Consider the following 56,706-nt stretch of genomic DNA (forward strand, 5'->3'; position numbering starts at 1 on the left):
GCCCCAGAGCCACCTGAAGCGCCTCCTTATCCAGCATGGCTTCGGCAAGCAGCTTCTTGAGCCTGGCGTTCTCTTCCTCAAGCGACTTCAGGCGCTTAACCTCGGGCACCTCCATACCGCCATACTTCTTACGCCAGGTGTAAAAGGTGGCGTCGGAAATGGCGTGCTTACGGCAGAGCTCACGGGCAGAAACCCCGGCTTCAGCCTCGCGGAGGATACTGATGATCTGTTCGTCGGAAAAACGCTTCTTCATGGGGATGTCCTCATGTGGCTTATGAAGACATTACTAACATCGGTGTGTATTAATCAACGGGGAGCAGGTCAAAGGTGCTGGACCACCTTAATGCGAAGGACGGAAGAGGGACATTGTACTTTGCTGGGCAGGAGGGCCAGCAGGCATGGAAGATGAAAAGGGATATGCTTTCGCCGCACTACACAACGAGGTATGGAGATTTACCGCAGGTTAAATAAAGTATACTTGCTCAGCCTTGAACGGATAGGTTTCGTAAGCAGAATATCTTCAAATCTACAGGCAATTTTGAATGAGCTACGGGAATACTTTTATAGTGACAGAAAATTACACAACATCAGACATAACCTTCCTTCAATTAAAATTGTACTAAACTTTGTTTGGTTTATTCAAAATTTAACCAGAGGATACATATGACATTTAAAGAAAGACGCACCATTAGCAGGGGTATAAATCATGTGGGTCTTACGGTTCCAAACCTGCAACAGGCAACCGAATTTTTGCAAAATGCATTGGATGCTAAGTTTGTATACGACGGTCTAACCGATAGCGATTCTCCACGAGAAGGGGGGGATACCGAAAGGCAGTTGGGCCTGACAGAAGGTTCAATGATTATTAAACAGCGGCTGCTAAGAATTGGTAATGGTCCAAATCTGGAGCTTTTTGAGATAGTAAGCAGAGAACAGGCGCAACCGGTTAGGTTACAGGACTTTGGGTGGAACCACATTTCTCTTTATGTGGACGATATAGATTACGCGGTGGAAAGGGTAAGGGCAGCGGGAGGTCAGTTCCTTTCAGAAATTCATGGAAATTCGCGTCATGAAGATACCGATGGAAATGCCAGCGTATACTTCAAGGCACCTTGGGGCAGCCTGATAGAACTGCAATCAATACCTAATGGTTATTATTATCCTGAAGATAGTGAAGCAGACACATGGATACCTGAGCGATAGATGTTATGTTGCGGTTTAATCTACGTACGCAGTTTGATGGAGTTCCCCGCAGTGGACATTTCAATATCAGGAACGTCTGCTTTTGGCACGGACCGGACTGTCAGATTAGGTTTAGCTCAGGGGTGAAGTGGCATCAGATTAAACCTGATCCGGTATAAATAATGTTGCTATCTGACAGCAGTAATTCCCCACATCTCCCCAATAATTTTTAATGGAAAACGATTGTAGACAGGTAGCGTGTCTATTGTGTCGACGGACGAAGAAGGAAACAAAAAACCGTCTCTGTGATACGGTGGTTTAGTTATGAAGTGATTATGGAGATGTCAAAATTGGATCTAAGCGAAGAACGAGCAAAGTTGATGATGCTTTCTATGGGCAGGGCGGTGATGGACTTATCAGCTGCTAGTGAAAGAGTGACAAGTAAAAGCATTGCCAAAAAACTTGCAGAGTATCGCAGGGATTGTAGGGTTCTATCAGAGAAGCTTATCTACCTTGATGCTGAGTACATATTGATAGGATAGGTAAAAAAAAGCCCACAGAGGTGGGCGGTAAGGAGCATAAAGGTGGCAATGCAACTAACAGAGAATGCCTTAACCTCAGAGTAATCCTAGCCGACAGTAGGGGTGTTGCAAGTTAATGACTTGATTTTTTCTAACAAAAATCTGCCTTTGAAGCCGGGTTGCTTATGTTTTTTAAAACACTTGCAGGATACTTTAGCTGTATCTGATATCGGATGTAAGCCTCTCCTCCAGACCGTCTTTTAGTTTTGTCCTCGTTAACTATCATGGACACTTTCGCGAATATGGATGCTACCCTGGACAACAATGCGTATTACAACAGAAAACCTTGGATTTCCACAGCGCTGAGCCTGCGATTTAATGGCGCCCTGACTTACCGTGAAATCGCCGAAAAAATGACATGAGCTCTTCTGCTGCATTTTTCTTATGCGATGAATCCCATCGGAAGCGGGGCCAGGTTAAACACTATAATCCAGGCAACGAACGGCCACGTGTTGTCAGTTGCTGACTTTTCTGACCTGTTGAGAAGTACGCGACGCGTCCGGGACAGTCGCAGTTTTCAGCAGACAAGAGGCCTGAGTTTTATCCGCAGGCCTTTTTATTTATGATGAATGGAAGTGAGCTACACATCAGAAAAGGGCGCCATGATGCCAGTCTGATTGTCAAGCCCTACGGTTTCATTCAGGATTTGATTTTACGGTATGCAGGGTGAGTATTGACTCCCCACAAACCACCCAGCGCACTGACAATGGCCCCCACCAGAAGAGCGAAAAATGACCATAGTGCAATTTTTGCAGCCACGCTGGCGGCTTCATCAGCTTTCTCTTTTGCCTGTTTTTTTAATTCAGCGTACTGAGCCTTCGCATCGTTCAGATTACTCTGGAGCTGGGCCATACGTTCGCTTGCCTCCTGAACGGTTTTGTCACGAGCATGAATGAAGTTATCAACGGCCTTGTCTGCTTCTTCTGGTGACAGGCTGGTATTGTCTGCCAGTGCTTTTTTCACTTCATTCCTGTCGATACCTTTGCTGACTGCTTCGGCCCGTGATTTCAGTTTATCGCTTAAGGTATTAATAATGGCGTCACTGTTGCCCGGGTTGACGGCCAAATCTTTGACAGAACCAGCAATGTCACTTCCAGCTGCCTGAAGCTGGGATTGCAGAAACTCCGGCTGAAGTTCTTTAATATTGGTCTTGCGTAGTGCATCAAGTACCTGTCGATCGGCATCTGGGGCTGTGAGCTGAGTGTTCAATCCGAGCCTGTCAGCGAGGTTCTGGGCAATATCTGCTGTTACGCCCGATACTTTTCCTGCAGCACTACCTAGTCCACTCACTGCAGTGCCTGTGGCAGAAGCTGCTGCGCCAATGGCGTTTCCGGTCATGTTCAGAATGCCGCCAGCGGCGGCGAAGCCCAGCACTGAGGCCACGAGCAGGGACGTCGCCCATGAAAGAAATCCATGGATGGTTCCATCCTTACCCGCCAGTCTGCCAGCCACAAAACCGCCACAGGCCAGACTCAGCACTATCGAGATAACCGACCAGATTAGAACAGTCTTGCCAGCACCATTGACTACATCATCAGACTTAGGTGAAAGCATTGAAAAACCCAGGCTGGACCCAAGCGTAGCCAGAAGCAGGGACACTGCGATTACTGTTACCACGCCAGCGATGATACTACCCCATGAGACACGCCTGTTCAGATCCGCTTCTTTTACAAATTCCATTGTAATCTCCATTTAACCGCTAATGAAAAGGCGTGGTTAATCCACGCCTAGATTAATCTTAGTAAATAAATGGAGCACTGAGATCGATTAGCAGAAACAGGCATCAGCCACTCTGCCAGAGTTAGGGGATTTGGGGCACGGACGGTTAGTACTAAGCGCAAGACAGTGCATGTGAGACGCTTACATATCGGATTACTGACTGATTGAACTGGAGTCTCTTCCCTTCGCTAACAAAAGCCGCATTTCTGCGGCCTCTATTTACTCTAACGCCTTGCATGCGGGCGCGTATCACTGCACCGGCATTGCATAACCACCGATGATAAACCATGCCAGTAGCAATACAGCAGAAACGATGATGGCAACTGGGAACAGATATCCTATTTTCATGGGCTGTGACTTCCTGTTAGTTGTTATGGCTACTGGCGCTATTCTGGTTTCTCGTCAGTCTATTATGCTTTGAAATTGTATAGATAAATGGGAGAGGGAATAACCTGGCGATTTAATCAGTGTGAGGCGCTACTGCCATATAGACGGCTGTCACGCCACGGATGAGGATGTTCATCGCCTGTTCACCCATGTGCGCTTTCTGCAGGCATTAGCATAGATGTATACAATTTGTCCCATAGCCGTTTAAGGATTGTCAAATTAAGTGGGAGGCGAGGTTTGGCAATATGTGTTTCATCAAACGTTTTAGCACCAACCCATGATCAGTCGGCAGAAAAATTCACAGTAAGGCAATCGGTATTAATAGCCATTTTGCCTGAATCCAACAGGCGATGTGAGCAGGCAATCAGAAGTAAAACATTGTTCCCGAACATTATGATTAACGGATTACTGATAACTCGGGCTCCAGCAAAAGACTCATATCAAAACCAGTTATCCTAAAACCAAACTCTTTATATAAATTTAAAGCCCTTTGGTTGTCCGGTGATACTCTTAGCTCCACCTCAAACGCACCCTGACTAGCCAACTCATTCAGGAACGCACGGATAAAATCCCTGCCCATTCCCTTCCCCTGAAATTCTGGAATAAGCATTATATCTGATAAAAAAGCTGAGTTATCTTCCAGGCTGAACCACAGATATCCCACAGCCTGACTGTCATGTTCATAAGTTCTAAAGTGGTTATTTGGAGTAAGCATACCCGCAGGCAAAGCTGTTTTAAACGATTTCGACGCCTCTACTTGAGCTTTTTTACGGCTGTACCGATGATTTGTCATCAGGTCTTCAACATAGTCATTTGAAGATAGGTCTGCCCAGAGGTCAAACTCGTCGCAACGCATGGGCCTATAAATTGATTTAAGGATTTTTAATGGTTTTGTTTTCAATCTACTGTCTCACTCTTACTAATAAAGCAAACTCTGTACTACTCTACCGACTTAACCATCTATCCACTATGAAAAAATGTAACATATAGCTTTGCCAACTTAAAGTAATCCTGCTGACGCCGAAGTCTGCTCCTGGATCATAGCGGACCTCAGCGGTATCAAAAGAGTTACCATTGAGGTTTTCCACTAGCAATAGGATGTTGAATACACTGAGGTAAAAAATAGGATTAATGGCTAAATGTTCTCCCCAAAACTAGAAATAACGATAGCGATTTCGGCAAGTTTGTGCATGATGATTTGGGCGTAAAACCAAAAGCTGGTTGTCAGTAATGGTTAATAAAAACATCATCTTATGATGATTTTTGTATGTAGTGCTGCGTCATTAGTATCGTCCTGGGCCACGAATATGAATTAGGTATATCAAGTCACACAAAGTCAGTGGTAAGGATCTGGTTTTCAGTGATTATTTGGTCTGCATGAGAGTCTGAACCTGCGACCCCCGACCCCCGACCCCCGATGACGGATGGCAGTAAAGTGTTGGTATATTAAGTGTTGATAAGTCGGTAACTTGTTGATTTATAGCATTGCTATCTTTTCTGTTTATACCATACCTACAAGTTAACTTATTGATTTACTGTAATTATAGTGCGGTCTTGAAAACCGGCGACCCGAAAGGGTTCCAGAGTTCGAATCTCTGCGCTTCCGCCAACATTCGAAGGGGTTGCCGAAAGGCAGCCCCTTTTGCTTTGGCGCTGTAGCAACGCGCTGCAAGTGCAGGCTTTGTACATCACCTTCGTACACCTTTAGCCTTCCTGTAAGTTCCTGGCGACATCTTAAAGCTGCGGGTAAACAGCCGGTTAAAGCTCTGCTGTGAGTCAAAGCCGTACTTCACCGAAATATCGACGATTCGTTCCTGGGTATTTTTGAGATCCTGTGCCGCCAGCTGTAATTTTCTGATTCTGATGTATCGGCCAATACTTTCGCCTTTATAATATAAAAAAATTCTCTGGAAGTGCCATTTAGAGTAGCCAGAATAGCGAGCAACATCCTCTATTCGTAATCGACGATGAATATTATTATCTATCCAGCCGGTGATGGTTTCTATGACTTTGGCGGAAATCTTCATGCTGATATCTCTCAGTGTTAGTAAATGCTTAGTTACGCGTTGAACGCTGCAGTAGCGATTTAATGAAATTTCTAAGATGGCAGGATAAAATATAACGATCGATGTTTTTTGTTTTATCTGAATGGCAACGCCTGACGTTGTTTTTATATAAGGGTGGTTTCGGAGGGTGTTTTGAATGTATGCTTTTAACGTCTGTATTATTACAGACGTTAAAATCACCCTTTTCGTACAGGCATGCTTTAAAATCATGAACTCCCGTGGAGGAGAGAAATGCCACGAAGGTGAAAATCACAATAAGCGCGATCTTCATAACGATGCTTCGGCCTGTTGTTGTAATGAATACACAATGGCAAAAGAAATCAGAACGTATAATTGATGGCAAGCATACCGGTCGTACCGTCTTTTCTCATGACGATGGGGCTGTTGGAGGCTTTCTTATCAAGCCAGGCATAGCTCAGGCTAAACAAGCCTCCCCAGTGTTCGCTGAACTGATGGGTCAGCGTCAGGCTGGTATCCGTGCCGTAAAACCCACCGGCGCTGCTGTAGCGCGAGAAACCTGATCGGTTGTGCTGCTGTTCGTTGACGCCGTACCAGGTATTCATATAACGGGCATCACCAAATAATGCGCTGGCCTGAAATGTAAGCGTATTAACTTCGTTCATAATCGGGATATAATTTATTGCTGTGGAATAAGATACGCCCTGGCCGTCATTTAACGGCAGCGTTGTTTTACCTTCAAAAACCAGCCAGGGGGCGACGGTCCAGCCAAGTGCAATACCCGAATTGACCGTAGACGAAATATCCCCCATGCCTTTAAGTTTATTCGAGCCTTTTCGCCAGCCTGAATTTTTATCCGTGCGGCCTGAATCGTAACCCAATGTTGGCTCGAAATATAAACCATTATCGCTTTGAAGATGAATGCCAAGCCCATTCATGGAATCAAAGAATATATTACTCATCTGAATGTGTATCAGTGGAATAACACTGGTGTTTTGTTCATTAGCTCCGCTGTATCGCGGAGAGGATATAGCTCCAAGGCCAAAGGTTGTCACGGTTTGATCAGAATTAAATTCACTTGCATACGATGATGAAATACTGGAAATTATCAGCGGTGCAATTATGTATTTTGTGCTTTTCTTCGTTAACATAATGATTCTCATCGTCAGGTGTTTATATTTTTTGTGCATACTTAGCTCAGTAAGTAAAAGGATTATGCTGAGGGCTTATCAATGAACGACCAGGGATTTGTGAAGAAACTGTCAAGGTAACATTAAATGAAAAATAAACGGGTCCTGGTGATTGAAGACGACGCTGATGCGGCAAATGTGTTGGAGGCCTATCTTAAACGCGAAGGCTATAGCGTTTCGGTGGCCGGGGATGGCCTGGCGGGCATGAACACGGTGGTTACCTGGAAGCCCGATCTTATTTTGCTGGACGTCATGCTCCCCGGGATGAACGGCACGGAAATTCTTGCGGCCGTCAGGCGAAAGGGCAATACGCCCGTCATCATGATCACCGCCATGGGCGAACCCTATGACAAGATCGGCGCTTTACGCTATGGCGCCGATGATTATGTGGTTAAGCCCTACAATCCCGGCGAAGTCATGGCCAGGGTGCAGGCCGTGCTCAGGCGCAGCCAGGCCAGCCAACTCCCCGCAGAAGATGTTTTACGCTGGGGTCCACTGGAGGTTGATGTCACCAATTTGGCGGCGCAGGTGTTGCATGAGGGACATCCTCCCCTGCGCCTGGATTTAACGCTCACCGAGTTTTCTATTTTGAAAACGCTAATGCGTGCCTCGACGAGGCCGCTCAGCCGCCAGTTTTTGCTCGAAGAGTGCCTCCCGGAAAGCGACGCTCTGGAGCGAGTGGTGGACACGCATGTCTATAACTTAAGGAAAAAGCTTGAGGCGGCGGAAGTTGATAATCTCATTCTGAACGTGCGTGGCATTGGCTACAGGTTCTGCAAACCATGAACAACAAAAAGAGCAAATCGCTCCTGCTGTGGATATCGATTCGTATCATCGTGGTGGCCGTCAGCGTACTGTTTTTCATCGTACTGGCGATGTGGAGCATCTACGCGGTTCAGTATTACTGGGTTGTGCATCACATGTCGCCTGCCGCTTACCAGGAGTTTCTGACGCTGCGGGCGAACCCTGACTTAGACATTGTTCGTTTTCATCAAATTGTGGATGCCCGCTGGGGAATTGAATACAGCACGCCTTCCATCAGCTCTCTCAACTGGGGCTGGCTGTTTATCTTTATTTCCATGGCGACCCCATTTGTGATCGTCAGCTGTTTACGCGCCACGCGTCCGCTTGCCGCGCAGTTTCGCAGCCTGACGGACGTCGCGGAGATAGTGGCTCAGGGGGATTTCAATCAACAGGCAAAACGGGTGGATGAATGCCCGGCGGAGGTGACTCGCTTTGCCAGCAACTTCAATAAAATGATTAGCCAGCTGGCGCTGTACGAACGCGAGCTTAAGGCCGCGCACGTCGCGGCCGCACATGAACTGCGCTCACCGCTTACCGCCGCTATGGGGCGGCTGCAGGGCATGATCGACCATGTGTTTCCGGCGGATGAAAAACAGCTGAATATGGTGATGACGCAGCTAAAAAACCTCAGCCACCTGACCGATGATTTGCACTTCCTTTCCCTGGCGAGCGCGGGGCAACTCTCGCTCCAGCACGGCGTATTCTCGCTTTCTGAAGTCCTGAATGAACGGGTAGCATGGCTAAAACCCCAGCTGGAAGCGGCCGGGATGTCCGTCTCGGTGGAGGCGGAAGATGAATTCTATTACTCAGGAGATGAAGCCCGACTGGGGCAGGTCTTCACCATTATCATTGAGAACATGCTTCGCTATTGCAGCAAGGGCGATCGCATGTCCATTCGCTTTCGCCATCTTAAGCAGGGCATTGAAATCCAGTTTCTTGATACCGGGCCTGGCGTCGCCGGGGATTATCTGCCGCATATTTTTGAGCGTTTCACCCGCGGGGAGCGTTCGCGGGCAAGAGATTCAGGCGGCAGCGGGCTGGGGCTTTCTATTGCCAGAGAAATCTGTCATGCGCACCACGGGGATATCCACGCCAGCCTGCCTGCTGAGGGCGGGTTGCTGATGACGATAACTCTGCCGGTGCCGCTCAGCGAAGATGAAACCTGACTTACTCGTACCACGCCGGTGCCAGCGTAAATTGCGGCCAGACGTCGGGATCGTGGCCGGGAATCAGCCTTGCCCCATGGCATTCGGTCAGGTGTCTCAATTTTGCCACCGAGCGTGCAGCGTCGCTGGCTGAGGTCATCAAGCCCGGAAGCGCGCGGTCATAAAAATGATCCAGCGTATAGGCCGCATCAATCGCCAGCGTGAATGCCTTACCGCTGGTGAGCGTCACCAGAAACGACTGATGCCCCGGCGAATGTCCCGGGGTCGAAATGCAGCGCAGCGTCCCGTCGCCGTACAAATCAAAACCGTCTTCATCCAGCAACTGCCAGTTCAGATTCTGGCGGGCAAAATCCTTGAGGCAATAGGCGCCTGCGGTGAACCAGTCCGGCTGAAAGGCATAGTTGTATTCCTGCCGTTGCACGATATGTAAGGCATTTGGGAAGCGCCCAATCGCGCCGGTGTGGTCAGAGTGCAGGTGAGAAAGTAATACATAGCGAATCTCTTCCGGCTCAATGCCCAGCGCACGCAGCTGCGCCACGCATCCCTGTTCTTCGGTCATTAACGGCTGATAATGTTTGACCGTATCTCCCCAGTATGCCCGAGGATCGGCTAACCCTTCTGCCGCTAGCCCGCCGTCAATAATGGCGTGGCCTTTCGGGTGAGTCAGAAGGAACCAAGGGACGGGGATTTCATAGTGGCTCCCTTCCCCCTGATTCATCCTGATATCGTGATACTTGCAGCGTTGAGTGCCGGACTGGAAAAGATAAAGTCTGATCTCTGCCATGATGATATTCCTGATTAGTAAGAGCATTTGATAACGCATAAGCCGTCAGTTTTATGTAAATTGCACTGGCGCAGTAGATATCTGTTACTGCTTTCATCTATCGGAAAAACCAATATACTCAGTTCATGGATCTTCTGGCGGCAATGCGAATTTATGTGCGGGTGGTGGAGCGGGGCAGTATGTCCGCCGCCGCGCGCGATATCGGCATCGGACAGCCGGCGGTGAGTGAGAGGATTGAGCGGCTGGAAGCTCACCTTGGCACCCGTCTGCTGCGGCGAAACACGCGCCGAATGTCCATGACCGACAGCGGAGCGCTATTCTATGAACGCAGTAAAGTCGTGATTTCGGCGGCAGATCTTGCGCTGGCGGTCGTGGATGAGCGGGTGGGGCTAAAAGGGCTGATTCGCATCGCAGCACCCTTCGGCGCGGGTGAAGAAATTCTGATGCCCGCCTTGCTGAAGCTGAGAGCAAACCATCCCGATCTGAATATTGAGCTGGTCCTGAACGATCGCGTAGTCGATCCGGTGACGGAGGGCGTCGATATTTCGTTCAGGCTTGGTGATCCGGGTGAAGGCGATTTTGTGGCGTATCCGCTGGGTAATGTGCGGCGGGTGCTGGTGGCTTCCCCGGAGTATTTGGTGCGAAACGGTACGCCAACTTCCCCCGACGACCTGATTCACCATGCTTTTGGGCGAGTATCTGGCCTGTTTAACGACAACCGGCTACCGCTTATTTCACAACATAACCAGATTATCAGCGCCCGGCTGAACGTGGTGTTCAGCGCCAATCACTGGCGGCCGCTCAACACAATGCTGAGGGCGGGTGCCGCGCTCGGCGTGTTGCAATATCCGGTATGTCACCAGGCGCTGGAAAACGGCCAGCTTGTCGCTCTACTGCCGGAATACGCTGTGCCGCCATTTAGCGCCTTTTTACTTTACCCACCAATAAATAAAGCCTCCCGCGAGGTCAGTGCGTGTGTCGCATTCCTGAAAGACACGCTCGCGGAGGCTCTCGCGTAACCTCTCAGGCCACAAACTCGGGGGGATCAAACGCGGTAATCGGCGGGAGTACTTCTTTCCAAAGCTCAATTTCTACCCGGCAGCTTTGGGCGCTGCAACCCTGACCCAGGCGCGAAGAGCCCCGATCCTCGGTCAATACATTCGGATTGCCGTGTTTATCTAAAGAGCCCGGCGTGGAAGGATCCATCGGGTCATACCAGGCTCCGGTCGAGATCTGAACCACTCCCGGCAGGATCTGGTTACTGATGTGAACGCCAGCCAGAATGGCACCCCGGCCATTAAAGACCTTTACCACTTCCCCTTCCTGGATCCCGCGTTTACGGGCATCAGCCGGGTGCATCCACAGCGGCTCGCGCCCCTGAATTTTAGTGGCCCGGCTGACGCTGCCGTGGTCATACTGGCTGTGCAGTCGGGTGCGTGGCTGGCTGGAAAGCAGGTGCAAAGGCCACTGCCTGGCCTGCTGTTGCTGATAAGCGGCCTCTTCTTCATCCCAGAAGGGAAAGCCGGGGCACTCCCGATAGCCGAAACCGGCCACGGTGTCTGAATAAAGCTCAATTTTTCCCGACGGGGTGGAAAGCGGGGACTGTTGCGGATCTGCGCGGAAATCGGCCAGAAAAACTTGTGGCTTAGCGGGCGGCATGAACTCCAGTTTTCCCTTCTCCCAGAAGGTGTCAAAAGAGGGAAGCTCTACGCCGTCTTCCTGCGCTCTCTCCCGTGACGATTCATACAGATGCGGCAACCAGTCGGCGGCGGTCCGCCCTTCGCTGAAGGCGTCGTAAAAGCCCAATTTTTTCGCGAGCGCACAGAAAATGGTGTAATCATCCTGCGCTTCCGCGAGGGCCGGGATCTGCTGGCGCATAGCAATCATAAAGCCGTCATGGCTGCCGCTGCCGATATCGTCACGTTCAAGAGAAGTCGTCACCGGCAACACAATGTCGGAAAACTTCGCCTGCGCCGTCCAGTACTGCTCGTGTGCAACGATGGTTTCCGGTCTACGCCAGGCTTCAACCAGGCGGTTGAGATCCTGATGATGATGGAAAGCGTTGCCGCCAGCCCAATAGACGAGGCGAATATCGGGGTAGTGGCAGAGCTTGCCATCAAATTCATATTCACCGCCGGGATGTAACAACATGTCCGACAGGCGGGCCACGGGAATAGCCGTTTTTATCTTGTTCTCTCCTGCGGGAAGGCGAGGCCCGGAAAAAGGCACGCGCGCAGCACCTGCAAGATTGGTACAGGCATAGCCGAAAGCCAAACCTCCACCAGGCGTGCCTATCTGGCCTAGAAGAGAAGTCAGCGCCACGGTTGCCCAGTACGCCTGTTCTCCCTGGCGAGCACGCTGAATGGACCAGGAAATATTGATCATCGTGCGCTTGCCCGCCATGGTACGCGCGAGCGTTAAGATTTGTTCGGCATCAATGCCGGTGATATCTGCCGCCCAGTCAGCGGTTTTAGGCACGCCGTCGTGCTCGCCGAAAAGATAGCGGCGCAGCTGTTCGAAGCCAACGGTATGGCTATGGATAAAGGCTGCATCGTGCAGAGACTCTGCAATCAATGTATGGCAAAGCGCCAGCAGCAGTGCGGTGTCGGTGCCTGGGCGAATTGCCAGCCAGCGGGCGCTTTCTACGGCGCTGAGATCGTTTTGTACCGGGCTGATGTTCACGAACTGCACGCCATTTTGCGCCAGACGCTCAAGCCAGTGCTTCAGCATGTGGTCGTTTGCGCCGCCGCCGTTAACCTGAGCATTTCTAAGCGGTAGCCCGCCGATGGCCACAAACATTTCGCAATGTTCTGCCAGCACGGAGAAATGGGTGTGTTGTTTATGCAGCGGGCTTAACGGGCCAAGAATATGCGGCAGGATCCGTTCTCCGGCCGCGCTGCTGTAGGTATTGGTACTGGCGGTGTAGCCGCCAAAGCCTTTAAGAAAACGGTGCAGCTGGCTTTGGGCATGGTGAAAGCGCCCGGCGCTGGCCCAGCCGTAAGAGCCGCCAAAAATCGCTTCGTTACCACATCGCTCCTGCACCGAGCGGAGATCGCGTGCCAGCAAATCCAACGCCTGCTCCCAGCTCACCTCGACAAAAGGCTCTTTCCCTCTGCCTTCGCGTGAGGCCGGGCCGTTTTGCAGGTAGCCGAGGCGAACTGCCGGGCGACGAATCCGGGTATTCCCGGTGACGGCATCCGCCAGAGACTGGCCGATGCGGGAGGGGTTTTTGTCCCACGAGACGGGAGAAATGGCGGCGATACGATCGCCCTCGGTGGTGACCTGGTAGGTTCCCCAGTGCATTACCGCCAGCTGATGTTCCGCTTTCATGCTTATACCATGCGTTTTCAATAGGGCTAATGCGGCATCATACGGGGAGGTGGGCGCAAAGAGGAAATTCATCCAGCGATGAAAAATAAGGCAAATTGGTCGAACTTTAGCGAATACTGTTTCATTTAAATAAGTCGACAGGATTTATAATTAACTGGAAAGAATATATCGTCGTTTAATTTTATTTTAAGGGGTTTTGTTTTCTCTCTAAAAATAATTAACCCATGTATTTAGTGTTGTTGAATTATTTTCTTGTTGTCTGTTTTACATGTGTTTTTTTCATGTTTGTTTACTTCATTCTAAAGTGACTTAATGACATGGCTGTGAAAGTATAAGATATATCTATTTTTTATTTTGGCTTGATAATGCTTGTTGTCATGCTGTCGCTTAATGGTCTTTTTTTGCCGGAGGCCAGGGCGCTCGCGACATTTATTGTCTCAAATAAGTGTAGCGGAATAAGCCCTTGCTGCCAGGCTGAAACCCGGATCATCAGGCGTAAGTGTGAATAATAACTACAGGATAACTATAGCAATGAAGGGTAAAAAAAGACTTCTGTCTGCCGCCGTAGGCCTGGTGTCGCTGGCATCAGGTGCTGCTTTCGCCGCAGACACGCTCTCATTACAGGGGAAAACAATCGGGGTTGCCGTCGTGGGAACCCAGCACTTTTGGGATCGCGAAGCCTATAAGGGCGCTACCGAAGAAGTGGAAAAGCTGGGCGGCAAGGTTATCGGCGTGGATGGTGGCAGGGATAACCAGGTTCATGCCAATAACCACGATATTCTGCTGTCCCGGAAGGTAGATGCCGTAATCAGTATTTTGGGCGACAGTGCCGTTGAGCCTAAATTTAAAGCATTGCGCGACGCGGGTATTCCGGTCTTTACCGTTGACCATGTTTCTCAGTATTCCGTGAATAACACGACGTCTGACAACTACACTTTGGGCTCAACCATTGGCCGTTATATGGCTGATGCGCTTGGCGGCAAAGGTAATGTTGCGGTATTTAACGCATTCTCTAATTCATTACGCATTTGCGGCATACGTTATGACCAATGGAAATATGTCCTGAAGGACTACCCGGATATTAAAATTATTCAACCGGAGCTGGCAGAACAATTTGCTAACTCGCCGGAGGATGCTCGTAAGAAAACCCTCGAGTTACTTAGCCAGTATCCGAAAGGCAAGCTGGATGCTATCCATGTAGCCTGCTGGGACCAGCCGGCTATCGGTATCGTGCAGGCGCTGGAAGAGACCGGACGTGATAAAGATGTGAAGGTCACCGCCATCGACGCCGGCCCGGAAACGCTGGAAATCATGGCGGAAAAAGACAGTCCGCTGGTGGCCAACGTTGCTCAGCAGCCTCACCTGATTGGCCAGACGTCTGCCGAAAACGTGGCTCGCTACTTCGCAGGCCAGAAGCTACCAATTCAGACCTTTATCCCGGTTATCCCGGTGAAAGGCCCGGATGAAGCTAAAGCCGTGTACAAAAAACTGGGTTACGGTGAGCTGAAGTAGTGGACGCGGCAAAAACGCAGCGCGGCCTGGTGATGGACCGCATCAGTAAACGATTTGCCAATGTGACCGCGTTAAACGCGGTCACGCTGACGATCGGCCCCGGTGAAATTCACGGGCTTATCGGTGAAAACGGCGCGGGCAAATCCACCTTAATTAAAATTCTTGCCGGGGTTTACCAGGCCGATGGCGGCGCGGCCACGCTCGACGGCATCCCGCTTCCGCTGGGTAAGCCCGCGGCGATTGAGGCCCAGGGAATACGCGTTATTCATCAGGAACTTAATCTAATCCCACATTTTACCGTTGCCGAGTCGGTGTTTCTGGGGCAGGAATATCGCCGTGCTGGTGGGCTGTTGGACAGCAGGCGTATGCGACAGGCGACGAGAGATTTTTTCCTCCGTACCTGGCAACTGGATATCAACCCCGACCGCCTGATCCGGCAACTGAGTCTGGCCGAACGCAAGCTCGTGCAAATCGCCAGGGCGCTGATTGACGGCGCGGCAAAGCTGGTGGTCTTCGACGAACCTACGGCGCCGCTCGAAGCTCACGAAGCGAGCCTGGTGTCTGACGCTATCCTGCGTCTCAAGGAGCAGGGCATCGCGATTCTGTACATCTCCCATTACCTCAACGAAATTGCCGCGCTGTGCGATGCGGGCACCGTGCTGCGCAACGGGGAAGTGGTGGGCTACCCGGATCGCGAAGTGCTGCAGAATACCGATGCCGTCATTCATATGATGGTCGGCAGAGAAATTGACCGACTTTATACCCCTCGTCAGCACGAGGCTGATCCCACGGCTGGAGAAATACCGCTGCTTGCCGTGCGTTCGCTGTCTGACGGGCAGCAGCTACAGGACATCAGCTTTGAAATCCGTAAAGGTGAAATTGTCGGCCTGGCAGGGCTGCTGGGCGCGGGAAGGGACGTGCTGGTGGATACACTTTACGGACTGAACACGGCGAAAAAGGGCGAGATTGTCATAGAAGGGCGCTCCCGCCGTATTCGCTCCCCGCGGCAGGCTATCCGGGCCGGTATGGCGCTTGTACCTCGCGATCGCCGTCATCAGGGGCTGATCCTGCCGTTTTCGGCCACCGATAACATCAACCTTGCGTCGCTGCCGGGCACGGCAACGTTTGGCTGGGAACACCGTTCCCGGGCGCTGCAAAAAGCCCTGGACTGGATTGCGCGGCTGAGTATTCGTCCTGCACTCCCGGCGCTGCCAGTACGCTTTATGAGTGGTGGAAATCAGCAAAAGGTGATTCTTGCCCGCTGGCTGGGGACTGACGCCCGCTTGTTTATTCTTGATGAGCCCACGCTCGGCGTCGATATCGGCGCACGCAGCGATATCTATCAGCGCACCCGACAGCTTGCCGAGCAGGGGCGTTCGGTGCTGGTTTCTTCCAGCGACGCGACCGAACTGCTGGGCCTGTGCGACCGCATTCTGGTGATGTGGCGCGGGGAAATGGTGGCGAACTTGCCCACTCAGGGACTGACCCTTGACGCGCTACTGGCAACGATTAACGGTGGGCAGGAGCATGCAGCATGATGATTGAAATTCGCCGTTTTGGGACAGGTCGCTCCGTTGCGTTGTTTGAAAAATTTCCGCTGCTGCTGTTTGTTGGCCTGTTTGTCTGGCTAAGCATTCAATCGCCGTGGTTCCTTAGCTGGCAGAACATCAGCCTGATGTTGGTGCAAAGCGTGCCGCTGGCGATCCTGAGCTTTGGCCTTGTCTGCGTGATTGCTGCCGGGGGAGATGACGTCGTTTCCGGCGGGATCGATCTTTCGCTCCCGGCCATCGCCGTGTTCGGCGTGGCGCTGTTAAGCCTGGGCATGAGCGAATGGCTGACGCCGTGGCCGCTGCTCTTACTGCTGGTGGCGGCGCTGAGTCTGCTGTGCGGGGGCATCAACGCGCTGTTGGTACTGGTTACCGGACTGCCACCGCTGTTGGCAACGCTCTCAACCTCGGTGGCCTTTACCGGCCTGACCGATCTGCTGACCGGGCAGCGCCGGATTAGCGTCAGCGACCCGCTGATGGTGGCGTTTCGCGACGGCAGCATGCTGGGCATTCCTTATGTGCTGATTTATCTGCTGCTGGTCTTCGTAGGCTTCCAGCTTTTGCTGCATCACACCCGCTTTGGCCAGCACTTGCAGGCGACGGGGGGCAGCAAAGACATGGCGCAGATGTCCGGGCTTAACGTGCGCCGTCTTATCCTCGCGTCCTGGCTTATTGCCGCCGTTGCGGCCGGGCTGGCGGTCTTCCCGCTGCTGGCGCAGGGGTCGGGTAGTTCCAGCGGAACCGCTACGCCTTTACTGATGGAGACGGTGCTGGCGACCTTCCTGGGCGCAGCCTTCTCCCGTCGCCGCGTGGTTACCGTTTGGGGGGCGCTTCTGGGGGCTATCCTGGTCAACGCCTTGTCTAACGGTCTTGGATTACTGGGGGTTAATATCTTCTGGGTCGGTGCCATTAAAGGCGGACTGATTCTTGTGGTGCTGGCGGCTTCTGCCCTGCAGCAGAAAGGGGGCAATAAATAATGAAAGTTTTTTCTGCTCTGGCGGCAACGCGTCCGGCCGGTGAGTCCGGGAGAAAACCGCTGGCCTGGCTGTCACGTGCGGGCTTTGTGCTGGTCACGCTGTTTTTCATTGTCCTGTTTAGCTGGTCAAACCCCGTTTTCCTGACGCTGGATAACTGGAGCAATTTGCTTCAGGGCAGCGCCATTCTGTTGATTGTGGCGCTGGCGATGACGCTGATTGTCAGCGCCGGGGCGATCGATCTTTCCGTCGGCGTGGCTATCGACTTTGGCGCCATGCTGGCTTTAATTGCGCTCAAAACCTGGCAACTTCCCTGGCAGGTGGCGGTACTGTGCGCCTTGCTGGGTGGCGTGGTGATAGGCCTGGTCAACGCTTTTCTTATCCTCGCCTGCCGCATTAAGCCGTTTTTGGCGACGCTAGGCACCTGGTTTATTGCCAGCAGCGCCGAGCGTATTTACACCGACGGCGGCGGGGCGATTTCCTGGCGGCGCATGGCCCCGGAATATCACGATTTAGCGGTGGGCAATGTTGGAGGGATCCCCACGCCGGTGCTTATCGTGCTCGTGGTCTGGCTGGTCGCCTGGCTGCTGACCGAACGGACGCTGTTTGGTAAGCGGGTGCGTGCGATTGGGCAAAACAGTGAAGCGGCGCGTATAGCCGGGATAGCCGATAAGCGAACCCTGTTCTGGGTGCTGATTGCCGCTTCGGCAATGTGTGCCGTGGGCGGCATTATTCTGTCTGCCAACCTGCGCCAGTTTACGCCGCTCGCCGGGCAGTCTTACCTGATGGATGCCATTGCCGCCGTGTTTATCGGCACCGCTTTTCAGCGTCAGGGGCGCGTGAGCATGGGGGGGACGCTTGGCGGCGTGCTGTTCCTCGCGATTATTGATAACGGGCTTAACCTGATGGGGCTGAACTACCTGGTGAAAGAGGCGCTGGTGGGCGTGATCCTGGTGGTGGCGCTGGCCGTTTCATTCTGGCAGGCGCGACTGCGCCAGCAGCACCAGTGAGGGCGTTATGAGCAAATTTGACGCTGTTTTTGTGGGCCTGACCATCCTGGATATTGCGGGGCGCCCTGTAGTGGGCATCCCCTCCGGCGGCGGCGTGCAGTTTATTGAGCAAATTCGCCTCAACCCGGCGGGAACTGCCGCCGGGGCTTTAGTGAATGCCGCCAAACTGGGCATTCGCACGTCAACCGTGGCCTGCCTGGGCGAGGACGAAAAAGCCGAGTTTATTCTGGGCAGCTACCACCGGCTGGGGATTGACTGTTCGCTGATCCAGCGGACGTTGCAAAAAGAGACATCGGCGACGATTTTGCCCATTCGCCCAAACGGTGAGAGACCTGCACTGCACTGCCGGGGCGCATCCGATGAGTTGTTCGTCGCTGAGGCTGATTTCGGTCGGGTACTGAATACGCGCTATCTGCACCACGGCGGCACCGGGCTGCTTGCGGCCATGGATGGCGGCCAGAGCGCTCGTTTACTGGCCGCGGCGAAAGCGCGGGGCGTCATCACCAGCTTTGATTTAATCGCACCTGATAGCAATACGCTGGCGCTCTTACGTCCGCTGTTGCCTCATGTGGACTATTTTATGCCTGCACTCGAAGAAGCCGCATTTATCTCCGGGCGCCTGTCGCCCGCAGAGATTGCCGATTTCTTCCTCGCGCTGGGTGCGAAATGCTGCATTTTTAAAGACAGCGTGCGGGGCTCCTGGCTATTCAGCCGCGAGAAAACCCGTCACTTCCCGGCCTATAACGTGATTGCCAGCGACACAACCGGCTGCGGCGACAGCTATTGCGGCGGGTTTATCGCCGCCCTGGCCAGGGGGCTTTCGGAGGAGGAAGCCTGCCGGGTCGCGTCTGCGACTGCCGCGCTTGTGGCGACAGGATTAGGCTCTGATGCGGGCGTGGTGAACTGGGAGCACTTGCAGGATTTTATGGCGACGACGCCGTTGCTGGCATAAAAAAACGGCCCCGAAGGGCCGTTTTTTCTCTTAGCGCCAGGCGTACAGCAGCGGCTCACCAGCCACAAACCGCTGAAGATCGGCGGCAATCATCGCGGTGTGTTTCTGGATGCTTTCTCGGGTTGCCCCCGCGATGTGCGGCGTAATGATGACGTTATCCAGCTCGCTGATAAACGGATGGTCACTCCACAGCGGCTCCTGGTGGTAGACATCGAGTGCCGCGCCACCGAGCGGCCCGTGGCGCAAGGCTTCGATGAGATCGGCTTCCACCACCACGGAGGCGCGGGACGTATTGATCAGCTTCGCGCCCGGTTTCATGCTTTGCAGCAGGGACGCGTTGACCAGACCATCGCTGTGCGGCCCGCTGCTCAAATGCAGGCTAACAATATCTGACTCGCGGAACAGCGCGTCGAGCGTGGTTTTGTGCAGCCCCGGCTCGTCGATATCCTCGGCGGCGACAAACGGATCCACCACCAAAATATTCATCCCGAAAGCGCGGGCAATGCGCGCCACGCGGCGGCCAATATTGCCGTAGCCAATCAAACCCAGCGTTTTGTTGCGCAGCTCGCCGCCCTTGAACACTTCATAAGGACTTTCCGGGCTGACGTCCCAGACCACATCTTTGCGCAGGCCGGGCTGGGTTTGCTGCTCGCTTTGGCTTTCGCGGGTAAATGCGCCGCGCTTCAGAGCGGCATGGGACTGTGGAATATGGCGCATCAGGCCGAGCATCAGGCCCAGCGTGAGTTCGGCGGCGGCATCGGCGTTGCGTCCTGGCGTATAAAGCACGGTGATATTGCGGGCCCGAGCCGCCTGAACATCAATATTCACCGGATTGGCGCGAGTGCAGGCAATCACTTTCAGCTTAGGGCAGCTGTGGATCACTTCGGCGGTGATGTCGTCATAACTGGTGACAATCACCTCGGCATCGTGGGCGAGGTCGATAATCTGTGAGGCCTGAAGTTTAGGTTTACCGATGGCCCAGCCTTCGACAACCAGCTCGCCCAGTTGGCTAAACGGTTCAAGGCTGCCCGCATACTCGGCGGTAAAGACGATTTTCATTGTGCATTATCCTGAGAAAGACGTTGTAAAGCCTGGTGCCTGGCCTGCCACACCGGCTGGAGCTGTTCACGCAGCAGGCGGAACACCGGGAACAGCGCCTGGTAGGCGGCATGGGCCTCGGGCTGAGGCTGATAGCGGGTTTGTTCGATAGCCGGATAGTGTTCCAGTGCGCCTACGCTGCGGGCGGCCAGCAGCGCCGCGCCTCGGGCGCTGAGTTCATTAAAGTGGCTGGCAATGACGGTGCGTCCGGTACAGTCGGCGATAATTTGCAGCCAGGTGGCAGAAGCCGCGCCGCCGCCGGTGAGGTAAAGACTGCCCTCACTGGTATAGCCCGTGAGTGAATCCACAATCGCATACGCCAGTCCTTCAAAAACGGCACGCTGAAGCGCCGCGCGGGACGTGTGCTGGTCGACGCCAAAGAATCCAGCCCGGGCGGTGGGGCTGTAAAACGGTGCCCGCTCGCCGTTCAGGTAAGGCTGCCAGAAAACGCCGCCGCTGCCCGGCGGAATAGCGGTAATCTCTTTTTCCAGCGCTACCAGATCCGGCGTCAGCGAAATGTGCTGTTGCAGCCAGTCGATATTTGGTGTCCCGGCCTGCATTGGAAACAGGTTAATAAAACTGCCCTGTTCGGTATGGGTGACAAAGCGGGTGCCGCTGCTGACGGTCTCGCGCCCGTGGCACACCACGCCGGTGCAGCAGGTGGTGCCGAGAATGGTATAAATATCCCCGTCGTGAATAGCCCCGCAGCCTAGCGCCGCGCTGCACACATCGAGTGCGCCTGCAGCAACTGGCGTCGCTGGCGGCAGGCCGCAAAGCAGGGCGGCGGCTTCACTCAAGCTACCAGCCTGGGCGTCGGGGTGAAGCAGGGGCGGAAAACGTGTTTTCAGATCGTCGATGCCCAGAGCCTGAAGGGCGAAATCGGAAATCTCCCCGGTCAACTGATTCAGCAGCGAAGCGCTGGTGTCGGTTAATTCAAGGGCGGCAACCTGTGTAAGCCGAAAGCGAATCCAGTCTTTAGCAAAGAAGATATAGTCGGCGGCGGCCAGGCGTTCCGGCTGATTTCGCTTGAGCCAGCAGAGCTGCAGGCTGGTGTTACAGGGCTGGAGCTGAGAGCCGGTTTCATCGAACAGGGCTTTGTCGAGGCCAGGCGACTGCAGCAGTTCGTCCATCAGCGCCCGGCTGCGGGTGTCGCTCCAGAGAATACCCGGGCCCACGGGATCGCCGTTTTTGTCGCTCAGCCAGACGCCTTCCCCCTGGCCCGCCAGGCCGATGGCCTTGAGTTTGCCCTGCTGTAATGCCGGGCTGTCGGCCACTTGCCGCAGCGTGCGCACGACGGACTGCCAGAGCTTCTCCATATCCTGTTCGGCGTAGCCCTGTGGGGAAAGCGTGGGAGAAGTGTTTTCCGCAGCGCTGGCGACGGCATGGAAATTACTGTCAAACAGCACGGCTTTGACCCGCGACGTGCCGATATCAATACCCAGGAAATATTCCATACCTTAAACCTCACGCTAGCGAACAGACACAGGAAGATAACGATTAATCGCGCTCGTACAGGCGGCGCTGCATTTCGCATTCGAACAGGAATTCAAGCCCTTCAAGCTGACGACGTGCTTCGGCGACGTCTTTGCCCCAGCAGGTCAGGCCGTGGCCACGCAGCAGGAAACCGTATTTAAGGGGAGCCTGTTCGGCATGCCGTTCAATGCGTTTTGCCAGCGCATCGATGTCCTGATCGTTATCGAAGATAGCAATTGGCACCGTGTCGAGGTGCGTCTGCTGGCCGGTCAGGGTTTTTTGCATTTCATAGCCGCTGATGTTCAACGCCGGGCCTTTTTCAATCCGCGACAGCACGGTGGCATTCACGGTGTGGACGTGCAGCACGACGTTTGCTTCCGGGAAAAGGCGATAAACCAGCGTGTGCAGTCCGGTTTCGGCGGAGGGTTTACGCCCCGACGGCGCCTGATTCGTGGCAATGTCTACCTGCAGGAAATCCTCGCTGGTCAGGCTGCCTTTGTCGCGCCCGGATTCGCTCAGCCAGCACCACTCGGCATCCTGGCGAATGGACATATTGCCGCCGGTCGCCGGAGCCCAGCCTTTAGCGCCAATCCAATGACAGGTGCTGACCAACTGCGAGAGCCTTTCTTGCCACATACGTTATTCCTCAATGCTTTTTAGTTTAACTGTCTAGCCGTCTAAATGGCTGTTTGCATGATGCTATCATTGTGTGAACACTCGGGCAACACTTGCCGGGTGATAAGATATATCGAGCCAATCAGCGGTTTTACACCGAATTTTCTTCTGTGATCGGGCGGATTCGCTTTACGGCAAAACGTCGCTTTGCACAAATGAGTTTTGTTATGTTATAACGTAACAAAATCACAGTAAGACGATGTGCAATATGACGGTCACTCCAATGTTATGCCCCAAAATGCTGCCTGATATTCAGTCACTCAGAAGCCACGATTTCGACATGGCCCTGTCCTGGGTTGGCATGGAACAAATCGACCTTCCGGTGGAGGTCGCGGGGCGCCCGCTGACGGCGAAAGTCAACGCCGGGATCAATCTTCTCCGTTCCCCGGAAGCGGAAAAGGGCATTCATATGTCCCGGATCTATCTGCTGCTGGACGAGCTAACCCAGGGCGAAATTACGCCGGCGGTACTGCGCCGTTTACTGGGAGAATTTTTGGTTTCGCACCAGCGCAGCAGCGACCGCGCCAGCGTGGAAATCACCGGCGAACTGCTGCTGTCCCGCAAATCTTTAACCTCAAACCACTTTGGCTGGAAGGCTTACCCCATCCGCATCCTGGCGGAGCGTGGGGAAAGTTTTGCCGTCACGCTTCGGGTGGGGATCCCGTATTCATCTACCTGTCCGGCCTCGGCGGCGCTGAGTCGCAATCTCGCGCAGCAGCAGTTTCAGCGGGACTTTGGCTCGCGAAAGGAGGGCGTGTCCGTCGAAGAAATGCTGGCCTGGCTGGGCGAGAAGGGCATGCCGGGCACGCCCCACAGCCAGAGAAGCTGGGCGTGGGTTAGCTGCCAGCTGAAGCCGGATGTTGCTACGTTGCCTTTCGAGGAACTCATCGACCGCTGCGAGGCCGCGCTTGGCACGGCGGTGCAAACGGTGGTTAAGCGTAGCGACGAGCAGGCCTTCGCCCTGGCCAATGGCCAAAATTTGATGTTTTGCGAAGACGCCGCTCGCCGCCTGAACAAGGCGATGCAGGACGCGCCTTTTAGCACCGCTTTTACCCTTCGCGTTGAGCATCAGGAAAGCCTCCATGCGCACAACGCGGTGGCCCGCATTCACTGGACAGGAAATCACCATGCTGCGTAAAAACCCTTCAGGCCATCTGCCACAGGTCTCTCCCAAAGCGTACATCGATCCCACGGCGGTGATTTGTGGCCGGGTCATTATTCATGACTATGTTTATGTCGGGCCTTACGCGGTGATCCGCGCCGATGAGCTGAACGCCGAAGGCGACATGGATCCTATCGTGATCCATTCCCATTCGAATATTCAGGATGGCGTGGTTATTCACTCGAAAAGCGGGGCGCCGGTGACCATTGGCAGCGGTACGTCGATTGCGCACCGGGCGATTGTGCACGGCCCTTGCCGGGTCGACGAGCGGGTGTTTATCGGCTTTAACAGCGTACTTTTTAACTGCCACGTACAAACCGGCTGCGTCATTCGCTACAACGCGGTGGTTGATGGGGTGACACTGCCGAAGCAAACGTATATTCCGTCCACCGAGCGCGTGGGGCCCGACTCTGATTTAAGCCAATATTCACGGGTTGACCCCGCTTCGGTGCAGTTTTCTGAAGAGGTGGCCAACACCAACGTCAAGCTGGTGGAAGGTTACCAACTGCTGCGCAACGAGTTCTGAGCATGCCTTTTTCCCCCGGAGAACCAGCAGCCGAGTTAAGCGTTTCCCTGCGGGCGATTGCCCGTCCGCAGGGCGCAGCCTGGCCGGTGGCGATTACTTTTCACCTGAGAAAAGGTGAGCGGCTCAGCGTGATTGGGCCAAACGGCAGCGGCAAAACGTCGCTGCTGCGGGCGCTGAGCCAGGAACTAAAGGCCGAGGGGGAAATAACGCTGGCGGGCCGCCCCTTAAATAAGCTCAACCCGCAGCTGCGGGCGAAGCTCGTGGCGGTCATGTCGCAAAACGATCTCCCCGATTTGCGTCTCTCCATTGAGGATTATGTCGCGTTAGGCCGACTCCCGTTTGCCCGTGATATGCCGGAGCCAGAACATCGCTGCATTGTGTGTGGGGCGATGAAAGAGGTTGGTGTGCTCGGGATGCGGCATAAATCGCTGGCCTGTCTGTCCGGCGGGGAAAGGCAGCGGGCAATTCTGGCGCGAACGCTGGCGCAAACCTCCCGGTTGCTGTTACTGGATGAGCCGACTAATCATCTGGACCTGGCGGCACGGGAAGAACTGTTAGCGCTGGTGAAAGCTCGCGGCACAACGGTTATCGCCGTCCTGCACGATCTCAACTTAATCGAAGGGTTTGCTGACAAGGTCCTTATTTTGTCGGCGGGGCAACAGCAGGCTTTTAACGTGCCCGACGCCGCGCTGAATACCGAAACACTTCGCCCCATTTTCGGCCTCGACAGCTTTACCGTTGACCATCCAGGCCAGCAAGGCAGACGAGTCCGTTTTTTTGAACCTTCGCGCCCACGGTAAATTTTCAGGGATCGCTATGATGTTAAAAATCGCTACCGGCTTCTGGCTGGCCTTTACCTCCTTTACTGCCTTTGCCTCCGGCTTCCCGGTGACCATTGAGAGCTGCGGTAAACCCATTGTCTTTACCGCAGCACCAAAGCGGGCGGTAATCAACGACCTGAACATGTCGGAGATGGCTTTTGCTCTGGATTTACAGCCGCAGATTGTGGGTCTGACCGGCATCTCCGGCTGGTACAAAATGACGCCCGAATTTAAGCGACAAATGGGGACGATCCCTGAGCTTGCGCCCAAATACCCCTCGCTTGAAACGCTGCTGGCCGCCGAGCCAGATTTCTTTTTCGCGGGCTGGAATTACGGCATGAAAGTGGGGGGCGACGTTACACCCCAAAGTCTTGCCAAATACGGCATCAAAACCTTTGTGCTCAGCGAAAGCTGCGCGATTTCCGGGGAAAGCAAAACCAAGGCGACCCCGGATCTGCTTTATAACGATGAGCTTACGCTTGGCAAAATTTTTGGTAAGGCGGAGGTTGCTCAGAAGCTGGTTGACGGCTGGAAAACGCGGCTGGCGGCCCTCCCCAAAGCACTACCGGGCGCAAGGCCCCTGAAAGTCTTTGTGTATGACTCCGGAGAAGACAAACCGTTTACCAGCGGAAAATACGCCATGCCGCAGGCCATTATCGAGGCCGCTGGCGGTAAAAACGCCATGGAAGGGCTGGACACCAGCTGGGGGACAACCTCCTGGGAAAATGTTGCGTCGGCCGAGCCGGATGTCATCATTCTGCTGGATTACCAGACCGGCGGGGGCGCTGATTCGCTCCGCCAGTTCCTTGAGCGCCACCCGCTGATGAAGCTCACCCCGGCGGTGAAACAGCACCGCTATCTTAAGCTGCAGTACGCCGAGTTGACGCCCGGCCCGGCAAATATCGCCGCGGTTGAGAAGCTCGCTCGCGTTCTGTTCGCGGCACAGTGAGGGTTTTAGCCTGGCGTTACCGCCGGGCCGCATGCCTGGCGGGGTTTCTCGTCATATTGTTTGCGGTGCTTAGCTTAACGGAAGGCTCGGTCCGGCTCAGCCTGAATCAGGTGGTAAACGCGCTGCAACCCACGGCAACGGACATTTCACCGATGATTCGTGGGATCGTGCTGGACATCCGGCTGCCCAGAACGCTTCTCGCCCTGATGACCGGCGCGGGGCTGGCGGTGGTGGGCACGCTGCTGCAAACGGCCACGCGCAATGAGCTGGCGGACCCTTTTTTGTTCGGGCTTTCTTCGGGCGCGTCTGCCGGAGCGGTGCTGGTTTTTACCCGCTTCGGCGACTTCTTCGGCGTCTGGACGCTACCGGCGGCCGCTTTTGGCGGCGGGCTGCTTTCTTCGGTTGCGGTGCTGTCTTTATTCCAGCTCAAACGCGATCGGGGTGCCGAAACGCTGATTATTTGCGGGCTGGCGATCTCTTTCTTGTTCGGGGCGTTAACCAGCTACCTGATATTCGCCGGTGACCAGCGTACGGCCAGCTCGGTTTTATTCTGGTCGCTCGGCGGCCTGGGGTTGGCGCGATGGGATAACCTGGGATTTGCGCTGGGCGGTTTGCTGCTGCTGGCCGCATTTTGCCTGTTGAGATGGCGATCGCTGGATGGATTGCTCGCGGGGGATCGCACCGCATTTTCGCTGGGCATTAACGTGACCCGCCTGCGTACCGAAATTTTTCTGTGCTGCGCTTTTTCAACCGCCATTTTTGTATCGCTGACCGGCGTGATTGGCTTTGTCGGGCTGATGGTGCCGCATCTTTGCCGCCATTTTTCCGCCATTAAGCACGCCAGGCTGCTGCCTTTGTGTGCCCTTGTCGGGGCCTGTTTGTTGTGCGGCGGCGATTTGGTCAGCCGGGTGCTGGTTGCGCCGCAGGAGCTGCCCATCGGCATTATTACCGCCGGAATTGGCGGGCTGTTTATTGTTGTGATGGTTGCCCGACGCTAGCGCAGCCTTTTTAAGCCGGAGAAAACGACTAATGAAACCTCTGTTACTGACCAACGCGCTGATGATGAATGAGGATCGGCGTTACCAGGGCGATCTGCTCATTGTGGACGGGCGAATTGAAAAAATAGCCGCTGCGATCCCGGCTCGTACCACGTGGAATGTGCGCGATCTTGCCGGGAAGTGGCTGCTGCCGGGCATGATAGACGATCAGGTACATTTTCGTGAACCGGGGTTGATGCATAAGGGCACGATTGCCAGCGAGTCACGCGCGGCGGTGATGGGCGGGATCACCAGCTATATGGAAATGCCCAACGTTTCGCCGCCAACCACCACCAGACTGGCGCTGGAAGGTAAATTTCAACGAGCCGCCGAGTGTTCGCTGGCCAATTACAGTTTCTATTTCGGTGCCACCAACGACAATCTGGAAGAACTTAAGGCGCTGACAGCCGATGCCGCCTGCGGCGTAAAAGTGTTTATGGGTGCCTCCACCGGCAACATGCTGGTGGATGACGAACGCATTCTGGAGGCTATTTTCCAGCATGCGCCGGGGCTGGTGGCCACGCATTGCGAAGATACGCCGACTATCAAACGTAATGAGGCGCTGTGGCGAGAGCGATATGGGGAGCAGATCCCGGCCGCAGAACACGCAGCTATTCGCTCGGTTGAGGCCTGCCTGCTTTCATCTTCCCGGGCGGTCGCGCTGGCGAAAAAGCACGGCACGCGGCTGCATGTGCTGCATATCACCACGGCCGATGAGCTGGCGTTGTTTGAGCCCGCGCCCACGCTTGAAGCCTTACGCAGAAAAACGATCACGGCGGAAGCCTGTATCCATCACCTCTATTTTAATCAGGATGATTACGCGGCGCTGGGGCACAGGCTGAAGTGCAACCCGTCGGTGAAGGGCCAGGAACACCAGCGGGCGCTATGGCAGGCAGTTAAGACTGGTGTGATTGATATTATTGCGACCGACCATGCGCCGCACTTGCTGGCGGAAAAGCAGCATGATTATTTCTCGGCTCCGTCGGGATTGCCGCTGGTGCAGCACGCGCTGCCCGCGCTGCTGGATATGTGTGCCAGAGGGATTTTCACGCCTGAACTTATCGTCAGAAAAACCAGCCACGCGGTAGCCGAACGTTTTCAGATTAAGGATCGCGGCTATATCCGGGAAGGTTACTGGGCCGATCTGGCGGTGATCAACCCCTGGAAACGCGCCAGCATTGAGGGCAGTAATGTTGCCTACAAATGCGGCTGGTCACCCTTCGAAGGGCACACCTTGCAGGGCGGCGTGGTTGAAAGCACGCTGGTGAACGGGCACCTCGTCTGGGACGGCGAGTCAGTTGCCGAGGGGATTTACGGCCAGGCGCTGGCGTTTAACCGCTAGCGTTCGCGAGGTTTGAACAAATCTTCGATGTAGTGCATCAGCTCGGACATTTGTTGCAGGATATTGGCGCTGTCCACAATCAGCGCTCCCCAGAGGACAATCAGCGCAGCAACCATGCCTGCGGCTGAATAGTAAAACAGTTTCATCACAGCATCATATTGGCAGGAATTTGCCTCATTATAGCGAGACATGGCGGCCTGTCAGTAAATGATGGGCAGATGCCGGCGACATCTGCCCGGGAAAATTAGCGGGCGTAGCGAGGCGCTGGCTGCCCTACGCCTGCCGCATCAAACATCGCCTGCGCCGTAGTGGCGTAGGTTTCCCACAGGCTGAGATCGTGCAATGGCGGGATGGTGACAGCTTCCCCGCTGTCCAGTCCGGCCAGGGCGGAATCCACCAAATCATCCACTTTCATGACCGCACCTTCAGGCAATGAGTCCACCGACACGCCCGCACGATCCCAAATTTCGGTTGCTGTAGCCGCGGGCAGCACCGCCTGAATACGAATGCCGGTGCCGGCAGCTTCGGCCTGCAGAACTTTCGTCAGGTTCAATACATAGCCCTTTGTGCCGCTGTATACCGCGCTGCCCACCCAGCTCTGTACTGCCAGAATCGACGAGATATTGATCAGCGTGCCGCTGTTCTTTTGCTGGAAATTAAGCAGGGCGGCATGGCTCAGGCGAGTTAACGCCGTGATGTTCAGCGTGATAAGCGCCTGATGTTGTTCCACGCTGGCGGCGGTAAACGCTGCGCTGTGGGCGGTGCCCGCGTTGTTAACCAGCACGCTGATGCGCGGATCTTTCAGGGCCTCCTCAACGGCGGCAATGTCCTGGTCGTTAACCAGATCGGCTTTTAGCGTGGTCACGGTTATGCCGTGGCGGGCTTCAAGCTTCGCGGCCAGATCGCGCAGGCGATCTTCGCGCCGGGCAACCAGCAGCAGATCAAAACCTCGGGCCGCAAAACGATCGGCATAAACCGCACCAATACCGGAAGATGCGCCGGTAATGACCGCAATAGAACGAGAGTTAGCCATAAAACACCTCACATGAAGGAGAGTAACGTTAATGTGGTTTCATAATGAAACTTTGAGGTAAATGTAGATTTGTTGGTTTTATTATGCAACCAATATGAGGGGTGTTTTTTCGTTATGCGCAGGAATTGCTAAAGGGAATATTAATAAGCACCTGAATAACAGATGCTTATTGGTCAGGAGGAGGAACGTGCCTGAGTGATTATTTCGTCCGGTTTTAGCTCACGACCATCTTCGGCCTGTAAGGTTAGCTTGCGGATAGGACGATGCTGCTGGCTGTCGACGAGGACGCTGCGTGTCTCATCTTTGGCGTAGAGGTTTTCGCAGCCCCACTGTGAGAGGGCTGCTAAAACGGTCTGCAGCGCCCGGCCTTTTTCCGTCAGCACGTACTCGTGCCAGGCGCTGCCGTCCGATGCCGGGCGAAGCTCAAAAATACCGTTATCGACGAGCTGTTTCAGGCGAACGGTCAGCATATTTTTGGCGATGCCGAGGTTTTTTTGGAACTCACCGAAGCGAGACATGCCGTTCAGCGCATCGCGCACGATCAGCAGCGACCACCAGTCGCCGATCACGTCCAGCGTGCGGGCAACCGAACAGACGCTGTCTTCAAGGCTCTTACGTTTCATCATTCCTCCGATGGGTTTGCCGGGTTCTATTATAAAACTTTTTGTATGAGAGGCTGAGCGGTAATTTCAATGATACCAGGCGGCCAGCGTACGGCGCAGGCTGTCTATCAGACGCCGTTTCCATTCCACGGTGGAGGTCCGGTACTGCAAAAACAGGCTACCAATAGCCTGGTCGCCGGACAGCGGCAGCGTAAAAAGCTGGGCTTTGTTATTCAGGGTATCAAACCATGGGGCCGGCACGATAGCCATCAGCGGGGCATTGCGCAGGGCGGGAGCGAGCTGTCCGTAGTCGCTACAGGTAAAGGCCAGGCGGCGTTCGAGCCCGGCACGTGCCTGCTGGCGATCGAGCTCGTTAATGCCCTGTGGCCAGGGGTGACAATAGAAATGATCAAACTGCGGCAGTTCGTCAAAGGTCAGAGTTTCACGCCCGTTAAGTCTGGAGGACAGTGGTTCGCCGAAAACAGCAATCAGGCGCGTGCTGCCTACGCGCTCATAATGCAGGGCACTGACGCGTTTTTGATGATCGCCAATCGCAATCAACAAATCTATTCGTCCCTCCAGCAGCTCATCACGCCACGCACGCCGTTCAAACGTCAGGCATTCAATAATGGCCCCGGCCTGATGCCCTTTGCGGGCGAGTTCCGGCGTGAGCAACACATTCAGCGCCGGGGGCAGAACCAGACGAAATCGGCGCTCCTCCGCATGCTCTTCGCCAAATAATTCTTCATTCAGGGACTCGAAGAGCGGGATCAGGCGTTCTTTAATACCGAGTGCGAAAGATGTGGGCACCTGGGCATTGCCTTCCCGACGAAAAAGCGGATCGCCCAGGGCATCACGCAGGCGGGCGAGAGCATGGCTGACGGCGGACGGGCTAAGCGCCAGCTTTTGCGCCGTTCGGCTGGTCGAGCCGGTGATTAACATCACGTACAGCACCTTCAGCAGGTTCATGTCTAATTGCAGGATATTCACGCCATCATTTCTCAATTGCATCGGACTAAATTGCCCGGCAGTATACTGCGCCTCCTGACCAAAAGGAGCCACCTGTGAACCGTTATAGTCTGTTATTTACCTGCATGATTTCAGTCTTCTCTGCCGGCAGTTCTGCGGCATTAAATCCAACCCAGCCGCTGTCTGCCGCGCCGCCTTATTCGCTTTTTGAAGGCTGGGCCAAACCGGTCAAACCGTTCCGTATGGCAGCGGACGTCTGGTATGTCGGCACCGAAAATCTCTCGTCCATTCTGATTACCACGCCTGAGGGGCATATTCTCGTCGACGGTGCGCTGGACGCAAGCGCCAGGGGCATCAAAGAGAATATTGCTTCTTTGGGATTCGACATTCGTGACGTGCGGTTCATCCTCAACAGCCATGCCCGGCTCGATCAGGCCGGGGGCATTGCCAAACTGAAAAAGTGGAGCGGGGCAAAGCTGGTTGCCAGCAGGGAGAATGCTGACCAAATGGCGCGGGGAGGCAAAGAGGATTTTGCGCTGGGAGACGCGCTGCCCTTTCCTCCGGTCACCACGGATAAAATCATTCATGACCACGAGACGCTAAAGCTGGGCGGCGTAACCGCGACAGCGCTGCTGACACCAGGGCATCTGCCGGGCAGCACGTCATGGCTGTTTGCGCTGCCAGGTGGGTACACGCTTATTTACGCCGACAGCCTCGCCACGCCGGACTATTATCTGGTGGCGAACAAGAATTACCCGACGCTGGTGAACGACATCCGCCACAGTTTTGCCATGCTCGCGGCACAAAAAGCGGACATTTTTGTGGCGAACAAAGGGGAACGCTTTGGTCTGGCGGAGAAACAGGCCCGGCTTGCCGCCGGAGATAGCAACGCCTTTATCGACAGAGACGGGTTACAACGCTATGTGGATCTCTCTCGCCAGCGCTTTGAAGCGCAGCTGAAACAACAAACGGAATAATAGGGCTTTTTGCGATCCGCCAGGCAGGTCGGCTGTCATTTTTCTGTCACAATATATTCTTCACATTTTATTAATCACTCCCTGAGGAATAAGTAATGAAGAAAAAAATTGTTGCCTCATTGCTGGCCGCCGCCTGTCTTGCCCCAGGTCTGGCGAAAGCGGACGCCGTGCCGGACGGCTACCAGCTGCAGCAGGTTTTGCTGATGAGCCGTCATAACCTGCGCGCGCCGCTGGCCAACAACGGCAGCGTGCTTGAGCAGTCTACCGCGCAGGCATGGCCGGAGTGGGATGTGCCGGGCGGGCAGCTCACCACCAAAGGCGGGGTGCTGGAAGTCTACATGGGGCATTACATGCGTGAATGGCTGGCGAGCCAGAATCTGGTAACCAGCGGCGAATGCCCGGCACCGGAAAGCGTTTATGCCTATGCCAACAGCCTTCAGCGCACCGTCGCTACCGCGCAATTCTTCATTACCGGGGCTTTCCCTGGCTGCGATGTGCCGGTACATCACCAGGAAAAAATGGGCACCATGGACCCGGTGTTCAACCCGGTGATCACCAACGACTCGCCGGAGTTTAAAGCCAAAGCCGTTCAGGCGATGGAAAAACAGCGCACTGAATACAAGCTGGCCGACAGCTATAAACTGCTGGAGCACATTGTCGGCTATAAAAACTCGCCAACCTGCAAAGAGAAGCAGCTATGTGAGCTGAACGGGCCAAAAGACGTCTTTAGCGCCAATGCGACTCAGGAGCCGGGCGTTAACGGTTCCCTGAAGGTGGGCAATGCCCTGGTCGATGCGTTCACGCTGCAATATTACGAAGGTTTCCCGTTGGACCAGGTCGCGTGGGGAAAAATCAAAACGGCGGAACAGTGGCGCGTGCTTTCCCAGCTCAAAAATAGCTATCAGGACACGCTGTTTACTTCCCCGGAAGTGGCCCGCAACGTCGCGGCTCCGCTGGTGAAATACATTCAGAACGCGTTAACGTCCAAAGCAGCCGCTTCAGGGCCGAAAGTGACGCTGATGGTGGGGCATGATTCGAACATTGCGTCGCTGCTGACCGCGCTGCAGTTCAAGCCTTATCAGCTGCCGGGGCAGTATGAGCGTACCCCGATTGGCGGCAATATTCTGTTCCAGCGCTGGCATGATAAGACCAACAACCGCGACCTGCTGAAAGTGGAATACGTTTACCAGAGCGCCGACCAGCTGCGCAATGGCGATGTGTTAACCCTGAAGCAGCCGCCAAAACGTGTGACGCTGGAGCTGGAAGGCTGCCCGACGGACACCAGCGGCTACTGCTCATGGGATAAGTTTAGCGAAGTGCTGAATGAAGCCGTGAAGTAAGAAGAGGCTGCCCCCGAAAGGGGGCAGCAGAAGGATTAAACGTTTTTGCGCTCGATGGTCTGTTCGCCCCAGAAGAGCGAGTCCTTATCGGTTTTAGCAAAGGCGAGCGGCAGGACTTCATCGCTCCCTTCTTCCCAAATTTTTTCGGCCAGCTTTTCGTCATACTTCGCCAGCTCAAAAATGGCTTCTGCAATTTCTGGTGAGGTGTTGCGAAGACTCGCCCACTCGCCAACGTGGTGGGCTTTTGCCTGAGATGTGGTCATCACTCCTCCGTTAACCTTTCAGTTTAACCGCCAGGCCTGCGACGTGCTCTCCCTGATAGCGGGCGATCGCCAGTTCTTCCTGACTTGGCTGGCGTGAGCCGTCGCCGCCGGCAATGGTTGTTGCGCCGTAAGGCGTGCCGCCGCGAACCTGAGAAACATCAAACAGCTCCTGTGCCGCATAGCCGATAGGCACAATCACCATCCCGTGGTGGGCGAGCGTGGTCCAGGTGGAGGTGATGGTCTGCTCCTGGCCGCCGCCGGTGCCGGTAGAGCTGAATACGCTGCCCAGTTTGCCGTAAAGCGCGCCGGAAGCCCAAAGGCCGCCCGTTTGATCGAGGAAGGTGCGCATCTGGCCGGCCATATTGCCGAAGCGGGTAGGGGTACCAAAGATGATAGCGTCGTAGTCGGCCAGCTCCTGCGGCGTAGCGACCGGCGCGGTGTGGGTTTTGCCCCCGGCTTTAGCAAAGACTTCCGGGGACATGGTTTCGGGCACGCGCTTTATCGTCACTTCCGCCCCATCGACTTTCTGTGCACCTTCCGCCACGGCTTTAGCCATAGTTTCGATGTGTCCATACATTGAATAATAAAGCACCAGTACTTTAGCCATCTTGCTTCACTCCTCAGTTGAACTGCAGTTTTACTGCACTCCTTTAAAGATATGACCTGTGGCGCAGAGTGCAAACCTGAATGGCCTTTCCTTGATACATCACAAGCGCAGATGAAATTTTGACCCTGTAGCATTAGCTAACATTTTACTGGCTGTTTTTTGACCATGTAGAAGAGGGGCTTATCGCGCCGCAGTGGAAGGATAAAAAGATAAGCTCACCGGCATGTTTCTGGATATGTCTGAACAGAAGCCCGACCGCGCCGGTGCACTAAGCTTAGAGCCACGCGGAAACGTTGGCGGCAGGCCCGCCTGGCCGCGTGGCAAAAGCGTTCTCTTTTATTGAATGCAATATGATGTCCTAAATCCGGAGGTTAGAAATGGCAAACCATCGTGGTGGTTCAGGTAATTTCGCTGAAGACCGTGAAAGAGCATCAGAAGCAGGTCGTAAAGGTGGCCAGCACAGCGGCGGTAACTTTAAAAACGATCCGCAGCGCGCCTCAGAAGCTGGTCAAAAAGGGGGTAAAAACAGCCACGGCAGCAAAAATAAATAGCCGTGACTTTGTGAAGCGCAGGGCGAATTAACGCTTGCGCCGAAATACCCCGACCGCCGGTTAGCCGGCGGTTTTCTATTTTCCCATTGCAACAAAATGTGACTGGAAGCACTATAGCACATCGACTTTCACCCTGATTTTTCCGGTCTCCCTCATGTCTGCGCCATTAAGCCGTTATAAATTCTCCGTTAAGCCGCAGGAAGCGCTGCTTATCCTCATCACCATGTTCTGGGGCGGCACATTCCTGGCGGTGCAGTACGCCATGACGATGAGCGACCCGTTTTTCTTTGTTGGTCTGCGCTTCGCCACCGCCGCCATTGCCGTCGGGCTGCTGTCGCTGAAATCTCTGCGCGGGTTAACCTGGCTGGAAATCAAAGCGGGGGGGCTGATCGGCGTGGCGATTGCCATCGGCTACAGCATGCAGACCTGGGGACTCCAGACAATTCCCAGCAGCAAATCCGCCTTTATTACCGCGATGTACGTGCCCGTTGTGCCGCTCCTGCAGTGGATTTGCCTTGGCCGTATGCCGGGGCTGATGTCCTGGATTGGCGTCGTGCTGGCCTTTGTTGGCCTGATTTTTCTTGCCGGGCCGGAAGGCACCAGCCTCTCGCTGGGGGCCGGGGAAATCATTACGCTTATCGGTGCCGTGGCGATTGCCGCTGAGATAATCCTGATCAGCGCCTGGGCGGGGAAAGTGGATATCAAACGTGTGACTGTAGTACAGCTGGCCACGGCTTCGCTGGTGTCGTTTGCAGCGATGGTCCCTGCCGGGGAAAGCGTGCCGCATTTCAGCCCTGGGCTGGTGATGATTGCCCTGGGGCTTGGGATTTTCAGCGCCATCATTCAGGTGACGATGAACTGGGCGCAGCGCAGCGTGTCGCCGACACGAGCCACGGTAATTTATACCGGCGAGCCGGTTTGGGCGGGGATCTTTGGCCGCATGGCGGGCGAGCGCCTCCCGCTGCTTGCGCTGGTTGGCGGGGCGTTGATCGTCCTCGGGGTGCTGGTTAGCGAACTGAAGCTCAAGCGCAAGAAAGCGGCAAACGCGAAGCGCGACTGGCAGGAAGATACCGAAGGCGAGGGCGTCTGAGCTATACTTCAGGCCAGCGAAAAAAAGGAGAACTCGCATGGCCGCCACCGACATCAAAACCCCTGGACGCCGATCGAAAGCCGTCGCCGCCAAAAAACAGGCCATTCTTGACGCTGCGCTGGCGTTTTTTTCGCAATATGGCATCCACGGCACCAGCCTTGAGCAGGTTGCCGAGCGGGCCGAAGTGTCAAAAACTAACCTGCTTTATTACTACCCTTCCAAAGAAGCGCTCTACATCGCAGTGCTGAAGCAGATCCTGGATATCTGGCTGGCGCCGCTGCGTGCCTTTCGGGAAGATTTGCAGCCGCTGGTGGCGATTGGGGAATACATTCGCCTCAAGCTTGAAGTTTCAAGGGATTATCCGCAGGCGTCGAAGCTGTTTTGCCTGGAGATGCTGCAGGGTGCGCCTTTGCTGAAAGGCGAGCTGACGGGCGACCTGAAGGCCCTGGTAGATGACAAATCGGCGATCGTTGCGGGTTGGGTAGCCAGCGGTAAACTTGCTGCCGTTGACCCGCATCACCTTATTTTTATGCTTTGGGCCACGACCCAGCACTACGCGGATTTTGCCAGCCAGGTTGAGGCCGTTACCGGCAATACGCTGCAGGATGAAGACTTTTTCCGCCGCACGGTGGAAAACGTGCAGCGGATGATTATTGAGGGGATTCGGGTGCGCTAATCGCGCTTACTTAGGGGGCAGGACGCAGCTTACGTCGCCCTCTTCGCACTCCAGCGTGCCCTTCAGCAGCTCGGTACGTTCCAGCGTTTTATCCGCCAGGCAGTTGGCACGTACCATCGGGTAGACCGAACCTTGTTCCGCGCCAGAACTCATAAAATCACAGTCCGCATCGCGGAAGGCAATCCACGCGTTCTGCGCCTTTTTAAGCAGTTCTTTTTGCTTGTCGGTTGCCCGGGACATCACTTCTTTATAGGTTTTATTCAGCCGCTCGTCCTGCTTTTTATACTCTGCGGCATAGCACTGGTTCATATCGGCCTGGGTGGCGGCGGAATCACAGCCATCGGCCAGGGCGGCCCCGCTCAGCAGCAGCCCGCCAACAAGTAAACACACGCGTTTCATTCTGGTGTCCTCATCAAAAAAAAGGCTCTCATGACGAGAGCCTTTGTATCCTGACAGACTGTTAACCGATTGTCATCAGGCTGGCGTTGCCGCCCGCGGCAGCGGTGTTCACGCTCAGCGAACGCTCCACGTAGAGACGCTCAAGCAGAATGTTACTTTCCCCGCGCGCGAAGCCCTGAACGGAAACAATTGCCCCGGAGCGAGCCGCGACGGCTTCGCAAAGTTTGCGCAGCTGGTCGGAGTCGCCGTGGTAAATCACCGCCTCAAACGGCTGCTTCAGCAGATCTTGCGGCTTGGCAAAATCAACCTGCTGCTGGACGGCTTTAGGCAACTGCTTCGCCAGGTCGCGATGCAGGCTGTCATCCGCCCACAGCACGCGGCTGCCCACGCTGGTTACCGCCGCCAACTGTACTAGCGCATCGCGCTCATCGTCGGCGACGCAAAGAATGCGTTCACGCGGCAGCAGAGCATATGTATTGCGCTCTCCGGTTGGGCCAGGCAGCACGCGCAGCGTTCCGCTTTGCGCCAGCTCACCAAACTGCTGGCAAACGGCTTTCAGTTCCTCGCGGTTGGTCGCCCACTCGCTCAGTGCCTGATGGGCAACCTGCAGATCGCTCTTCAGGGAGGCATCCACCGGGGTTTCCGCATCGTGGCGGTTGAAAGTGGTTTGCAGCGCATTTTCAGGGCGATTCGCCAGCAGGCGGTACAGGTACAGCGGACCACCGGCTTTAGGGCCGGTACCGGACAGGCCTTCGCCGCCGAAGGGCTGAACGCCAACCACGGCGCCGACCATGTTGCGGTTAACGTACATGTTGCCGACGTGGGCGGAGCCGGTGACCTGGGCAATCGTCTCGTCGATTCGGGTATGCACGCCGAGCGTCAGACCATAGCCAGCGGCATTGATCTGCTTAATCAGCGATTCAAGATTGTTGCGGCTGTAGCGCACCACGTGCAGCACCGGGCCGAACACTTCTTTCTTCATCTCGTCGAAGCTTTCCAGCTCGATAAGGGTTGGCGCTACAAAGGTGCCGGACTGCCATTCGCGCGCGTCCACGCTGTTTTCACGCACGGCCTGGAACACGGTGCGGCCTTTGGCGCGCATCGCCTGGATGTGCTTCTCAATATTCTGCTGCGCTTCGGCGTCAATCACTGGCCCAATGTCGGTGGTCAGGCGGCCTGGGTTACCCATGCGGCATTCCGCCATGGCACCACGAAGCATTTGCAGCGTGTGGTCAGCCACGTCTTCCTGCAGGCAGAGTACGCGCAGGGCGGAGCAGCGCTGCCCGGCGCTGTCGAAGGCGGAGGAAACCACGTCCACCACAACCTGTTCGGTTAGCGCGGAGGAGTCCACGATCATCGCGTTAAGGCCGCCGGTTTCCGCAATCAGCGGCGTTGGGCGGCCCTGAGGATCGAGGCGGTCGGCGATATTGCGCTGCAGCAGAGACGCGACTTCAGTTGAGCCGGTGAACATCACTCCGCGTACGCGGGAGTCGCCTGTGAGCTGCGCCCCGACGGTTTCACCGCGGCCGGGCAACAACTGGAGTACGCCCGCAGGTACGCCTGCTTCAAGCAGGATCGCCACGCCCTGGGCCGCGATCAGTGGAGTTTGTTCCGCAGGCTTGGCCAGCACGCTGTTCCCGGCGGCAAGCGCGGCGGCAATCTGGCCGGTAAAGATAGCCAACGGGAAGTTCCACGGGCTGATACAGACCACCGGGCCAAGAGGACGATGCGTTTCATTGTCGAAATCGTCACGCACCTGGCCTGCGTAATAGTGCAGGAAGTCCACGGCCTCACGCACTTCGGCGATGGCGTTGCTGAAGGTTTTACCCGCTTCACGCACAAGGATGCCGATCAGCTGCTGCATGCGGCTTTCCATCATCACGGCGGCGCGTTCGAGAATAGCGGCGCGCTCCTGCGGCGGGGTGGCAAACCAGATTGGCGCGTGGTTGACGGCATTCTCAAGGGCGAGGGAAACCTCTTCGCTCGTGGCTTCACGGGTGTAGCCCACAATGTCGGTTGGCTCGGCCGGGTTTTTCACCGGCGTTAATTCACCTTCAATAACCGGCTGTTCCAGCACCGGTGTGGCGTGCCATTTCTGCGCAGCGCTGTTCAGCAGGGCTGAAGAAAGCGACGCCAGACGGTGTTCATTGGCTAAATCAAGGCCGCTGGAGTTGGCGCGTTCCGCCCCGTAAAGCGCTTTCGGCAGGGCGATTTTAGGATGCGGCAACCCTGGCTGGCCTTCTTTGGCGGCCATGGCTTCCACCGCGCTCACCGGGTCCGCAACCAGCTCGTCCAGCGGCAGGGTGGCGTCGGCAATGCGGTTGACGAAAGAGGTGTTGGCACCGTTTTCCAGCAGGCGACGCACCAGGTAAGCCAGCAGCGTTTCGTGCGTACCCACCGGGGCGTAAATGCGGCAAGGGCGGTTCAGTTTGCCGTCTGCGACTTTCCCCACCACCTGCTCATACAGCGGCTCACCCATGCCGTGCAGGCACTGGAACTCGTACTGGCCTGGGTAGTAGTTCTGCCCGGCCAGATTATAGATAGCAGCCAGCGTGTGGGCGTTATGGGTCGCAAACTGCGGATAGATCAGGTTCGGCACGGCCAGCAGTTTCTTGGCGCAGGCGAGGTAGGAGATGTCGGTGTACACCTTGCGGGTATAGACCGGGTAACCTTCCAGACCGTCGACCTGGGCGCGTTTGATTTCGCTGTCCCAGTAGGCGCCTTTGACCAGGCGAATCATCAGGCGGCGACGGCTGCGGGTGGCCAGATCAACCAGGTAATCAATCACAAACGGGCAGCGCTTTTGGTAGGCCTGGATAACGAAGCCGATGCCGTTCCAGCCCACCAGCTCAGGTTCAAAGCAGAGTTTTTCCAGCAGATCGAGGGAGATCTCCAGGCGATCTGCCTCTTCGGCGTCAATGTTAATGCCAACGTCATACTGGCGAGCCAGCAGCGTGAGGGACTTCAGGCGCGGGTACAGCTCTTCCATCACGCGGTCGTACTGCGCACGGCTGTAGCGAGGGTGCAGTGCGGAAAGCTTGATGGAGATACCTGGGCCTTCATAAATCCCGCGGCCGTTGGAGGCTTTACCGATGGCGTGAATCGCCTGCTGGTAGGAAACCATATAGGCCTGCGCGTCGGCGGCGGTGAGCGCAGCTTCGCCCAGCATGTCGTAGGAGTAGCGGAAACCTTTCTCTTCCAGCTTGCGGGCGTTAGCCAGCGCTTCGGCGATGGTTTCGCCGGTCACGAACTGCTCGCCCATCAGGCGCATCGCCATGTCCACGCCTTTACGCACCAGTGGTTCACCGCTTTTGCTGATGATGCGGTTCAGGGAGCGGGAAAGGCTGGCTTCGTTATGGGTGGACACCAGGCGGCCGGTAAACAGCAGGCCCCAGGTTGCCGCGTTCACGAACAGCGACGGGCTGCGGCCAATGTGCGAGTGCCAGTTCCCGTTGCTGATTTTGTCGCGGATCAGCGCGTCTCGGGTGGCTTTATCCGGGATACGCAGCAGCGCTTCCGCGAGGCACATCAGCGCCACGCCTTCCTGGGAAGACAGGGAGAACTCCTGCAGCAGGCTCTGAACCATGCCCGCGCGGCCGGACGCCGTTTTCTGGTTGCGCAGCTTGTCGGCCAGCTGGTAAGCCAGCTTTTGCGTTTGTTCGGCGATGGCCGGCGCCAGGCGAGCCTGCTCAAGGATCATCGGGACTGCGTCGGTTTCAGGGCGACGCCACGCGGCGGTAATCGCGGCCCGGCTGACGGACTGCGGCAGGATCTGCTCGGCAAAATCGAGGAACGGCTGCGCCACTTCTTCAGGCTGCACCGGAGATTCTTCGCTCTCATTGGCCGCCCCGGCCAGCAGGGCTGGTAGCTCAGGCAGCTCATCGCTGCTTTCCAGGCGCTCGAGATAATTAAAAATCGCCTGCTTAATCAGCCAGTGTGGGGTGCGGTCAATGCGTGAGGCGGCTTCTTTAATGCGGTCGCGCGTCGCTTCATCCAGTTTTACGCCCATCGTGGTGGTGCCCATACGACAGTCTCCAGGTTAATGATGATTCGGGGTTGTGCTTTGTTAGCCAGCAATATCTATGAAGTTGCAACTTTGTGCAACCTTGTTAAATCGAAGCCGATAAAGGGCCCGCAAAAAAGAGGAATTGTTACCAGTAAGATAAGAAAATCGTCTGACGGAGCGGGAAGCGGAACGCTAGATTTATTGATGAAGTTAACACTTTTTAACGGTGCAACCGCTAAAAGTGTGAGTAAGTGCAACCTGGTGAAAAATGCTTACCTAAGGCAGATGCAAACGATGTAAATGCCGTGTTAAATCGTTTGTGAAAAATAAAGGGTTCCGGCAGGATGCATTCCCCATTACATCACGATAACAACACAGCGCCTCGTTCCGGCGCGAAGCAGCCTGGTCAGAGAGAGCAGGCGTAATAGCTATGGAGAAGTCTGAATGACAATTAGCACACCGATGCTGGTGACCTTCCTCGTTTATATCTTTGGCATGATTCTCATCGGCTTTATCGCCTGGCGTTCAACCCGCAGCTTTGACGACTATATTCTTGGCGGCCGCAGTCTCGGGAGCGTGGTGACCGCGCTGTCGGCGGGCGCCTCGGATATGAGCGGCTGGCTGTTAATGGGGTTGCCGGGCGCGATCTTTATCTCCGGGATTTCAGAAAGCTGGATCGCCATCGGCCTGACCTTAGGGGCGTGGATCAACTGGAAATTAGTGGCGGGGCGCCTGCGCGTTCACACGGAATTGAACAACAATGCGCTGACGTTGCCGGATTACTTTACCGGGCGTTTTGAAGACTCCAGTCGCCTGCTGCGGATTATCTCGGCGCTGGTGATCCTGCTGTTCTTCACCATTTATTGTGCTTCCGGCATCGTGGCCGGGGCGCGCCTGTTTGAAAGCACCTTTGGCATGAGCTACGAAACGGCGCTGTGGGCCGGGGCGGCCGCTACCATCCTCTATACCTTTGTGGGCGGGTTCCTGGCGGTGAGCTGGACGGATACCGTGCAGGCCAGCCTGATGATCTTCGCGCTGATTCTGACGCCGGTGATGGTGATCATTGCCGTTGGCGGCCTCGATGATTCCCTGATGGTGATTAAGCAAAAGAGCATCGAAAACGTCGATATGCTGAAAGGGCTGAACTTTGTCGCTATCGTTTCGCTGATGGGCTGGGGCCTGGGCTACTTTGGCCAGCCGCATATTCTGGCGCGCTTTATGGCGGCGGATTCACACCACACCATCGTGAACGCACGGCGCATCAGTATGACCTGGATGATCCTCTGCCTGGCGGGTGCCTGCGCGGTGGGCTTCTTTGGGATTGCCTACTTTAACAACAACCCAGAGCAGGCCGGGGCGGTGACGCAAAACGGCGAACGGGTGTTTATCGAACTGGCGCAAATCCTGTTCAACCCGTGGATTGCCGGGGTGTTGCTCTCCGCGATTCTGGCGGCGGTGATGTCCACGCTGAGCTGCCAGCTGTTGGTGTGCTCCAGCGCGATTACCGAAGATCTGTACAAAGCATTCCTGCGTAAAGGCGCGAGCCAGAAAGAGCTGGTGTGGGTAGGGCGCATGATGGTGCTGGTGGTGGCGCTGGTGGCGATTGCCCTGGCCGCTAACCCGGAAAACCGCGTGCTGGGCCTGGTCAGCTACGCCTGGGCCGGTTTTGGCGCTGCGTTTGGCCCGGTGGTGCTGTTCTCGGTGATGTGGTCACGCATGACCCGCAACGGGGCGCTGGTAGGGATGATTGTCGGGGCGGCAACCGTGCTGGTCTGGAAGCAGTTTGGCTGGCTGGGGCTGTACGAAATTATCCCTGGTTTCGCTTTCGCCAGCCTGGCGATTGTGGCGGTGAGCCTGCTGGGGAAAGCACCTTCAACGTCCATGCAGAAGCGTTTCGCCGAAGCTGATGCGGTTTATCACACCGCGCCGCCGAGCAAGCTGCAGCCTGAGTAACAGGTGATCTTTTACAGGACCGATTAATCCGGCCCTTTATAGGTTGCTGACAAAGAGGAAAAAAGCGTGGTTTTTCCCCTCTTTGTGGTGAGTAGCCGAAAATCAATGAATTGATTTTCCTGTTTTTTTTAACGAGCTGTCTGATATTTCTTCTCTCGTCAGAGGGTTGCCATCAGTCTGAAGGGCCGGTTAATCCGGCCCTTTATAGGTTGCTGACAAAGAGGAAAAAAGCGTGGTTTTTCCCTCTTTGTGGTGAGTAGCCGAAAATCAATGAATTGATTTTCCTGTTTTTTAACGAGCTGTCTGATATTTCTTCTTTCGTCAGAGGGTTGTCATCAGTCTGAAGGGCCGGTTAATCCGGCCCTTTTTACATCTGGTCATAAATATGTAATCCCCGTCTCTTGTTTTTCTTTTCAGCGCTAATGATAATCACAATCGTTATGGTTTACTTTTCTTTACGTCAATTGACTTGTATTCACATCTGAGGTGTCAGGCATGTTTGTTCCGTTTCTCATCATGTTACGCGAAGGGCTGGAGGCAGCGCTCATCGTTAGCCTGATTGCCAGCTATCTGAAGCGTACCCAGCGCGGCCAGTGGATAGCCGTGATGTGGATTGGCGTTTTTGCCGCCGCTGCACTTTGCCTGGGCCTCGGTATCTTCATCAATGAAACCACCGGCGAGTTCCCGCAAAAAGAGCAGGAGCTGTTTGAGGGGATCGTGGCGGTCATTGCCGTGTTTATTCTGACCTGGATGGTGTTCTGGATGCGTAAAGTGTCCCGTAACGTCAAGGTGCAGCTGGAGCAGGCGGTGGATAACGCGCTGCACAGCAAAGGCAACCACGGCTGGGCGCTGATCATGATGGTCTTTTTCGCCGTCGCGCGTGAAGGTCTGGAGTCGGTGTTCTTCCTGCTGGCGGCTTTCCAACAGGACGTGGGCATTTGGCCACCGCTGGGGGCGATGCTGGGCCTGGCCACCGCCATCGTTTTAGGCTTCCTTATTTACTGGGGCGGGATTCGTCTCAATTTAGGCGCGTTCTTTAAATGGACCAGTCTGTTTATTCTGCTGGTGGCCGCAGGCCTTGCAGCCGGTGCCGTGCGCGCATTCCACGAAGCCGGGCTGTGGAACCACTTCCAGGACATCGCGTTTGATATGAGCAACACGCTCTCCACCCATTCGCTGACCGGCACCTTGCTGGAGGGGATTTTTGGTTATCAGGAAACCCCAACCGTGAGCGAAGTAGCGATGTACTTCATCTATCTGATTCCGGCGCTGGTGCTGTTCTTTATGCCGCCGCGCGTGAACAACCAGGCGACCAATACGGCTCGTTAATTGATTTCCGGCGGGGCGACCCGCCGTTCAGTGATAACTACTCATTGTTTAATAGGGATAGGTCATGACCAAACATTTTCGTCTGAAGGCACTGCACGTTGCGCTGCTCGCGCTTGTCTCTTCCACGTTTGCCGCGCAGGCGGCGGATATTCCCCAGGTAAAAGTCACCGTCACGGATAAACAATGTGAGCCGATGAATGTGACCGTGAACGCCGGGAAGACCCAGTTCATTATCCAGAATAACAGCCAGAAAGCGCTGGAGTGGGAGATTCTGAAAGGGGTGATGGTAGTGGAAGAGCGTGAAAACATCGCGCCGGGCTTCTCCCAGAAGCTGACCGCTAACCTGCAGCCGGGTGAATACGACATGACCTGCGGTCTGCTGACCAACCCGAAAGGCAAGCTGGTGGTGAAAGCGACCGGCAAACAGGAAGCACCTAAATCCGATCTGCTGGCGCTGACCGGTCCAATCACCGAATACAAAGCCTACGTGACCGCTGAAGTGGCTGAGCTGGTGAAAGGCACCAAAGCCTTTACCGACGCGGTGAAAGCCGGCGATTTAGAGAAAGCCAAAGCCCTGTATGCGCCAACTCGTCAGCATTACGAGCGTATTGAGCCGATTGCTGAGCTGTTCTCAGACCTCGACAGCAGCATTGATGCCCGTGAAGACGACTTCGAGAAAAAAGCGGATGACCCGAAATTCACCGGTTTCCACCGTCTGGAGAAGATCCTGTTTGGCGACAACACCACCAAAGACGCCGCGCAGTTTGCCGACAAGCTGAACGCCGACGTGCTGGATCTGCAGACTCGTGTTTCCGAGCTGGCCTTCCCGCCGAGCAAAGTAGTTGGCGGTGCAGCTGGCCTGATTGAAGAAGTCGCTGCGACCAAAATCAGCGGGGAAGAAGACCGCTACAGCCACACTGACCTGTGGGACTTCCAGGCGAACGTCGACGGCGCGCAGAAAATCGTTAACCTGCTGCGTCCTCAACTGACCAAAGAGAACCCGGCGCTGCTGGCGAAAGTGGATGCCAACTTCAAGAAAGTTGACGCCATTCTGGCGAAGTACCGCACCAAAGACGGGTTTGAAACCTACGACAAGCTGACGGATAACGATCGCAAGGCGCTGAAAGGGCCGATCACGACGCTGGCGGAAGACCTGTCTCAGCTGCGTGGCGTGATGGGCCTGGACTAAGCATCATGAGTGATAAGGACAACACCGGCGCGCACCAACCGGCGCGCCGCCAGCTGCTGAAAACACTGGGCGCCCTTGGGGGCGCTTTTGCCGTGGGCGGCGGGTGCCCGATGGCGGCCCATGCGGCGAATCCGGCCTCTTCGCCGGGCACGCTGCCGCCGGATGGTCGCCTTGAAAGCCAACCGCTGTATGGTGAACACCAGGCCGGGATTCTGACACCCCAGCAGGCCGCCATGATGCTCGTGGCGTTTGACGTGCTGGCCAGTGACAAAGCCGACCTCGAACGTCTGTTCCGTCTGCTGACCGCCCGCTTTGACTTCCTGACCCGCGGCGGCCCGGCACCGGAAACGCCAAATCCACGGTTACCGCCGATGGACTCTGGCATTCTTGGGGCGGAAATATACCCGGATAACCTGACGATCACGGTGTCTGCCGGCAGCTCGCTGTTTGACGAGCGTTTTGGCCTGCAAAAGCAGATGCCGAAAAAGCTACAGCCAATGACCAGTTTCCCGAATGATTCGCTGGATGCCAGCCTGTGTCACGGCGATTTGCTGCTGCAGATTTGTGCCAACACCAACGACACTGTGATCCACGCGTTGCGCGATATTATCAAGCACACGCCAGATCTCCTCAGCGTGCGCTGGAAGCGGGAAGGGTTCATCTCCAACCATGCGGCGCGCAGCCGAGGGAAAGAGACGCCCATCAACCTGTTAGGCTTCAAAGACGGCACGGCCAACCCGGACAGCCATGATAAGCCACTGATGGACGACGTGGTTTGGGTAACGAAGCAACAGCAGGAGCCAGCCTGGGCTACCGGCGGTAGCTATCAGGCCGTGCGCATTATTCAGTTCCACGTTGAGTCCTGGGACCGTACGCCGCTGAAAGAACAGCAGACTATCTTCGGGCGAGAGAAACACAGCGGTGCGCCGCTGGGTATGACAAATGAGCATGATGTGCCGGACTACGCCGCCGATCCGGACGGCGATGTGATTGCGCTGGATGCCCATATCCGCCTTGCAAATCCAAGGACCAAAGAGACGCAGTCGGGGCTAATGATGCGGCGGGGCTACAGCTATTCACTGGGCGCCACCAAATCCGGTCAGCTCGACATGGGGCTGCTGTTCGTCTGCTACCAGCATGACCTTGAAAAAGGCTTCCTGACGGTGCAGGGCAGGCTGAACGGCGAGGCGCTGGAAGAGTACATCAAGCCGATCGGCGGTGGGTATTTCTTCGCGCTGCCGGGCGTGCCGGATAAACAGCATTATCTGGGGCAGGGGATGATTGAGGCGTAATTATTGCCGTACCGGTGATGAGAGCCGGGAACGAATCTTCCCCTCACCCTGGCCCTCTCCCCACAGGGCCGAGGGAGAAAACAGTCGACGGGAGCATTATTTATTCCCTCTCCCTGCCAGGGAGAGGGTAAATCCAGAAGCGACATTGTGACTGAGGGAAACCTTAGCCGTTCTTATCGAGAGTGGTTTATGTAGATTTTCATTTGCTAACAATTCGCTCCCCCAATTATTCATTACAATTCCCTATGACTATCCCGCTGATATATTTCTGTAATATTGATGTGCGAAAACGGTACACAGCAGCGGATTGCGATTAAACGTTACTTAAAAGTGAAATTTATGTTGCATTTTGGGTGATGTTTGGTGTACTTAAAGCATGAGCGGTAGTTCCCTGCTGTGACGTTTAATCACTACGGAGATCGCGAATGGTTGGGTCCTGTACTGGACGGTTACTTAAACACTTTACCCGCACTACCCAGCGCGGAGGCCTCTCCTCCGGCTTCGCTATCTTCACCGCTAAATTTCCCCATTCAGAGTCAAATCAGCGTCCTAACGGTGCGTCAGGCAACGTTTCGCGTTCGCTTAACGCACCCTCTCAACCGGCAGTTAATGGCTTACAAGGAAGCCAAACCTCATCCGTTAGTGGCCATAATCGCGCCTGTCCAGACGGCGCGGGAAATGAAACCAACTGTAAGGTGCCATCCATGGGAAGACAGAAAGCTGTGATCAAAGCTCGTCGCGAAGCAAAACGTGTGCTGAGACGGGATTCGCGTAGCCACCGGCAGCGTGAAGAGGAATCGGTCACCACGCTTGTGCAGATGAGCGGCGTAGAATCTATAGGCATGGCGCGCGACAGCCGCGACCATTCACCTATCGAAGCGCGGAATGAAGCTCAGGCGCACTATCTCAATGCCATCGAGAAAAAGCAGCTGATATTTGCTACCGGCGAAGCCGGCTGTGGCAAGACGTTCATCAGCGCGGCAAAAGCCGCTGAGGCCCTGATACATAAGGATGTCGACAGGATTATTGTTACCCGTCCGGTGCTGCAGGCCGATGAAGATCTCGGCTTCCTCCCCGGTGATATCTCAGAAAAGTTCGCCCCGTATTTCCGCCCGGTGTATGACATCCTGGTGCGACGTTTAGGGTCGTCTTTTATGCAGTATTGCCTGCGGCCTGAAATTGGTAAGGTTGAGATTGCGCCGTTCGCCTATATGCGCGGACGCACTTTTGAAAATGCCGTGGTTATTCTGGATGAGGCGCAGAATGTCACCGCAGCGCAAATGAAGATGTTCCTCACCCGCCTCGGGGAAAACGTGACGGTTATCGTCAATGGCGATATCACGCAGTGCGATTTACCTGCGGGCGTACCGTCCGGTTTAAGCGATGCGTTGAACCGTTTTGAAGAGGATGACATGGTCGGCGTTGTTCGCTTTGGTAAGCAGGATTGTGTGCGCTCGGCCCTCTGCCAGCGCACGCTGAACGCCTACGACTGACGGTCTTCAACGATTTAGACAAAAGCCCAAACTTCGGTTTGGGCTTTTTTATTTGCGCGAATTATTTGGCCAAACTGTGAAGGGGGTCATAACGCCAGGTCAAGGAGAGACAATTTATGAGGCATGAGAATTATCTCTCTTCAGAATGCATGCCGTATACTTTCCTCAAGCAGAGACAATAGTCTCTCTCCACAAACCCGCTTTGGAACAGCAACAATACGCCACGGAAGTCCGTTACAGCGTATTGAGACTTGAGGAACAACTTATGCAAAAGAAAAAAATTTACCTGTTCTGCTCCGCTGGGATGTCAACCTCGCTGTTAGTGACCAAAATGCGAGCGCAGGCCGAAAAGTATGAAGTGCCGGTAGAAATTGAAGCTTTCTCTGAGTCTTTGGCCAGCGAGAAAGGGAAACATGCGGACCTGGTATTGCTCGGGCCACAAATTGCCTACATGCAGGCAGATATCAAGAAATTGTTGCCCACCAAGCCTGTAGAAGTTATCGATTCTGCTCTGTACGGTAAAGTCGATGGGCTGGGTGTGTTGAAAGCGGCTGTGGCAGCAATTAAGAAAGCAGCGGCCGAGAGTTAATTTTTTATTCTTGTTTTGTTTAATTTTCCGTCAAAGAGCGACTTACACCTACAGCCGTAAGTAATTACGGCTTTCAAGGATATTTATAATATGAGTAAAGTCATTGATTCACTTGAGAAGGTTCTCCTGCCTTTTGCTGTAAAAATAGGAAAGCAGCCTCACGTTAATGCCATTAAAAACGGTTTTATTAAATTAATGCCATTAACCCTAACGGGGGCAATGTTTGTTCTGATCAACAACGTATTCCTGAGCTTTGGCGCAGGGTCATTCTTCTACTCGTTAGGCATCCGTTTAGACCCCGAGACCATTGAAACCCTGAATGGGTTTAAAGCTATCGGCGGCAATGTGTACAACGGTACGTTGGGCATAATGTCGCTGATGGCGCCTTTTTTCATTGGCATGGCATTGGCTGAAGAAAGAAAGGTCGATCCTTTGGCCGCGGGCTTATTATCCGTCGCAGCCTTTATGACCGTTACGCCATATAGCGTAGGCGAAGCCTATGCCGTGGGCGCTAACTGGTTAGGCGGCCAGAATATTATTTCCGGTATGATTATCGGTCTGGTTGTCGCGGAGCTGTTTACCTTTGTTGTGCGCCGGAACTGGGTAATTACCCTGCCGGACAGCGTACCGGCCTCAGTATCCCGCTCGTTCTCGGCGTTAATCCCAGGCTTCCTGATTCTGTCTATCTTCGGGATCATCTCCTGGGCGCTGTCTCACTACGGCAGCAACTTCCACCAGATCATCATGGACTCCATTTCGACTCCGCTGGCGTCAATGGGGAGCGTGGTTGGCTGGGCATACGTGATTTTCAACTCCCTGCTGTGGTTCTTCGGTGTTCACGGTTCCCTGGCGCTTACCGCTCTGGATAACGGCATCATGACCCCATGGGCGCTGGAAAACGTGGCGCTGTACCAGCAGTACGGTTCTGTTGAAGCCGCTATCGAAGCGGGCAAACAGTTCCACTTCTGGGCGAAACCAATGCTCGACTCCTACATCCTGCTGGGGGGTTCCGGTGCGACGCTGGGTCTGATTATCGCTATCTTCATCGCCTCTCGCCGCGCCGATCACCGTCAGGTGGCTAAGCTGGCGCTGCCGTCAGGCATCTTCCAGATTAACGAACCGATTCTGTTTGGTCTGCCGATCATCATGAACCCGGTCATGTTCATCCCGTTTGTGGCGGTACAGCCGATTCTGGCCGCGATCACCCTGATTGCGTACTCCATGGGCATTATCCCGCCGGTCACCAACCTGGCACCGTGGACCATGCCTACCGGCCTGGGCGCCTTCTTCAACAGTAACGGCAGCGTCGCTGCACTGCTGGTGGCGCTGTTCAACCTGGGTGTTGCAACGCTGGTGTACATGCCGTTCGTTATCCTGTCCAACAAGGCACAGGCGGTTATTGAAGAAGAAGAAAGCGAAGAAGATATCGCTAACGCACTGAAATTCTAAGTTCAGCCGGGGGAGGGAATGCCTTCCCCGTTTTCAGAATCCGGGGAGCACGCTTATGTTTGATTTAGATAATGTTGTTGAAACTGAAGTAGAAGTGGACGATCTCGAAGAAGTGGTGATGGGCTTAATCATCAATTCAGGCCAGGCCCGCAGCCTAGCCTACGGCGCGCTCAAAAAGGCCAAGCAGGGTGACTTCGCCGGGGCTAAAGAGATGATGGACCAGTCCCGCACGGCGCTGAACGAAGCGCACCTGGTGCAGACTAAGCTGATTGAAGGCGACCAGGGCGAAGGCAAAACCAAAGTGAGCCTGGTGCTGGTACACGCGCAGGACCACCTGATGACTTCGATGCTGGCGCGTGAGCTGGTCACCGAGTTGATTGAATTGCACGAGAAAATGGACAAGTAGCAGGTCAGCATATGCAGCCAGAGATAGACAATATGGAAATTAACATTGTTCGTGAAAGCCAGCTGTTTAACGGCAAGTGTTTCCATGCGTTTATCTACACCAAAGAAGAGAGCGTGAGCGGGCTGCACCAGCATGACTACTACGAATTCACAATCGTGTTGACCGGGCGCTACTACCAGGAAATTAACGGTAAGCGCGTACTGATGGAGCGAGGCGATTTTGTCTTTATTCCGGTCGGTTCCCATCATCAGAGTTTCTACGAGTTTGGTGCGACCCGGTTATTTAACGTGGGGATCAGTCAGCAGTTCTTTGAACAGCATTATATGCCGCTGCTGCCGTCCCATTTGGTGGCCTCACAGGTTTACCAGGTTAAGGATGAATTCCTGGCGTTTATGGAATCGGTGATTGCCTCGTTTAATTTCCGCGAAGGGGAATTTAACGAGTTCCTCGAAATGGTGAGTTTTTATGTCGTCAATCGACTGCGCCATTATCGGGAGTCGGAAAATCAGGATGATATTCCATTGTGGTTAAAATCCACCGTTGAAGGGATGCACGACAAAATGCGTTTTGGTGACAAAGCCTTATTAAACATGGTCGCGCTTTCGGGTAAGTCGCAGGAATATTTAACGCGCGCCACTCAGCGCTATTATGGCAAAACGCCGATGCAGATTATTAACGAAATCCGCATTAATTTTGCCAAGAAGCAGCTGGAGATTACTAACTCATCGGTGACCGATATTGCCTTTGAGTCCGGCTACAGCAGCCCCAGCATGTTTATTAAGAACTTTAAAAAGGTCACCTCTTTTACGCCAAATAGTTATCGGAAGAAATTGTACAGCATTAATTAAGGTGCTGGTTAATTACCACGGTCAATATTGCGTTTTTATTAACTTATTCAATTTTCTAAATACGGCGCGTGGCGCTGTACGGGAGCCTGTATGACTAAGAAATTAAAAGTTGTTACTATCGGTGGCGGCAGCAGCTATACCCCAGAATTACTTGAAGGTTTTATTAAGCGCTATCATGAACTACCGATTACCGAACTTTGGCTGGTGGATGTCGAAGCCGGTAAAGAAAAGCAGGATATAATTTTCAATCTTTGCCAGCGCATGATTGAGCACGCCGGTGTGCCGATGACGGTACACAAGAGCCTCGACCGCCGTGAAGCGCTGAAAGACGCGGACTTCGTGACCACCCAGCTGCGCGTGGGCCAGCTGAAAGCGCGCGAGCTGGATGAGCGTATTCCGCTGAGCCACGGTTATCTTGGCCAGGAAACCAACGGCGCGGGTGGCCTGTTCAAAGGGCTGCGCACCATTCCAGTGATTTTCGACATCATCAAAGACGTGCAGGAAATCTGCCCGGATGCGTGGGTTATCAACTTCACTAACCCGGCCGGGATGGTGACTGAGGCGGTATTCCGCCACACCAACTTCAACAAATTCATCGGCGTGTGCAACATCCCTGTTGGCATGAAGATGTTTATTACCGACGTGCTGAAGCTGACCCCGGAAGATGATCTGGGCATCGATCTCTTCGGCCTGAACCACATGGTGTTCATCAAAGATGTGCTGGTGAACGGCGAATCCCGCTTTGCCGAACTGCTGGATGGCGTAGCCAGCGGTAAACTGAGCGCTAACTCGGTGAAAAACATCTTCGATATGCCGTTTAGCGAAGGGCTGATTCGTTCTCTGAACCTGCTGCCGTGCTCTTACCTGCTGTACTACTTCAAGCAGAAAGAGATGCTGGCCATCGAAATGGGCGAGTTCTACAAAGGCGGCGCGCGCGCCTCCGTGGTGCAGAAGGTCGAAAAACAGCTGTTCGAACTGTATAAAGATCCTAACCTGGATGTGAAGCCGAAAGAGCTGGAGCTGCGCGGCGGGGCTTACTATTCTGACGCCGCATGCGAAGTAATCAGCGCTATCTACAATGATAAGCAGACCGAGCACTACGTGAACATCCCGCACCATGGGCACGTGGACAATATCCCGGCGGACTGGGCTATCGAAACGACCAGCATCATTGGCCGTGATGGCGCAAGACCGCACCCGCGCGTGACTCACTTCGACGAGAAAGTGATGGGCCTGATTCATACCATCAAAGGCTTCGAAGTGGCGGCGAGCCAGGCGGCGCTGAGCGGTGAATTCAACGATGTGCTGCTGGCGCTGAACCTGAGCCCGCTTATCCACTCTGACAAGGATGCGGAAGTGATTGCCAAAGAGATGCTGCTTGCCCATAAAGCCCATCTGCCAAACTTTGCGAAAACTATCGAAAAACTGGCGTAATGCCTTGCCCTCCCCGGACGGGGAGGGCCACTCAAGAGGGATGCTATGGACCGCTTACTGATTATCAACGCCGATGACTTTGGCCTGAGTAAGGCGCAAAACTACGGCATCATCGAAGCCTTTCACCACGGTGTGGTGACGTCAACCACCGCGATGGTTAACGCTGAAGCCATTAAACACGCTGCCGGGCTGTGCGCACGCTATCCGGGGTTGGGGGTCGGCATGCACTTCGTGCTGACGCTGGGACAGCCGCTGACCAACATGCCGGTGCTAACCCGCGAAACGGGCTTACTGGGTAAATGGATTTGGGAGATGGCCGAGCAGGGGCAGTTGGATCGGGACGAGATCAAACGCGAACTGGAAAGCCAGTATCAGCGCTTTATCGAGATTTTTGGTATTGAACCAACCCATCTTGATAGCCATCATCACGTGCATATGATTCCGGAAATTTTCCCCATCGTTGCGGCGTTTGCCAGCGCGAAAGGGATCCCGCTGCGTGTCGATCGTGATGCCGCAGCCCGGGACAACATTTCCCTGGATGGCGTGCGGACTACGCAAGGGTTTAGCAGCGAGTTTTACGGTGATTCTATTTCTGAAAGCCTGCTTCTGGAGTGCGTGGATGCTTCGGCTAAGCGAGAGGAAGCCTCGCTGGAAGTGATGTGCCACCCGTCATTTGTGGATAACACGCTGCTGAAAAGCAACTACTGCTATCCGCGCCTTGCGGAGCTGGAAGTGCTTACCTCCGCGGCGTTGAAGTACGCGATTGCCGAGCGAGGCTACCGTCTGGGCACGTTCCGCGATCTCTAACCCCTATTCGTACTTCGGCCTGCTGTCGATAAGGTGTATTATTGCTGCATCTTATCGACAATCATTGACCGGACGTTTGTACCGGTTAACGAGGTGCAGCTATGTCCGGAAAACGCATCCAACGCGAAAAGCAAACCATCGCTAAAATGCTCGCCCTGTACGAGCGCAAAAACCCAGTTGCCAGCCCCGATCCAGACCACTACTCACGGCTATACGACTACGCTGCCAAAAGGTTGGATCGCTGCGCTTTTGGCGAAGAAAAGCCCGCCTGCAAGCAATGTCCTATCCACTGCTATCAGCCCTCAAAACGTGAAGAAATGAAGCGGGTGATGCGCTGGAGTGGTCCCCGAATGCTGTTTCACCACCCGATTCTGACCGTGCTTCATTTGATGGACGATCGCCGTCCGGTTCCGCCGCTGCCGGAGAAATACCAGCGTAGGAAAGAGTGACGGAGTCAGTCATGTCGGTTTCATCTTAATCGTGTATAAACGCTGACAATAACGCGGCGTTATGCCCGGAGGGTAGGCGATGGGATACGTGGAAGAAATGAGGGCGCTGGTAGGCCACCGGCTTTTATTACTGGCCGGGGCGAATGTCATCATCACCGATGATCAGCAGCGCATTTTGTTGCAGCTGCGGCGTGATGGCGGCTGGGGATTGCCCGGCGGTTTGCTTGAGCCCGGTGAAAGTTTTGAAGAAACGGCTATCCGTGAAGTGAAAGAAGAGACGAATCTTGATGTTCACGACCTGACTTTACTCGGCACTTTTTCGGGTTCGGACTATACGTTTACGCTCGAGAATAAAGACAGGATTAACGTCATTACTTCACTGTTCGAAGTGACAAGCTGGTCAGGCCATATGATTAATGACCCTACAGAAGGTCTGGCGCTCACCTTCTTTGCGGAAAGCGAGATCCCGGCAGAAACAAAGGATGAATACAGGGGTTATATAAACCACTACCTGGCGCAAAGAGTTGCTAAAAAGTAACTGCAGGTTATATTCGAACCCATCCCTCATAGTGAAACATGCGAAAAAAAGCCCGCATTTGCATGCGAGCTCTTCTTTAAATATGGCGGTGAGGGAGGGATATCACTCGCGCCGTCCATGGCGCTCGCCCTGCGGGTTGCCGAAGGCAATGCAAAACGGCTGTCCTGCCGTTTTGTCGAACCCTGGTCGAGGGTTCTCATCCGTCCCTCGTGGTGCAACATGCGAAAAAAAAGCCCGCATTTGCATGCGAGCTCTTCTTTAAATATGGCGGTGAGGGAGGGATTCGAACCCTCGATACGTTGCCGTATACACACTTTCCAGGCGTGCTCCTTCAGCCACTCGGACACCTCACCATATTGTTTTGCTGCACACCTTAGGTGGGCAACGGGGCGCTACTATAGGGAGTCAGCCCTCTTCGGTCAAGCCTAATTTATGGATTATGCCGCGTTCGGTTAAGGTGTGAGCGGTTGAGACGGTTTTAAGGCAAATTCGTCGAAAAAAGCTCCCGCCCGGCTAATTCCTGTAGGCGGGAGAGGGTTAATCATCGCGCTAGCTGGCATTACCTCCCAGCGACTGCCAGAGCGTAATGCGGTTCTCCAGCGCCGTTAAGGCTGTCAGATAATCGCCGATGCCAATCTGCTGCTGTTTTTGCACTATCTTCAGTGAGGCTTCCGCACTGGACATCGTCTGCTGTGCCAGCTCAAGGCTGCTGGTTTTTAACCTGCTAAGGTTTTCTTGTCGGAATCAAATCAAGGTCGACGTACAAATATTGGGTGAATTGTGAAGGGTATATGGCGGTGAGGGAGGGATGATTCTCGCGCCGTCCGTGGCGCTCGCCCTGCGGGTTGCCGAAGGCAATGCAATACGGTCATCCTGCCGTTTTGTCGAACCCGGTCGAGGGTTCTCATCCGTCCCTCGTGGTGCAACATGCGAAAAAAAAGCCCGCATTTGCATGCGAGCTCTTCTTTAAATATGGCGGTGAGGGAGGGATATCACTCGCGCCGTCCATGGCGCTCGCCCTGCGGGTTGCCGGAGGCAATGCAAAACGGCCATCCTGCCGTTTTGTCGAACCCTGGTCGAGGGTTCTCATCCGTCCCTCAAGGGGTTACGGGCAATAAAAAAGCCTGAACGTGAGTTCAGGCTCTCTTATCGAATATGGCGGTGAGGGAGGGATTCGAACCCTCGATACGTTGCCGTATACACACTTTCCAGGCGTGCTCCTTCAGCCACTCGGACACCTCACCATATTGTCGCTCCAGCGCTGCTGGAACGGGCGCTAATTTAGGGAAAATGGGCTTCGCCGTCAATGCTAATTTCATATTTTTGGTGCGTTTAGCCAAACTTCGTCCAACTTGATTCTTAAACCACCACAAGATGCTGCTTTTTATTACTTTGGGGCTTGCATGGCGAGTCGATTCGCGCAAGCCTAAGAAAAAAGGAGGCAGTATGGACATTATTTTTCATCACCCCACTTTTGACACCGAGTACTGGCTGAATCGCCTTCAGCTGGCTTTGCCTGGCGCTCGCGTTCGCCAGTGGAAGCAGGGCGACCAGCAACCCGCAGACTATGCCCTTGTCTGGCATCCTCCGGTGGAAATGCTTAGCGGCCGTAAAGGGCTAAAAGGCGTATTTGCGCTGGGAGCGGGCGTTGACGCTATCCTCAGTAAACTTCAGGCTCATCCTGACATGCTGCCTGACGGCGTGCCGCTGTTCCGCCTCGAAGACACCGGCATGGGGCTGCAGATGCAGGAGTATGCGGTCAGTCAGGTGCTGCACTGGTTCCGTCGTTTTGACGATTACCAAAGGCAAAAACAGCAGGGGCAATGGCAGCCGCTGGACGATTATCGTCGCGAGGATTTCACCATTGGGATCCTCGGTGCAGGCGTGCTGGGCGGTAAAGTCGCTGAAAGTCTTGTGGCCTGGGGCTTCCCGGTTCGCTGCTGGAGCCGCAGTAAGAAAGATTTCCCTGGCGTAGAAAGTTTTGCCGGTGGCGAAGCGCTGTCTGCCTTTTTAAGCGGCACCCGCGTGTTGATCAACTTGCTGCCTAATACGCCGCAAACCGTCGGCATCATCAATCGTGAATTGTTGAGTCAATTGGCTAAAGAGTCCTACGTGATAAATCTCGCGCGCGGGGTTCACCTTGTCGAAGCCGATCTGCTTGCGGCGCTGGAT

Annotated in this window: 54 protein-coding genes, 2 tRNA genes and 1 pseudogene (1 of these 57 only partly in view); 35 read left to right on the forward strand and 22 right to left on the reverse strand. The window is 54.8% G+C overall.

Annotated features, from left to right (window positions below; all coding sequences use genetic code 11):
* Positions 1-253, reverse strand: a 253-nt coding sequence (locus F3J26_RS10380; protein WP_166993643.1) for a transposase, incomplete at its 3' end; no start/stop codon positions are given.
* Between the two features lie 71 nt (positions 254-324).
* Between F3J26_RS10380 and F3J26_RS10385 the strand changes: the two are divergent.
* Positions 325-471 (forward strand): annotated as a pseudogene (locus F3J26_RS10385) (DUF4113 domain-containing protein); the annotation flags it as partial.
* Between the two features lie 192 nt (positions 472-663).
* Positions 664-1,203 (forward strand): VOC family protein, encoded by a 540-nt coding sequence (locus F3J26_RS10390; protein ID WP_166993647.1) that lies wholly within the window; start codon positions 664-666, stop codon positions 1,201-1,203.
* A gap of 1,199 nt (positions 1,204-2,402) precedes the next feature.
* On the opposite strand, the gene F3J26_RS10395 is transcribed toward F3J26_RS10390, so the two are convergent.
* The 5 genes from F3J26_RS10395 to F3J26_RS10415 form a co-directional block, all read right to left on the reverse strand.
* Positions 2,403-3,443, reverse strand: a complete 1,041-nt coding sequence (locus tag F3J26_RS10395) for a YrzE family protein (RefSeq protein ID WP_166993649.1) — start codon at positions 3,441-3,443, stop codon at positions 2,403-2,405.
* Between the two features lie 288 nt (positions 3,444-3,731).
* Positions 3,732-3,830 (reverse strand): YoaK family small membrane protein, encoded by a 99-nt coding sequence (locus F3J26_RS10400; protein WP_034810062.1) that lies wholly within the window; start codon positions 3,828-3,830, stop codon positions 3,732-3,734.
* A gap of 436 nt (positions 3,831-4,266) precedes the next feature.
* Positions 4,267-4,770, reverse strand: a complete 504-nt coding sequence (locus tag F3J26_RS10405; RefSeq protein WP_034810064.1) for a GNAT family N-acetyltransferase — start codon at positions 4,768-4,770, stop codon at positions 4,267-4,269.
* A gap of 787 nt (positions 4,771-5,557) precedes the next feature.
* Positions 5,558-5,896 (reverse strand): helix-turn-helix domain-containing protein, encoded by a 339-nt coding sequence (locus F3J26_RS10410; protein ID WP_166994039.1) that lies wholly within the window; start codon positions 5,894-5,896, stop codon positions 5,558-5,560.
* Between the two features lie 359 nt (positions 5,897-6,255).
* A complete protein-coding gene (locus F3J26_RS10415; protein ID WP_166993651.1) occupies positions 6,256-7,044 on the reverse strand; it encodes a MipA/OmpV family protein in 789 nt (262 codons plus the stop codon).
* A 126-nt stretch (positions 7,045-7,170) separates the two neighbouring features.
* On the opposite strand from F3J26_RS10415, the gene F3J26_RS10420 reads away from it, so the two are divergent.
* Both F3J26_RS10420 and F3J26_RS10425 read left to right on the forward strand, forming a co-directional pair.
* Entirely contained in the window at positions 7,171-7,869 is a 699-nt protein-coding gene (locus tag F3J26_RS10420) for a response regulator (protein ID WP_166993653.1), read from the forward strand.
* Positions 7,866-9,053 (forward strand): sensor histidine kinase, encoded by a 1,188-nt coding sequence (locus F3J26_RS10425; protein ID WP_166993655.1) that lies wholly within the window; start codon positions 7,866-7,868, stop codon positions 9,051-9,053. The genes F3J26_RS10420 and F3J26_RS10425 overlap by 4 nt, the downstream gene beginning before the upstream one ends.
* Before the next feature lies 1 nt (position 9,054).
* Here the strand turns inward: F3J26_RS10425 and attM are convergent, their stop codons facing one another.
* Complete coding sequence (gene attM / locus F3J26_RS10430; protein ID WP_166993658.1) at positions 9,055-9,837, reverse strand: AttM family quorum-quenching N-acyl homoserine lactonase; 783 nt, start codon at positions 9,835-9,837, stop codon at positions 9,055-9,057.
* Between the two features lie 143 nt (positions 9,838-9,980).
* Between attM and F3J26_RS10435 the strand changes: the two genes are divergently transcribed.
* A complete protein-coding gene (locus F3J26_RS10435) occupies positions 9,981-10,856 on the forward strand; it encodes a LysR family transcriptional regulator (protein ID WP_166993660.1) in 876 nt (291 codons plus the stop codon).
* A 4-nt stretch (positions 10,857-10,860) separates the two neighbouring features.
* Here the strand turns inward: F3J26_RS10435 and F3J26_RS10440 are convergent, their stop codons facing one another.
* The gene (locus tag F3J26_RS10440; RefSeq protein ID WP_166993662.1) at positions 10,861-13,167 is read right to left on the reverse strand and encodes a molybdopterin-dependent oxidoreductase; all 2,307 of its coding nucleotides are present in this window, start codon (positions 13,165-13,167) and stop codon (positions 10,861-10,863) included.
* A gap of 531 nt (positions 13,168-13,698) precedes the next feature.
* On the opposite strand from F3J26_RS10440, the gene F3J26_RS10445 reads away from it, so the two are divergent.
* Genes F3J26_RS10445 through F3J26_RS10465 form a run of 5 tightly spaced genes read left to right on the forward strand, consistent with a single transcriptional unit; the run spans position 13,699 to position 19,162 of the window.
* Positions 13,699-14,679, forward strand: coding sequence for a sugar ABC transporter substrate-binding protein (locus tag F3J26_RS10445; RefSeq protein WP_039291649.1), 981 nt, complete (start codon positions 13,699-13,701; stop codon positions 14,677-14,679).
* Positions 14,680-14,711: 32 nt separating this feature from the next.
* Complete coding sequence (locus F3J26_RS10450) at positions 14,712-16,217, forward strand: sugar ABC transporter ATP-binding protein (RefSeq protein ID WP_166994041.1); 1,506 nt, start codon at positions 14,712-14,714, stop codon at positions 16,215-16,217.
* Positions 16,214-17,203: an ABC transporter permease subunit gene (locus F3J26_RS10455; RefSeq protein ID WP_166993664.1), complete on the forward strand. Its 990-nt coding sequence runs from the start codon at positions 16,214-16,216 to the stop codon at positions 17,201-17,203. The genes F3J26_RS10450 and F3J26_RS10455 overlap by 4 nt, the downstream gene beginning before the upstream one ends.
* A complete protein-coding gene (locus F3J26_RS10460) occupies positions 17,203-18,210 on the forward strand; it encodes an ABC transporter permease (RefSeq protein ID WP_166993666.1) in 1,008 nt (335 codons plus the stop codon). The genes F3J26_RS10455 and F3J26_RS10460 overlap by 1 nt, the downstream gene beginning before the upstream one ends.
* Before the next feature lie 7 nt (positions 18,211-18,217).
* Complete coding sequence (locus F3J26_RS10465) at positions 18,218-19,162, forward strand: carbohydrate kinase family protein (protein WP_166993668.1); 945 nt, start codon at positions 18,218-18,220, stop codon at positions 19,160-19,162.
* A 30-nt stretch (positions 19,163-19,192) separates the two neighbouring features.
* Here F3J26_RS10465 and F3J26_RS10470 read toward each other — a convergent pair whose 3' ends face one another.
* Genes F3J26_RS10470 through F3J26_RS10480 form a run of 3 tightly spaced genes read right to left on the reverse strand, consistent with a single transcriptional unit; the run spans position 19,193 to position 22,369 of the window.
* Complete coding sequence (locus F3J26_RS10470) at positions 19,193-20,221, reverse strand: 2-hydroxyacid dehydrogenase (protein WP_166993670.1); 1,029 nt, start codon at positions 20,219-20,221, stop codon at positions 19,193-19,195.
* Positions 20,218-21,714 (reverse strand): FGGY-family carbohydrate kinase, encoded by a 1,497-nt coding sequence (locus tag F3J26_RS10475; RefSeq protein ID WP_166993672.1) that lies wholly within the window; start codon positions 21,712-21,714, stop codon positions 20,218-20,220. Before F3J26_RS10475 ends, F3J26_RS10470 begins: the two co-directional genes overlap by 4 nt.
* Before the next feature lie 43 nt (positions 21,715-21,757).
* A complete protein-coding gene (locus F3J26_RS10480) occupies positions 21,758-22,369 on the reverse strand; it encodes a methylthioribulose 1-phosphate dehydratase (RefSeq protein ID WP_166993674.1) in 612 nt (203 codons plus the stop codon).
* A gap of 247 nt (positions 22,370-22,616) precedes the next feature.
* On the opposite strand from F3J26_RS10480, the gene folE2 reads away from it, so the two are divergent.
* From folE2 to F3J26_RS10510, 6 genes are read left to right on the forward strand one after another with little or no spacing between them, the layout of a single operon-like run.
* Positions 22,617-23,546: a GTP cyclohydrolase FolE2 gene (gene folE2 / locus F3J26_RS10485; RefSeq protein WP_166993676.1), complete on the forward strand. Its 930-nt coding sequence runs from the start codon at positions 22,617-22,619 to the stop codon at positions 23,544-23,546.
* Complete coding sequence (locus tag F3J26_RS10490) at positions 23,536-24,096, forward strand: LbetaH domain-containing protein (RefSeq protein ID WP_166993678.1); 561 nt, start codon at positions 23,536-23,538, stop codon at positions 24,094-24,096. Before folE2 ends, F3J26_RS10490 begins: the two co-directional genes overlap by 11 nt.
* A gap of 2 nt (positions 24,097-24,098) precedes the next feature.
* Positions 24,099-24,896 carry an ABC transporter ATP-binding protein gene (locus F3J26_RS10495; protein WP_166993680.1) on the forward strand — a complete coding sequence of 266 codons (798 nt, stop codon included), beginning with the start codon at positions 24,099-24,101 and terminating at the stop codon, positions 24,894-24,896.
* Positions 24,897-24,915: 19 nt separating this feature from the next.
* Positions 24,916-25,866, forward strand: coding sequence for an ABC transporter substrate-binding protein (locus F3J26_RS10500; protein WP_166994043.1), 951 nt, complete (start codon positions 24,916-24,918; stop codon positions 25,864-25,866).
* Between the two features lie 35 nt (positions 25,867-25,901).
* Positions 25,902-26,864, forward strand: a complete 963-nt coding sequence (locus F3J26_RS10505) for a FecCD family ABC transporter permease (RefSeq protein WP_205246476.1) — start codon at positions 25,902-25,904, stop codon at positions 26,862-26,864.
* A 31-nt stretch (positions 26,865-26,895) separates the two neighbouring features.
* Complete coding sequence (locus F3J26_RS10510; RefSeq protein ID WP_166993684.1) at positions 26,896-28,245, forward strand: dihydroorotase; 1,350 nt, start codon at positions 26,896-26,898, stop codon at positions 28,243-28,245.
* On the opposite strand, the gene F3J26_RS10515 is transcribed toward F3J26_RS10510, so the two are convergent.
* The 4 genes from F3J26_RS10515 to F3J26_RS10530 form a co-directional block, all read right to left on the reverse strand.
* Positions 28,242-28,391, reverse strand: coding sequence for a hypothetical protein (locus F3J26_RS10515; protein WP_157141384.1), 150 nt, complete (start codon positions 28,389-28,391; stop codon positions 28,242-28,244). The two genes, F3J26_RS10510 and F3J26_RS10515, sit on opposite strands and share 4 nt — an antisense overlap.
* 98 nt (positions 28,392-28,489) lie before the next feature.
* The gene (locus tag F3J26_RS10520) at positions 28,490-29,278 is read right to left on the reverse strand and encodes an SDR family NAD(P)-dependent oxidoreductase (RefSeq protein WP_166993686.1); all 789 of its coding nucleotides are present in this window, start codon (positions 29,276-29,278) and stop codon (positions 28,490-28,492) included.
* A 173-nt stretch (positions 29,279-29,451) separates the two neighbouring features.
* Positions 29,452-29,901, reverse strand: a complete 450-nt coding sequence (locus F3J26_RS10525) for a winged helix-turn-helix transcriptional regulator (protein WP_008455662.1) — start codon at positions 29,899-29,901, stop codon at positions 29,452-29,454.
* A 66-nt stretch (positions 29,902-29,967) separates the two neighbouring features.
* Positions 29,968-30,870, reverse strand: a complete 903-nt coding sequence (locus F3J26_RS10530; RefSeq protein ID WP_166994045.1) for a LysR family transcriptional regulator — start codon at positions 30,868-30,870, stop codon at positions 29,968-29,970.
* A 74-nt stretch (positions 30,871-30,944) separates the two neighbouring features.
* Here F3J26_RS10530 and F3J26_RS10535 point away from each other — a divergent pair, with 74 nt between their 5' ends.
* Positions 30,945-31,826 carry an HARLDQ motif MBL-fold protein gene (locus F3J26_RS10535; protein WP_166993688.1) on the forward strand — a complete coding sequence of 294 codons (882 nt, stop codon included), beginning with the start codon at positions 30,945-30,947 and terminating at the stop codon, positions 31,824-31,826.
* Positions 31,827-31,921: 95 nt separating this feature from the next.
* On the forward strand, positions 31,922-33,166 hold the full coding sequence (gene agp, locus F3J26_RS10540; RefSeq protein WP_166993690.1) for a bifunctional glucose-1-phosphatase/inositol phosphatase: 1,245 nt from the start codon (positions 31,922-31,924) through the stop codon (positions 33,164-33,166).
* Between the two features lie 35 nt (positions 33,167-33,201).
* Here agp and F3J26_RS10545 read toward each other — a convergent pair whose 3' ends face one another.
* Positions 33,202-33,429, reverse strand: coding sequence for a YccJ family protein (locus tag F3J26_RS10545; protein WP_008455653.1), 228 nt, complete (start codon positions 33,427-33,429; stop codon positions 33,202-33,204).
* Between the two features lie 10 nt (positions 33,430-33,439).
* A complete protein-coding gene (gene wrbA / locus F3J26_RS10550; RefSeq protein WP_166993692.1) occupies positions 33,440-34,036 on the reverse strand; it encodes an NAD(P)H:quinone oxidoreductase in 597 nt (198 codons plus the stop codon).
* Between the two features lie 377 nt (positions 34,037-34,413).
* On the opposite strand from wrbA, the gene F3J26_RS10555 reads away from it, so the two are divergent.
* The 3 genes from F3J26_RS10555 to rutR all read left to right on the forward strand — a co-directional run bounded on the left by F3J26_RS10555 (position 34,414) and on the right by rutR (position 36,353).
* Positions 34,414-34,587 (forward strand): con-10 family general stress protein, encoded by a 174-nt coding sequence (locus tag F3J26_RS10555; protein WP_008455651.1) that lies wholly within the window; start codon positions 34,414-34,416, stop codon positions 34,585-34,587.
* A 154-nt stretch (positions 34,588-34,741) separates the two neighbouring features.
* Positions 34,742-35,677, forward strand: a complete 936-nt coding sequence (locus F3J26_RS10560; protein ID WP_008455650.1) for a DMT family transporter — start codon at positions 34,742-34,744, stop codon at positions 35,675-35,677.
* A gap of 37 nt (positions 35,678-35,714) precedes the next feature.
* Complete coding sequence (gene rutR / locus F3J26_RS10565; RefSeq protein ID WP_008455649.1) at positions 35,715-36,353, forward strand: HTH-type transcriptional regulator RutR; 639 nt, start codon at positions 35,715-35,717, stop codon at positions 36,351-36,353.
* Between the two features lie 6 nt (positions 36,354-36,359).
* On the opposite strand, the gene F3J26_RS10570 is transcribed toward rutR, so the two are convergent.
* Together F3J26_RS10570 and putA are read right to left on the reverse strand one after the other, a co-directional pair.
* Entirely contained in the window at positions 36,360-36,752 is a 393-nt protein-coding gene (locus F3J26_RS10570) for a lysozyme inhibitor LprI family protein (protein ID WP_008455648.1), read from the reverse strand.
* A 61-nt stretch (positions 36,753-36,813) separates the two neighbouring features.
* A complete protein-coding gene (gene putA / locus F3J26_RS10575) occupies positions 36,814-40,776 on the reverse strand; it encodes a trifunctional transcriptional regulator/proline dehydrogenase/L-glutamate gamma-semialdehyde dehydrogenase (protein WP_166993694.1) in 3,963 nt (1,320 codons plus the stop codon).
* A 426-nt stretch (positions 40,777-41,202) separates the two neighbouring features.
* Between putA and putP the strand changes: the two genes are divergently transcribed.
* The 13 genes from putP (at position 41,203) to F3J26_RS10640 (ending at position 54,534) form a co-directional block, all read left to right on the forward strand.
* Positions 41,203-42,711 (forward strand): sodium/proline symporter PutP, encoded by a 1,509-nt coding sequence (gene putP, locus F3J26_RS10580; protein ID WP_166875269.1) that lies wholly within the window; start codon positions 41,203-41,205, stop codon positions 42,709-42,711.
* 495 nt (positions 42,712-43,206) lie between these two features.
* Positions 43,207-44,040, forward strand: coding sequence for an iron uptake transporter permease EfeU (gene efeU, locus F3J26_RS10585; RefSeq protein WP_008455644.1), 834 nt, complete (start codon positions 43,207-43,209; stop codon positions 44,038-44,040).
* Positions 44,041-44,104: 64 nt separating this feature from the next.
* Entirely contained in the window at positions 44,105-45,229 is a 1,125-nt protein-coding gene (gene efeO, locus F3J26_RS10590) for an iron uptake system protein EfeO (RefSeq protein WP_166875266.1), read from the forward strand.
* Between the two features lie 5 nt (positions 45,230-45,234).
* On the forward strand, positions 45,235-46,521 hold the full coding sequence (gene efeB / locus F3J26_RS10595) for an iron uptake transporter deferrochelatase/peroxidase subunit (protein WP_166993696.1): 1,287 nt from the start codon (positions 45,235-45,237) through the stop codon (positions 46,519-46,521).
* A 704-nt stretch (positions 46,522-47,225) separates the two neighbouring features.
* A complete protein-coding gene (gene phoH, locus F3J26_RS10600) occupies positions 47,226-48,014 on the forward strand; it encodes a phosphate starvation-inducible protein PhoH (RefSeq protein WP_008455641.1) in 789 nt (262 codons plus the stop codon).
* A gap of 265 nt (positions 48,015-48,279) precedes the next feature.
* A complete protein-coding gene (locus tag F3J26_RS10605; protein WP_008455640.1) occupies positions 48,280-48,603 on the forward strand; it encodes a PTS sugar transporter subunit IIB in 324 nt (107 codons plus the stop codon).
* A 90-nt stretch (positions 48,604-48,693) separates the two neighbouring features.
* Positions 48,694-50,052 carry a PTS N,N'-diacetylchitobiose transporter subunit IIC gene (gene chbC, locus F3J26_RS10610; protein WP_008455639.1) on the forward strand — a complete coding sequence of 453 codons (1,359 nt, stop codon included), beginning with the start codon at positions 48,694-48,696 and terminating at the stop codon, positions 50,050-50,052.
* A 55-nt stretch (positions 50,053-50,107) separates the two neighbouring features.
* Positions 50,108-50,458, forward strand: coding sequence for a PTS N,N'-diacetylchitobiose transporter subunit IIA (gene chbA / locus F3J26_RS10615; protein ID WP_008455638.1), 351 nt, complete (start codon positions 50,108-50,110; stop codon positions 50,456-50,458).
* Between the two features lie 11 nt (positions 50,459-50,469).
* Positions 50,470-51,306 carry a transcriptional regulator ChbR gene (chbR, locus tag F3J26_RS10620; RefSeq protein ID WP_166993698.1) on the forward strand — a complete coding sequence of 279 codons (837 nt, stop codon included), beginning with the start codon at positions 50,470-50,472 and terminating at the stop codon, positions 51,304-51,306.
* A 90-nt stretch (positions 51,307-51,396) separates the two neighbouring features.
* Complete coding sequence (locus tag F3J26_RS10625; RefSeq protein WP_166993700.1) at positions 51,397-52,740, forward strand: 6-phospho-beta-glucosidase; 1,344 nt, start codon at positions 51,397-51,399, stop codon at positions 52,738-52,740.
* Between the two features lie 45 nt (positions 52,741-52,785).
* On the forward strand, positions 52,786-53,547 hold the full coding sequence (gene chbG, locus F3J26_RS10630; protein WP_166993702.1) for a chitin disaccharide deacetylase: 762 nt from the start codon (positions 52,786-52,788) through the stop codon (positions 53,545-53,547).
* A gap of 101 nt (positions 53,548-53,648) precedes the next feature.
* On the forward strand, positions 53,649-53,996 hold the full coding sequence (locus F3J26_RS10635; protein WP_166993704.1) for a nitrous oxide-stimulated promoter family protein: 348 nt from the start codon (positions 53,649-53,651) through the stop codon (positions 53,994-53,996).
* Between the two features lie 79 nt (positions 53,997-54,075).
* Positions 54,076-54,534, forward strand: a complete 459-nt coding sequence (locus F3J26_RS10640; RefSeq protein ID WP_166993706.1) for an NUDIX hydrolase — start codon at positions 54,076-54,078, stop codon at positions 54,532-54,534.
* Between the two features lie 265 nt (positions 54,535-54,799).
* On the opposite strand, the gene F3J26_RS10645 is transcribed toward F3J26_RS10640, so the two are convergent.
* From F3J26_RS10645 to F3J26_RS10655, 3 genes are all read right to left on the reverse strand, one after another.
* Positions 54,800-54,887, reverse strand: a tRNA-Ser gene (locus F3J26_RS10645).
* 196 nt (positions 54,888-55,083) lie between these two features.
* On the reverse strand, positions 55,084-55,218 hold the full coding sequence (locus F3J26_RS10650; RefSeq protein ID WP_166993708.1) for an outer membrane channel protein: 135 nt from the start codon (positions 55,216-55,218) through the stop codon (positions 55,084-55,086).
* Between the two features lie 472 nt (positions 55,219-55,690).
* Positions 55,691-55,778: transfer RNA gene (locus tag F3J26_RS10655), tRNA-Ser, on the reverse strand.
* 202 nt (positions 55,779-55,980) lie between these two features.
* Between F3J26_RS10655 and ghrA the strand changes: the two genes are divergently transcribed.
* Positions 55,981-56,706, forward strand: partial view of a glyoxylate/hydroxypyruvate reductase GhrA gene (gene ghrA / locus F3J26_RS10660; RefSeq protein ID WP_166993710.1) — the 5' portion only. Its footprint extends 216 nt past the window's final position; only the first 726 of its 942 coding nucleotides appear in the window; it begins with the start codon at positions 55,981-55,983; its stop codon lies off the right edge, out of view.

It is taken from the genome of Enterobacter sp. Ap-867 (assembly GCF_011752855.1).
In the GTDB taxonomy this organism is placed as follows: domain Bacteria; phylum Pseudomonadota; class Gammaproteobacteria; order Enterobacterales; family Enterobacteriaceae; genus Cedecea.

Coding starts and splice junctions, on each gene's coding strand:
- wrbA (WP_166993692.1), bottom strand. CDS start 34,036: ATGGCTAAAGTACTGGTGCTTTATTATTCAATGTATGGACACATCGAA.
- phoH (WP_008455641.1), top strand. CDS start 47,226: ATGGGAAGACAGAAAGCTGTGATCAAAGCTCGTCGCGAAGCAAAACGT.
- F3J26_RS10395 (WP_166993649.1), bottom strand. CDS start 3,443: ATGGAATTTGTAAAAGAAGCGGATCTGAACAGGCGTGTCTCATGGGGT.
- F3J26_RS10435 (WP_166993660.1), top strand. CDS start 9,981: ATGCGAATTTATGTGCGGGTGGTGGAGCGGGGCAGTATGTCCGCCGCC.
- F3J26_RS10445 (WP_039291649.1), top strand. CDS start 13,699: ATGAAGGGTAAAAAAAGACTTCTGTCTGCCGCCGTAGGCCTGGTGTCG.
- F3J26_RS10570 (WP_008455648.1), bottom strand. CDS start 36,752: ATGAAACGCGTGTGTTTACTTGTTGGCGGGCTGCTGCTGAGCGGGGCC.
- F3J26_RS10460 (WP_166993666.1), top strand. CDS start 17,203: ATGAAAGTTTTTTCTGCTCTGGCGGCAACGCGTCCGGCCGGTGAGTCC.
- efeU (WP_008455644.1), top strand. CDS start 43,207: ATGTTTGTTCCGTTTCTCATCATGTTACGCGAAGGGCTGGAGGCAGCG.
- F3J26_RS10455 (WP_166993664.1), top strand. CDS start 16,214: ATGATGATTGAAATTCGCCGTTTTGGGACAGGTCGCTCCGTTGCGTTG.
- rutR (WP_008455649.1), top strand. CDS start 35,715: ATGGCCGCCACCGACATCAAAACCCCTGGACGCCGATCGAAAGCCGTC.
- F3J26_RS10495 (WP_166993680.1), top strand. CDS start 24,099: ATGCCTTTTTCCCCCGGAGAACCAGCAGCCGAGTTAAGCGTTTCCCTG.
- chbC (WP_008455639.1), top strand. CDS start 48,694: ATGAGTAAAGTCATTGATTCACTTGAGAAGGTTCTCCTGCCTTTTGCT.
- putA (WP_166993694.1), bottom strand. CDS start 40,776: ATGGGCACCACCACGATGGGCGTAAAACTGGATGAAGCGACGCGCGAC.
- chbA (WP_008455638.1), top strand. CDS start 50,108: ATGTTTGATTTAGATAATGTTGTTGAAACTGAAGTAGAAGTGGACGAT.
- F3J26_RS10415 (WP_166993651.1), bottom strand. CDS start 7,044: ATGTTAACGAAGAAAAGCACAAAATACATAATTGCACCGCTGATAATT.
- F3J26_RS10400 (WP_034810062.1), bottom strand. CDS start 3,830: ATGAAAATAGGATATCTGTTCCCAGTTGCCATCATCGTTTCTGCTGTA.
- F3J26_RS10440 (WP_166993662.1), bottom strand. CDS start 13,167: ATGAAAGCGGAACATCAGCTGGCGGTAATGCACTGGGGAACCTACCAG.
- F3J26_RS10525 (WP_008455662.1), bottom strand. CDS start 29,901: ATGAAACGTAAGAGCCTTGAAGACAGCGTCTGTTCGGTTGCCCGCACG.
- F3J26_RS10545 (WP_008455653.1), bottom strand. CDS start 33,429: ATGACCACATCTCAGGCAAAAGCCCACCACGTTGGCGAGTGGGCGAGT.
- F3J26_RS10650 (WP_166993708.1), bottom strand. CDS start 55,218: ATGTCCAGTGCGGAAGCCTCACTGAAGATAGTGCAAAAACAGCAGCAG.
- chbG (WP_166993702.1), top strand. CDS start 52,786: ATGGACCGCTTACTGATTATCAACGCCGATGACTTTGGCCTGAGTAAG.
- F3J26_RS10560 (WP_008455650.1), top strand. CDS start 34,742: ATGTCTGCGCCATTAAGCCGTTATAAATTCTCCGTTAAGCCGCAGGAA.
- F3J26_RS10475 (WP_166993672.1), bottom strand. CDS start 21,714: ATGGAATATTTCCTGGGTATTGATATCGGCACGTCGCGGGTCAAAGCC.
- F3J26_RS10465 (WP_166993668.1), top strand. CDS start 18,218: ATGAGCAAATTTGACGCTGTTTTTGTGGGCCTGACCATCCTGGATATT.
- efeB (WP_166993696.1), top strand. CDS start 45,235: ATGAGTGATAAGGACAACACCGGCGCGCACCAACCGGCGCGCCGCCAG.
- folE2 (WP_166993676.1), top strand. CDS start 22,617: ATGACGGTCACTCCAATGTTATGCCCCAAAATGCTGCCTGATATTCAG.
- agp (WP_166993690.1), top strand. CDS start 31,922: ATGAAGAAAAAAATTGTTGCCTCATTGCTGGCCGCCGCCTGTCTTGCC.
- F3J26_RS10425 (WP_166993655.1), top strand. CDS start 7,866: ATGAACAACAAAAAGAGCAAATCGCTCCTGCTGTGGATATCGATTCGT.
- F3J26_RS10480 (WP_166993674.1), bottom strand. CDS start 22,369: ATGTGGCAAGAAAGGCTCTCGCAGTTGGTCAGCACCTGTCATTGGATT.
- chbR (WP_166993698.1), top strand. CDS start 50,470: ATGCAGCCAGAGATAGACAATATGGAAATTAACATTGTTCGTGAAAGC.
- putP (WP_166875269.1), top strand. CDS start 41,203: ATGACAATTAGCACACCGATGCTGGTGACCTTCCTCGTTTATATCTTT.
- F3J26_RS10520 (WP_166993686.1), bottom strand. CDS start 29,278: ATGGCTAACTCTCGTTCTATTGCGGTCATTACCGGCGCATCTTCCGGT.
- F3J26_RS10420 (WP_166993653.1), top strand. CDS start 7,171: ATGAAAAATAAACGGGTCCTGGTGATTGAAGACGACGCTGATGCGGCA.
- F3J26_RS10490 (WP_166993678.1), top strand. CDS start 23,536: ATGCTGCGTAAAAACCCTTCAGGCCATCTGCCACAGGTCTCTCCCAAA.
- F3J26_RS10500 (WP_166994043.1), top strand. CDS start 24,916: ATGTTAAAAATCGCTACCGGCTTCTGGCTGGCCTTTACCTCCTTTACT.
- F3J26_RS10625 (WP_166993700.1), top strand. CDS start 51,397: ATGACTAAGAAATTAAAAGTTGTTACTATCGGTGGCGGCAGCAGCTAT.
- F3J26_RS10640 (WP_166993706.1), top strand. CDS start 54,076: ATGGGATACGTGGAAGAAATGAGGGCGCTGGTAGGCCACCGGCTTTTA.
- F3J26_RS10390 (WP_166993647.1), top strand. CDS start 664: ATGACATTTAAAGAAAGACGCACCATTAGCAGGGGTATAAATCATGTG.
- F3J26_RS10470 (WP_166993670.1), bottom strand. CDS start 20,221: ATGAAAATCGTCTTTACCGCCGAGTATGCGGGCAGCCTTGAACCGTTT.
- efeO (WP_166875266.1), top strand. CDS start 44,105: ATGACCAAACATTTTCGTCTGAAGGCACTGCACGTTGCGCTGCTCGCG.
- F3J26_RS10635 (WP_166993704.1), top strand. CDS start 53,649: ATGTCCGGAAAACGCATCCAACGCGAAAAGCAAACCATCGCTAAAATG.
- F3J26_RS10605 (WP_008455640.1), top strand. CDS start 48,280: ATGCAAAAGAAAAAAATTTACCTGTTCTGCTCCGCTGGGATGTCAACC.
- F3J26_RS10410 (WP_166994039.1), bottom strand. CDS start 5,896: ATGAAGATTTCCGCCAAAGTCATAGAAACCATCACCGGCTGGATAGAT.
- F3J26_RS10515 (WP_157141384.1), bottom strand. CDS start 28,391: ATGAAACTGTTTTACTATTCAGCCGCAGGCATGGTTGCTGCGCTGATT.
- F3J26_RS10555 (WP_008455651.1), top strand. CDS start 34,414: ATGGCAAACCATCGTGGTGGTTCAGGTAATTTCGCTGAAGACCGTGAA.
- F3J26_RS10510 (WP_166993684.1), top strand. CDS start 26,896: ATGAAACCTCTGTTACTGACCAACGCGCTGATGATGAATGAGGATCGG.
- F3J26_RS10450 (WP_166994041.1), top strand. CDS start 14,712: ATGGACCGCATCAGTAAACGATTTGCCAATGTGACCGCGTTAAACGCG.
- attM (WP_166993658.1), bottom strand. CDS start 9,837: ATGGCAGAGATCAGACTTTATCTTTTCCAGTCCGGCACTCAACGCTGC.